At 45.6% G+C, this 57,671-nt stretch carries 56 protein-coding genes, 1 tRNA gene and 2 pseudogenes (1 of these 59 running past the window's edge); 37 read left to right on the top strand and 22 right to left on the bottom strand.

Going from position 1 to position 57,671, the window contains the following annotated elements:
- Positions 1-169 (top strand): annotated as a pseudogene (locus tag QUB66_RS21620) (IS1 family transposase); its annotated part reaches 191 nt to the left of the window's first position; the annotation flags it as partial.
- A gap of 181 nt (positions 170-350) precedes the next feature.
- Here the strand turns inward: QUB66_RS21620 and QUB66_RS21615 are convergent.
- Positions 351-1,074 (bottom strand): IS1 family transposase gene (locus QUB66_RS21615; RefSeq protein WP_265239755.1). Its coding sequence is split into 2 segments (ribosomal slippage): positions 351-542 and positions 544-1,074, totalling 723 coding nucleotides; the frame shifts between segments, so codons are not numbered across the junction.
- A gap of 347 nt (positions 1,075-1,421) precedes the next feature.
- Positions 1,422-1,928, bottom strand: coding sequence for a hypothetical protein (locus tag QUB66_RS21610; RefSeq protein WP_265239754.1), 507 nt, complete (start codon positions 1,926-1,928; stop codon positions 1,422-1,424).
- Between the two features lie 60 nt (positions 1,929-1,988).
- Here QUB66_RS21610 and QUB66_RS21605 point away from each other — a divergent pair, with 60 nt between their 5' ends.
- The 3 genes from QUB66_RS21605 (at position 1,989) to prmA (ending at position 5,067) form a co-directional block, all read left to right on the top strand.
- Complete coding sequence (locus QUB66_RS21605; RefSeq protein ID WP_265239753.1) at positions 1,989-2,129, top strand: hypothetical protein; 141 nt, start codon at positions 1,989-1,991, stop codon at positions 2,127-2,129.
- An 88-nt stretch (positions 2,130-2,217) separates the two neighbouring features.
- Complete coding sequence (gene serA, locus QUB66_RS21600; protein ID WP_265239752.1) at positions 2,218-3,801, top strand: phosphoglycerate dehydrogenase; 1,584 nt, start codon at positions 2,218-2,220, stop codon at positions 3,799-3,801.
- 375 nt (positions 3,802-4,176) lie between these two features.
- On the top strand, positions 4,177-5,067 hold the full coding sequence (gene prmA / locus QUB66_RS21595) for a 50S ribosomal protein L11 methyltransferase (RefSeq protein WP_265239751.1): 891 nt from the start codon (positions 4,177-4,179) through the stop codon (positions 5,065-5,067).
- Positions 5,068-5,200: 133 nt separating this feature from the next.
- On the opposite strand, the gene QUB66_RS21590 is transcribed toward prmA, so the two are convergent.
- Together QUB66_RS21590 and trxA are read right to left on the bottom strand one after the other, a co-directional pair.
- Entirely contained in the window at positions 5,201-5,785 is a 585-nt protein-coding gene (locus tag QUB66_RS21590; RefSeq protein WP_265239750.1) for a hypothetical protein, read from the bottom strand.
- Positions 5,786-5,872: 87 nt separating this feature from the next.
- The gene (trxA, locus tag QUB66_RS21585; protein ID WP_265239748.1) at positions 5,873-6,190 is read right to left on the bottom strand and encodes a thioredoxin; all 318 of its coding nucleotides are present in this window, start codon (positions 6,188-6,190) and stop codon (positions 5,873-5,875) included.
- A 154-nt stretch (positions 6,191-6,344) separates the two neighbouring features.
- Between trxA and fabG the strand changes: the two genes are divergently transcribed.
- Positions 6,345-7,109 (top strand): 3-oxoacyl-[acyl-carrier-protein] reductase, encoded by a 765-nt coding sequence (gene fabG / locus QUB66_RS21580; protein WP_265239747.1) that lies wholly within the window; start codon positions 6,345-6,347, stop codon positions 7,107-7,109.
- Positions 7,110-7,247: 138 nt separating this feature from the next.
- Here fabG and QUB66_RS21575 read toward each other — a convergent pair whose 3' ends face one another.
- Both QUB66_RS21575 and QUB66_RS21570 read right to left on the bottom strand, forming a co-directional pair.
- Positions 7,248-7,691 (bottom strand): HD domain-containing protein, encoded by a 444-nt coding sequence (locus QUB66_RS21575; protein ID WP_332969693.1) that lies wholly within the window; start codon positions 7,689-7,691, stop codon positions 7,248-7,250.
- 181 nt (positions 7,692-7,872) lie between these two features.
- Entirely contained in the window at positions 7,873-8,913 is a 1,041-nt protein-coding gene (locus QUB66_RS21570) for an adenylate/guanylate cyclase domain-containing protein (protein WP_265239745.1), read from the bottom strand.
- 475 nt (positions 8,914-9,388) lie between these two features.
- On the opposite strand from QUB66_RS21570, the gene QUB66_RS21565 reads away from it, so the two are divergent.
- The 3 genes from QUB66_RS21565 (at position 9,389) to QUB66_RS21555 (ending at position 13,217) form a co-directional block, all read left to right on the top strand.
- Complete coding sequence (locus QUB66_RS21565) at positions 9,389-10,522, top strand: SAM-dependent methyltransferase (protein ID WP_265239744.1); 1,134 nt, start codon at positions 9,389-9,391, stop codon at positions 10,520-10,522.
- Between the two features lie 273 nt (positions 10,523-10,795).
- Positions 10,796-11,575, top strand: a complete 780-nt coding sequence (locus QUB66_RS21560) for a photosystem II S4 domain protein (RefSeq protein WP_265239743.1) — start codon at positions 10,796-10,798, stop codon at positions 11,573-11,575.
- Positions 11,576-11,876: 301 nt separating this feature from the next.
- Positions 11,877-13,217, top strand: coding sequence for a hypothetical protein (locus QUB66_RS21555; protein WP_332969695.1), 1,341 nt, complete (start codon positions 11,877-11,879; stop codon positions 13,215-13,217).
- A gap of 6 nt (positions 13,218-13,223) precedes the next feature.
- Here QUB66_RS21555 and QUB66_RS21550 read toward each other — a convergent pair whose 3' ends face one another.
- From QUB66_RS21550 to QUB66_RS21535, 4 genes are all read right to left on the bottom strand, one after another.
- Entirely contained in the window at positions 13,224-13,358 is a 135-nt protein-coding gene (locus QUB66_RS21550) for a hypothetical protein (RefSeq protein WP_332971270.1), read from the bottom strand.
- Positions 13,359-13,552: 194 nt separating this feature from the next.
- Entirely contained in the window at positions 13,553-13,789 is a 237-nt protein-coding gene (locus tag QUB66_RS21545) for a 2Fe-2S iron-sulfur cluster-binding protein (protein ID WP_265239739.1), read from the bottom strand.
- A gap of 219 nt (positions 13,790-14,008) precedes the next feature.
- Positions 14,009-15,478: a cobyric acid synthase CobQ gene (cobQ, locus tag QUB66_RS21540; RefSeq protein ID WP_265239738.1), complete on the bottom strand. Its 1,470-nt coding sequence runs from the start codon at positions 15,476-15,478 to the stop codon at positions 14,009-14,011.
- A 308-nt stretch (positions 15,479-15,786) separates the two neighbouring features.
- Positions 15,787-17,340: a Ycf66 family protein gene (locus tag QUB66_RS21535; protein ID WP_332969697.1), complete on the bottom strand. Its 1,554-nt coding sequence runs from the start codon at positions 17,338-17,340 to the stop codon at positions 15,787-15,789.
- A gap of 334 nt (positions 17,341-17,674) precedes the next feature.
- On the opposite strand from QUB66_RS21535, the gene QUB66_RS21530 reads away from it, so the two are divergent.
- Entirely contained in the window at positions 17,675-17,857 is a 183-nt protein-coding gene (locus QUB66_RS21530) for a hypothetical protein (protein ID WP_265239736.1), read from the top strand.
- Positions 17,858-18,119: 262 nt separating this feature from the next.
- On the top strand, positions 18,120-18,557 hold the full coding sequence (locus QUB66_RS21525; RefSeq protein WP_332971268.1) for a DUF6918 family protein: 438 nt from the start codon (positions 18,120-18,122) through the stop codon (positions 18,555-18,557).
- Positions 18,558-18,827: 270 nt separating this feature from the next.
- Here QUB66_RS21525 and QUB66_RS21520 read toward each other — a convergent pair whose 3' ends face one another.
- The 3 genes from QUB66_RS21520 to QUB66_RS21510 form a co-directional block, all read right to left on the bottom strand.
- Positions 18,828-20,309: a nickel/cobalt transporter gene (locus tag QUB66_RS21520; protein ID WP_332969698.1), complete on the bottom strand. Its 1,482-nt coding sequence runs from the start codon at positions 20,307-20,309 to the stop codon at positions 18,828-18,830.
- The gene (locus QUB66_RS21515) at positions 20,299-21,699 is read right to left on the bottom strand and encodes a tetratricopeptide repeat protein (protein WP_332969699.1); all 1,401 of its coding nucleotides are present in this window, start codon (positions 21,697-21,699) and stop codon (positions 20,299-20,301) included. The genes QUB66_RS21520 and QUB66_RS21515 overlap by 11 nt, the downstream gene beginning before the upstream one ends.
- Positions 21,700-21,977: 278 nt before the next feature.
- A complete protein-coding gene (locus QUB66_RS21510) occupies positions 21,978-23,192 on the bottom strand; it encodes a DUF4331 domain-containing protein (protein WP_265239732.1) in 1,215 nt (404 codons plus the stop codon).
- Between the two features lie 395 nt (positions 23,193-23,587).
- On the opposite strand from QUB66_RS21510, the gene QUB66_RS21505 reads away from it, so the two are divergent.
- From QUB66_RS21505 to QUB66_RS21490, 4 genes are all read left to right on the top strand, one after another.
- Positions 23,588-24,154 carry a sigma-70 family RNA polymerase sigma factor gene (locus tag QUB66_RS21505; protein WP_332969700.1) on the top strand — a complete coding sequence of 189 codons (567 nt, stop codon included), beginning with the start codon at positions 23,588-23,590 and terminating at the stop codon, positions 24,152-24,154.
- A 142-nt stretch (positions 24,155-24,296) separates the two neighbouring features.
- Positions 24,297-24,908 (top strand): cupin domain-containing protein, encoded by a 612-nt coding sequence (locus QUB66_RS21500; protein WP_265239730.1) that lies wholly within the window; start codon positions 24,297-24,299, stop codon positions 24,906-24,908.
- A gap of 215 nt (positions 24,909-25,123) precedes the next feature.
- Positions 25,124-25,597 (top strand): DUF732 domain-containing protein, encoded by a 474-nt coding sequence (locus QUB66_RS21495; protein WP_265239729.1) that lies wholly within the window; start codon positions 25,124-25,126, stop codon positions 25,595-25,597.
- Positions 25,598-25,702: 105 nt separating this feature from the next.
- Positions 25,703-26,521 (top strand): hypothetical protein, encoded by an 819-nt coding sequence (locus tag QUB66_RS21490; RefSeq protein WP_332969702.1) that lies wholly within the window; start codon positions 25,703-25,705, stop codon positions 26,519-26,521.
- A gap of 88 nt (positions 26,522-26,609) precedes the next feature.
- Here the strand turns inward: QUB66_RS21490 and QUB66_RS21485 are convergent, their stop codons facing one another.
- Together QUB66_RS21485 and QUB66_RS21480 are read right to left on the bottom strand one after the other, a co-directional pair.
- Positions 26,610-27,152 (bottom strand): acireductone dioxygenase, encoded by a 543-nt coding sequence (locus QUB66_RS21485; protein WP_332969703.1) that lies wholly within the window; start codon positions 27,150-27,152, stop codon positions 26,610-26,612.
- 235 nt (positions 27,153-27,387) lie between these two features.
- On the bottom strand, positions 27,388-28,596 hold the full coding sequence (locus tag QUB66_RS21480; protein WP_332969705.1) for a NupC/NupG family nucleoside CNT transporter: 1,209 nt from the start codon (positions 28,594-28,596) through the stop codon (positions 27,388-27,390).
- A 71-nt stretch (positions 28,597-28,667) separates the two neighbouring features.
- On the opposite strand from QUB66_RS21480, the gene der reads away from it, so the two are divergent.
- From der to QUB66_RS21450, 6 genes are all read left to right on the top strand, one after another.
- A complete protein-coding gene (der, locus tag QUB66_RS21475) occupies positions 28,668-30,029 on the top strand; it encodes a ribosome biogenesis GTPase Der (protein WP_332969706.1) in 1,362 nt (453 codons plus the stop codon).
- 151 nt (positions 30,030-30,180) lie between these two features.
- Positions 30,181-31,179 (top strand): energy-coupling factor transporter transmembrane component T family protein, encoded by a 999-nt coding sequence (locus QUB66_RS21470; RefSeq protein WP_332969707.1) that lies wholly within the window; start codon positions 30,181-30,183, stop codon positions 31,177-31,179.
- Between the two features lie 249 nt (positions 31,180-31,428).
- Positions 31,429-31,866, top strand: a complete 438-nt coding sequence (acpS, locus tag QUB66_RS21465; RefSeq protein ID WP_332969708.1) for a holo-ACP synthase — start codon at positions 31,429-31,431, stop codon at positions 31,864-31,866.
- A gap of 43 nt (positions 31,867-31,909) precedes the next feature.
- Positions 31,910-32,179: a transcriptional coactivator PipX gene (gene pipX / locus QUB66_RS21460; protein ID WP_265239722.1), complete on the top strand. Its 270-nt coding sequence runs from the start codon at positions 31,910-31,912 to the stop codon at positions 32,177-32,179.
- Between the two features lie 123 nt (positions 32,180-32,302).
- A complete protein-coding gene (locus QUB66_RS21455; protein ID WP_332969709.1) occupies positions 32,303-32,968 on the top strand; it encodes a YggS family pyridoxal phosphate-dependent enzyme in 666 nt (221 codons plus the stop codon).
- A 114-nt stretch (positions 32,969-33,082) separates the two neighbouring features.
- Positions 33,083-33,715 carry a cell division protein SepF gene (locus QUB66_RS21450; RefSeq protein WP_265239720.1) on the top strand — a complete coding sequence of 211 codons (633 nt, stop codon included), beginning with the start codon at positions 33,083-33,085 and terminating at the stop codon, positions 33,713-33,715.
- A gap of 138 nt (positions 33,716-33,853) precedes the next feature.
- Here QUB66_RS21450 and QUB66_RS21445 read toward each other — a convergent pair whose 3' ends face one another.
- On the bottom strand, positions 33,854-34,009 hold the full coding sequence (locus QUB66_RS21445; RefSeq protein WP_265239719.1) for a hypothetical protein: 156 nt from the start codon (positions 34,007-34,009) through the stop codon (positions 33,854-33,856).
- On the opposite strand from QUB66_RS21445, the gene proC reads away from it, so the two are divergent.
- Entirely contained in the window at positions 33,999-34,844 is an 846-nt protein-coding gene (proC, locus tag QUB66_RS21440; protein WP_332969710.1) for a pyrroline-5-carboxylate reductase, read from the top strand. The two genes, QUB66_RS21445 and proC, sit on opposite strands and share 11 nt — an antisense overlap.
- A 410-nt stretch (positions 34,845-35,254) precedes the next feature.
- On the opposite strand, the gene plsY is transcribed toward proC, so the two are convergent.
- From plsY to QUB66_RS21420, 4 genes are all read right to left on the bottom strand, one after another.
- Positions 35,255-35,935: a glycerol-3-phosphate 1-O-acyltransferase PlsY gene (plsY, locus tag QUB66_RS21435; RefSeq protein ID WP_332969722.1), complete on the bottom strand. Its 681-nt coding sequence runs from the start codon at positions 35,933-35,935 to the stop codon at positions 35,255-35,257.
- 268 nt (positions 35,936-36,203) lie between these two features.
- A complete protein-coding gene (locus tag QUB66_RS21430; RefSeq protein ID WP_332969711.1) occupies positions 36,204-37,523 on the bottom strand; it encodes a DUF3086 domain-containing protein in 1,320 nt (439 codons plus the stop codon).
- Between the two features lie 58 nt (positions 37,524-37,581).
- Complete coding sequence (locus tag QUB66_RS21425; RefSeq protein WP_265239716.1) at positions 37,582-37,974, bottom strand: DUF3119 family protein; 393 nt, start codon at positions 37,972-37,974, stop codon at positions 37,582-37,584.
- Positions 37,975-38,037: 63 nt separating this feature from the next.
- Positions 38,038-38,832, bottom strand: a complete 795-nt coding sequence (locus QUB66_RS21420) for an MlaE family lipid ABC transporter permease subunit (protein WP_265239715.1) — start codon at positions 38,830-38,832, stop codon at positions 38,038-38,040.
- Positions 38,833-39,065: 233 nt separating this feature from the next.
- On the opposite strand from QUB66_RS21420, the gene QUB66_RS21415 reads away from it, so the two are divergent.
- The 15 genes from QUB66_RS21415 (at position 39,066) to QUB66_RS21345 (ending at position 55,353) form a co-directional block, all read left to right on the top strand.
- A complete protein-coding gene (locus QUB66_RS21415) occupies positions 39,066-39,305 on the top strand; it encodes a hypothetical protein (RefSeq protein ID WP_442923478.1) in 240 nt (79 codons plus the stop codon).
- 103 nt (positions 39,306-39,408) lie between these two features.
- Positions 39,409-39,750 carry a hypothetical protein gene (locus QUB66_RS21410; protein WP_332969713.1) on the top strand — a complete coding sequence of 114 codons (342 nt, stop codon included), beginning with the start codon at positions 39,409-39,411 and terminating at the stop codon, positions 39,748-39,750.
- A 1-nt stretch (position 39,751) separates the two neighbouring features.
- Positions 39,752-40,141, top strand: coding sequence for a hypothetical protein (locus tag QUB66_RS21405; protein ID WP_332969714.1), 390 nt, complete (start codon positions 39,752-39,754; stop codon positions 40,139-40,141).
- Between the two features lie 8 nt (positions 40,142-40,149).
- The gene (locus tag QUB66_RS21400; RefSeq protein WP_332969715.1) at positions 40,150-40,527 is read left to right on the top strand and encodes a hypothetical protein; all 378 of its coding nucleotides are present in this window, start codon (positions 40,150-40,152) and stop codon (positions 40,525-40,527) included.
- A gap of 253 nt (positions 40,528-40,780) precedes the next feature.
- The gene (locus QUB66_RS21395) at positions 40,781-41,182 is read left to right on the top strand and encodes a fasciclin domain-containing protein (protein ID WP_194011615.1); all 402 of its coding nucleotides are present in this window, start codon (positions 40,781-40,783) and stop codon (positions 41,180-41,182) included.
- 203 nt (positions 41,183-41,385) lie between these two features.
- Positions 41,386-46,203: a PAS domain S-box protein gene (locus QUB66_RS21390; RefSeq protein WP_332969716.1), complete on the top strand. Its 4,818-nt coding sequence runs from the start codon at positions 41,386-41,388 to the stop codon at positions 46,201-46,203.
- A 308-nt stretch (positions 46,204-46,511) separates the two neighbouring features.
- Positions 46,512-46,739, top strand: a complete 228-nt coding sequence (locus tag QUB66_RS21385) for a hypothetical protein (RefSeq protein WP_265239708.1) — start codon at positions 46,512-46,514, stop codon at positions 46,737-46,739.
- Positions 46,740-46,949: 210 nt separating this feature from the next.
- Positions 46,950-48,032 (top strand): amino acid ABC transporter substrate-binding protein, encoded by a 1,083-nt coding sequence (locus tag QUB66_RS21380; RefSeq protein WP_265239707.1) that lies wholly within the window; start codon positions 46,950-46,952, stop codon positions 48,030-48,032.
- 212 nt (positions 48,033-48,244) lie between these two features.
- Complete coding sequence (locus tag QUB66_RS21375; protein WP_265239706.1) at positions 48,245-49,459, top strand: amino acid ABC transporter permease; 1,215 nt, start codon at positions 48,245-48,247, stop codon at positions 49,457-49,459.
- A gap of 87 nt (positions 49,460-49,546) precedes the next feature.
- Positions 49,547-50,152, top strand: a complete 606-nt coding sequence (locus QUB66_RS21370) for a hypothetical protein (protein ID WP_265239705.1) — start codon at positions 49,547-49,549, stop codon at positions 50,150-50,152.
- 42 nt (positions 50,153-50,194) lie between these two features.
- Positions 50,195-50,716: a hypothetical protein gene (locus QUB66_RS21365; RefSeq protein ID WP_332969717.1), complete on the top strand. Its 522-nt coding sequence runs from the start codon at positions 50,195-50,197 to the stop codon at positions 50,714-50,716.
- A 197-nt stretch (positions 50,717-50,913) separates the two neighbouring features.
- Positions 50,914-52,110 (top strand): amino acid ABC transporter permease, encoded by a 1,197-nt coding sequence (locus QUB66_RS21360; protein WP_332969718.1) that lies wholly within the window; start codon positions 50,914-50,916, stop codon positions 52,108-52,110.
- A 130-nt stretch (positions 52,111-52,240) separates the two neighbouring features.
- A complete protein-coding gene (locus QUB66_RS21355; protein WP_332969719.1) occupies positions 52,241-52,996 on the top strand; it encodes an amino acid ABC transporter ATP-binding protein in 756 nt (251 codons plus the stop codon).
- 88 nt (positions 52,997-53,084) lie between these two features.
- Complete coding sequence (gene uvrC, locus QUB66_RS21350; protein ID WP_332969720.1) at positions 53,085-55,142, top strand: excinuclease ABC subunit UvrC; 2,058 nt, start codon at positions 53,085-53,087, stop codon at positions 55,140-55,142.
- Positions 55,143-55,282: 140 nt separating this feature from the next.
- Positions 55,283-55,353: transfer RNA gene (locus tag QUB66_RS21345), tRNA-Gly, on the top strand.
- Positions 55,354-55,563: 210 nt separating this feature from the next.
- On the opposite strand, the gene QUB66_RS21340 is transcribed toward QUB66_RS21345, so the two are convergent.
- Together QUB66_RS21340 and QUB66_RS21335 are read right to left on the bottom strand one after the other, a co-directional pair.
- Positions 55,564-55,869: a flagellar alpha dynein gene (locus QUB66_RS21340; protein ID WP_265239699.1), complete on the bottom strand. Its 306-nt coding sequence runs from the start codon at positions 55,867-55,869 to the stop codon at positions 55,564-55,566.
- Positions 55,870-55,922: 53 nt separating this feature from the next.
- The gene (locus tag QUB66_RS21335) at positions 55,923-56,222 is read right to left on the bottom strand and encodes a hypothetical protein (RefSeq protein ID WP_332969721.1); all 300 of its coding nucleotides are present in this window, start codon (positions 56,220-56,222) and stop codon (positions 55,923-55,925) included.
- 242 nt (positions 56,223-56,464) lie between these two features.
- Here QUB66_RS21335 and QUB66_RS21330 point away from each other — a divergent pair.
- A pseudogene (locus tag QUB66_RS21330) lies at positions 56,465-57,536 on the top strand (IS630 family transposase).
- The last annotated feature ends 135 nt before the right edge of the window (positions 57,537-57,671 follow it).

Here is a 57,671-nt window from a genome sequence, read left to right as displayed (position 1 = left end):
GACACGAGTAGAAGGAGAAAATACAAGACTAAGACATTATTTGGCTAGACTACATCGCAAGACTCTTTGTTATTCTAAGTGCGAGAAAATGCTCAAACATTCTATTAAGTTATTAATACATTACTTAAAATTTGATGATATCCCCATGACCGGGGTATCCATACCTTGATTCAGCAACGCCGATATTATCACCATCTCAATTTGTGCAGTGATTTCGCTGATACATGGGTGGATGGCGCATTCCTGGTGGTCATTAGTGCATCCATGAACTCGAATTTTGCATAGGAGAGCGGTAGTGCCCTGAAGGAAAGGATCGGAGAATAAAACCGGATTCAAATTAAAACAGGCATCTAGAGTTGTAAATTAGCATTATAATGATGCACAAAGCGCCAAATAGCAGCAATATGATTTTCTAATTTTTTAGAGAAGGCTAAGCTCTTTCTTACTAACCGAGATACTCGTTGTCGAATAGTGCAGTTAAAGCGCTCGATATAGCTAGTAAAACCACTATCTTTGTCTACACTATAATGACGTTTACGCTTACAATACAGAATCATAAGCACTCCAATGATCAGTATAAATTACTGCACATTGACGGTAAACTGGTGGCATTGAATTCCATAACGCCTGAGCTGATACCGCACTACGATCCCCAATATGTACACCAACAATTTCCCTAGTCTCGGCATCCAATGCAAGCCATACCCATTGCTGATTTCCTTTATTATCAACAAACGACCATAGCTCATCCATCTGAACATTCAGGCGCTTTTTTGGCTTGGCACTCACCTCAACTTGCTTCTCAATAACAAGAGCTTGGGCATTTACGTAGCGCTGTACTGTATCTTCTGACACTTGTAATACCCGGGCAATCCCGGCCTGAGAAATACGTTCAAGTAGCATCCGCTGCATTAACTCCTGTTGTTCTTTCGTAATAGGTTTCCACGCGGGATTCTGAACAAATTGACGACCACATTCTCGACATTTGTAGTTTTGTTTACCATGCCGAGTCTGACCGTTACGACTAATTTTTTCTGAGCCACAATTGGGGCAAGAATTAATTTCTACTGTCATATCACTAATGGCAAACACTTCTCTCTAATAGTAGCTTAAGTTTACTCTATCCTTTCCTTCATGGCACTACCGGAGAGCGAGCACTAATAACTTGTATGCTGCTTGACGAAATTCCTTTAATCGTTCACTGTTCCTGACGGGATTGGATGGGTTTTATTTTGCACCCTCATTCTCTCCCTAACGGTGGCTCTAGTTTTTCTGAAAGCCACCGTTCTCTCTTTTTTTTGTCTCCACTTCAGTCAATAACTTTGTTGCCAATGTGACAGCCCGCAGTAGAAATAAACTCTTTGTGAGCGGTGACAGCACTCAAAGAAAAAAATGCTTTTTACAAAAATGAGACGCTCCCATTAACTCTCTATATAACCTTGCATATTTTCTGGTTCAAATTGCTGCAAAATATTAGCAGCTTGATTGGTTAAATCGTCATTACCTTTAACTGCAATCAAAAATTTGCCGGCATTCAAACGGTTGCGGTAGGGCAAAGCATCGCCACTACCAAAAGCCATTCCTCCGGCACCGCCGACAAAAACGCTGCCCATCCCGGCGGCGATCGCACCTAGGACTCCGCCGATCGCATGATCGCCAATTTCGCCCGCCCATGCAAAGGTTTTCAACTCAGTCATCAAGCTGAAAGTAACCCCGGCAATAAAGCCAAACGGTATCAGCCAAACAGCCATGAGTTTTGCTTGTTTTTTCGCTTGCTGGTTGGGGTCGATTAAGCCAAATTCATCAGCCGTTTTGTAGCCTCGGCCCAAAATGCTCACTTGGTTCATGGGTAAGCCTGCTTTTTCGAGGGCACAATAGGCAGCTTCGGCTTGCATTCGATCGGGCAGTACAGCGATAAGATAATTCATTAGAAACAATTCCTGATACTTAGGTTTCAATACCCAAAATTTATTATACCCTGAAAAGACTTGCTAGCTAAGCAATTGGGCGTTTTTAAGACGATCGCTCGCATTCGATCGCCCGCACAGCTAAAATATTTCCAGCAAAAACGGCCGACCTTGACCGAATACAGATACAATTCAGACTGCACAAAGGCAAGCTTGAGCTGAGCTGTTAGATACTGCTCTAAGTCTAAGTCTCAACTGTGAGTTCGCCAATGCTCGGCCTATTTTTAACTATTGCACTCAATTGCTTGCTATGCCTAAAGTTCTAGTATCCGATCCGATCGACCAAGCCGGAATTGACATCCTCTCCCAAGTCGCGCAAGTTGACGTAAACACAGGACTTTCAGCCGAAGAGCTGGTTAAAATTATTCCAGATTACGACGCTTTAATGATCCGTTCTGGCACCCAAGTTACCAAAGAAATCATTGAAGCCGGAAATCTACTCAAAATCATCGGTAGAGCCGGAGTCGGCGTAGATAATGTAGATGTACCCGCCGCTACCCGCAAAGGAATTGTAGTCGTCAACTCCCCCGAAGGCAACACGATCGCAGCAGCCGAACACGCGATCGCCATGATGCTTTCCATGTCTCGCCACATCCCCGAAGCCAACGCCTCCGTCAAAAGCGGTAAATGGGAACGCAACCGCTTCATCGGCGTAGAAGTTTACAAAAAAACCCTCGGTATCGTCGGTTTGGGCAAAATCGGCTCCCATCTAGCCGCCGCAGCCAAAGCAATGGGCATGAAACTGCTCGCTTACGATCCCTTCATCTCCACCGAAAGAGCCGAACAGTTGGGCTGTCGCTTGGTAGAGCTCGAACTGCTGATGCGCGAATCCGACTACATCACCCTGCACATCCCCAAAACGCCGGAAACCCTGCACTTAATTAACGCTGAGGTGCTGTCGAAGATGAAGCCCACGGCCCGCATCATTAATTGCGCTAGAGGTGGCATCATCGACGAAGCAGCCCTGGCAGAAGCTATTAAATCAGGCCAGATCGCCGGTGCAGCGATCGACGTTTACGAACATGAGCCGCTGGAAGCAGATTCTCCGCTGCGGACTGTCGGCCAGAACATCGTGTTGACACCTCACTTGGGAGCTTCCACGGCTGAAGCTCAGGTGAATGTGGCGATCGACGTTGCTGAACAAATTCGCGATGTACTGTTAGGATTGCCCGCGCGATCGGCTGTTAACATCCCAGGAATTTACCCAGACTCGATCGAAAAACTCAAACCCTACCTGCAACTAGCCGAAACCCTAGGCAACCTCGTCAGCCAGCTAGCCGGAGGCCGAGTCGATTACCTCAACGTTCAACTACAAGGCGAATTGGCCAACAACCAAAGCCAGCCCGTAGTCGTTGCCTCCCTCAAAGGCCTGCTCTCCCAAGCCCTACGAGAGCGCGTTAACTACGTCAACGCCAGCATTGAAGCCAAAGAACGCGGAATTCGCGTCGTCGAAACCAGAGACGCCTCAATTCGCGACTACACAGGCTCTCTGCGCCTCTCGGCCAAGGGAACTCTGGGCGAACACACAGTCACAGGTGCAGTGCTCGGCGAAAGCGAAATTCGGATTACCAGTGTTGACGATTTCCCAGTCAACGTTTCCCCGACTCACCATATGCTGTTTACCCTGCACCGCGATATGCCGGGGATTATTGGCAAGATTGGTTCCCAATTGGGCAGTTTTAATGTCAATATTGCCAGTATGCAAGTAGGCCGTAAAATCGTGCGAGGCGATGCGGTGATGGTTTTGAGCCTTGATGACCCTCTACCAGAGGGCATATTGGCCGAGATCCTCAAAGTTCCGGGGATTCGGGATGCTTACACCGTGAATCTTTAAAGGATTGTAGATTTTAGGTTCTGCTAATCTAAAATCTCAAATCGTTAGATGGTAAATCTTTAAAAGATTTGAGATTTTAGGTGATGCCAATCTCAAATCTCAAATCTCAAATCGTTAGATGGTAAATCTTTAAAGGATTTGAGATTTTAGGTGATACCAATCTCAAATCTCAAATCGTTAAACAGTAACTATTTGAAGGATTTTGGAGCTGAGATTTGAGATGCAAGGACTGATAATTATTAATGGGTGATTGGTCATTGTTAATTGGCAAGAAAGCTGGAATTTTTATATTAGTCCATCCTCATTCCTAACTCCCCAGTTCCCCCTGCTCCAGTTCCTGACGGGCCAATCTAAAATCTAAAATCTAAAATAGTCATGGCACATAGCTGGTGGGAAATTAGAATTATTTGCGATCCGGCGCTGGAAGATATCATCTTTTGGCGTCTGGAACGGTTTAACTGTCGGGGAACGGCCACTCAGATTAAAAGCAATTCCTGCCTGATGTCGGCTTATTTGCCCGAAGAACAGGCCGGATTGCTGGATTTGGCGGCCCTGTCTTTGTGGCTGCGCCAAGATGCTTTGTGCGCAGGTTTGCCCTTGCCTGCGATGCAGTGGGATTTGATTGAAGATGAAGACTGGGGCAGCACTTGGAAGCAGCATTGGCAGCCTCAAGAAGTGGGCGATCGCTTTTTAATTAATCCGGCTTGGCTGCCTCCACCAACTGATACCGATCGCCTAATCTTGCGTTTAGATCCCGGTGTCGCTTTCGGTACGGGTGCTCACGCTACGACTCAACTGTGTTTGGAGTCGCTGGAAATGCGCCTCGGTTTTGACGACAAAGAATATGTAGTTGCTGATATCGGCTGCGGATCGGGTATTTTGTCGATCGGCGCGGTGTTGCTGGGTGCAACAAAGGTTTATGCTTTAGATACAGATCCTTTGGCAGTGCGATCGACAATCAGCAACCGACAACTCAACCGCATTAACCCACAGCAGTTGGTTGCAGAGCTCGGAACTATCGATCGGCTGATCGAAATGACTGGCGGCCCGATCGACGGTTTGATGTGCAATATTTTAGCAGAAGTAATCATAGATTTAATACCGCAGTTCACAGCCATTAGCAAGCCAACTACTTGGGCAGTTCTTAGCGGGATTTTGCTCGATCAAGCTAAACCAATTGCTGACACTCTCGAACAGCATGGCTGGATTGTCGCTACTCTGTGGAAGCGCCAAGATTGGTGCTGTTTCAATATTCGGCGGAGTTAATAATTGGGAATTGGTCATTGGGAATTGGTCATTGGTAGGGTGCGTCAGCTAGGATAATTCAATCCACAAGCAATCAGATTTTGGCTGACGCACCTTAAAAAAGTTGGGTGAGATAGCAATTGCAGCAGAATAATTAAGAACTATAAATTAGAGAACGAACGTAAAAAGACACAGACCCGATCAAGTAAAAACAATTCACCAAAATCAACAATATCTTACCAACAAAAGAGTTAACAAAATCAAAAACGCGGTAAGTTGACAGCATCACCAATAACATTTCAACCAAAGAAACAATTGATCCGTAGTGATTCCTATCCCAATAAGAAATCGGACTGATAAAACGGTAATTACTGAACGGGAAAAAGTGCCTGTGAGCGTCATCATTATGTACAGGCAAATCCCCCAAAGAGTGCAAAATCATACTCAAAAACAGAATTTGTAGATTTTGCCTGCCAAAGTAATAAGCAATTAACCAACCAATCACCGCCAGCGGAATCGAATGAAACAGAGCCACAAGATTCTGGACAAAAGGCTCATAGTATGATTCCGACCAGATTTTCGCTTCCGGCAAGCGAGCAATGTACTTCGCCCAAAAGTAAAATAAAAATATTGGGAGATCGGGTAAGATTCCGCCGATCGCAATAATCAGATTAAATTGCGGCAGTTGCGGTTTACCCAGAATCGCCAGATTGATAATAGCGTGACTGGGCGTTTTCATAGGTTGGGTGCGTCAGCTACGACTATTTTGTTGATAATGTATCAGATATTGGCTGACGCACCAAGCCTGTGAGATAATCGGCGGTGGTTACAAGTGAGGTTGCAGTCGATCGATCAACTGCGGTGCTTGCAATACTCCCTCAATGCGATCGACCTCAACGCCATTTTTAAACAGCACCAAAGTCGGCAAAGCATAAATGTGATACTGCGATGACAACTGCTCGTACTTATCCGTATCAATCTTAACAACCATCAGCTTATCTTTGGTCTGATCGCTCACCTGCTCTAAAATCGGCACCATCATCTGACAAGGCCCGCACCAAGTAGCATAGAAATCTACCAGTACAGGCAACTCAGAGCTCGATAGTAACTCCTCAAAACTGTTGAACTGTTTTTGAACTGCCATTTTAAAAATGTGGTAAAGGGACGCCCATTATACCCGAAGGGTTAACGAGTAGGGAATTGTCACAACTGAACTCAGTAAGTCAGTATAAATTTTTTTGGTTCTGGATCGATTTTAGTGCAGAATTTTGTGAGCGTAGATTTGCGAGGACAGAATTATGGAATTATTACCAGAGACATATCAGCGATTGCGGGGTCAAGTTGCAGTCGTCACCGGTGCATCGCGGGGAATCGGCCGCGCGATCGCTTTAGCATTCGCAGCAGAAGGCGCTAAAGTCGCCGTGAACTATGCCAGTTCGAGCGCTGCGGCTGATGAGGCGGTAGCAGAAATCATCGCAGCAGGCGGAGAAGCTGTGGCCCTTGCAGCGGATGTCTCCAAAACTGACCAAGTAGATGCACTCATCAGTAAAGTCATGGAAAAATGGGGAAGAATTGACATTTTGGTGAACAATGCCGGCATCACCCGCGATACTTTGCTGCTGCGGATGAAGCTAGAAGATTGGCAAGCCGTGATTGATTTGAATCTCACCGGCGTATTTTTGTGTACAAAAGCTGTCAGCAAAATCATGTTAAAGCAGCGCAGCGGCCGAATTATTAATATTGCTTCGGTTGCCGGCCAAATGGGCAATCCCGGACAAGCTAATTACAGTGCGGCAAAAGCTGGAGTAATTGGATTTACTAAAACTGTGGCAAAAGAGTTGGCCAGTCGCGCGATTACTGTAAATGCGGTTGCACCTGGATTTATCACCACAGATATGACAAAAGATGTCAAATCTGACGATATTTTAAAGTACATTCCGCTGGGAAGATACGGCGAAGTTGACGAAGTTGCCGGGATGGTGAAGTTTTTGGCGGCGGATGCGGCGGCGGCCTATGTTACGGGGCAGGTTTTTAATGTGGATGGGGGCATGGTGATGGCTTAGGATTTGGGGATTTTTTTTACCGCAGATGCACGCGGATTAACGCGGATGTCTGCGGTTGAATTTATGTCTGTTAGCGTATTTGAAGTGAAATTAATTAGGCAGAATTTACATATTTTAAGTTTAGTTAATAAATAATAATTACTTTAAGGCGACACGCAACTGGCTGAGAACTTTTTGGTATTTTGCAATGCGTTGAAAATCTGCTTCTGTGGGATTGGCAATGCGACGCAGATCGAGGTTATGAGTAACATCAGCGATTTTGACTCGCAGTGCGATCGGGTTGGCAATCACACGTTCTAAATAAGCTGCATAAGCTTCTCCTTCTATTTTGGTAATCGCCGCGATCGCCGAGACTAAAACTTCAGGAAAACCTTCGCTTCTAAGTTGCTCCAGTGTAAGTTCAGAATCTTCGACCGCATCGTGTAGAACCGCTACGATTTTCTGCTCTAGAGAATGTACATTTTCCATCACAAATAGCGGATGATCGAGATAGGGATTGCCTGCCTTATCAACCTGCCCCTCATGAGCTTTGGCGGCGATGGCGATCGCTCGTTGTAGTAAGGATTCGTACTCTGAATTCATATTTGACAGCATAGTAAAGAAGTTGTCTATTAAAGTTTCAGTTCTCTGGCGGGGAAGTGGTCAAGCGTTGCATCGGGCGAGATGCTTAAGTTCCTTCGCAGTCCTGAGCTATGGTTGGCTCGTCCCTGCGAAGGAACGGGACTCAGAATGACCCAATTATGTTAAAAAAAATATCACCGTTTTAACTAAAAATTTGCCTAATCCAATTGTAGACCGCAGCAGACCAAGCCAGTAACTTATTGACAAAACTTTGCCAAATAGAACCTTCCCTTACCTCGGAAATCTCCTCGATTTCCACCGGCAGCGGCGGCATTCCGACAACTTCGTAAAGCGGATATTCGCCGCTCTTTCCCGGAATTTGAACTGATACGCGCTGGTTGACGATCGCCAAATCCTTGATTTCCTGATAAGTCTCCTCGGAAATCAGCAAACTTGTTCCCACTTGCTTGTTAGCAGCTTCAATCCTGCTGGCAAAATTCACCGCATCCCCGATCGCCGTTACCGTCTGATTTTTCTCGGCCCCCAGATTCCCCACAACCACCAAACCGCAGTGAATCCCAATCCCAATCCGCAACCGATGACGGTATAAAGTCTCAAAATAGGGATTGAGTTTCTCTAATTCCTCTAGCATATCTACCCCAGCCCTCACGGCTTGTTCCGCCGCCTTCTCTGAGTTTTCTAACCCAAACAGCGCCATAAAACCATCTCCCATATAATTATTGATCATCCCGCCGTTGCGGTTGATCGCATAACTCATTTTTTGGAAATAGCGATTTAAAATATAAATTACATCGTAGGGTAATAGCGATTCTGCAAAGGCCGTAAATCCTCGAATATCGGCAAACAAAATGGCAATTTTCTTTTCTTGACCCACAGGTGCATGAATAAACTTTCCGACCATTTCGTCGTTAAATGATTCCAAGTCTTCAGAATCGATCGCCAGTCGGCGCAAAATCACCTTCCCGCCCGCCACCTGCGTCTGACACGCCAGCCTAATTTCCGGCTCTAAACGCAGTTTTTTGGCGAGCTCCTCTTCCGCTGAATTGCGGGGCGAGCAAAATTCTAAACCTTCGACAATCAAGACGCGACAAGTCGAACACCGGGCGCTACCGCCGCAGATGTGGGTGTGGGGAATCCCTGCACGCAGGGAAGCTTCCAGAATTATATCGTCGTCGTCTATCTCGATCGCGCGATCGTCCGGCAGATAGTAAATCTGTGGCATATGTGGCGTATCTAGCTAATTAGGAACGAATCTCGCGGACATCTGTTATTGCAACGACTCTATCTGCAAACCCGGTTTTTCGACATTTTTTCTGCATTGCCTGACTTATTCAGTATAAGTCGCGATCGGCATCAGCTTCTCGTGTCGTTACCTCAACCGCCAAACTCACTCAGCAGTAAAATCGCGATCGCACCTGAAAACACCCCAATTCAATCGCCCAGTAAAGGTTGTGGAATCAAGCTCAAATTTCAATTTTCAAATCTTAAATCGACTGACATAATTCTTAATAAATTTATAATGGCTGAAAACCTTATAAATGCGTTATCAAATCCCCTTCTACCGTCAGATATTTTGAGGATTTTGCAGACTTTTGCTGTGCAAACCTTAGTTGGTAATAGTTTGAGCTTTTTGGCTCTTTAACCACCAGCAAATTTGCGTGAGATAGAATAGCAGCATCTTTAAAACCCGTATAACCATGAGTTCATCAACAGCCCTACAAAACATCGAGCAGCACATCCCGTTGGTGGGAAATATCCACCTCAAAAGTCCGATCGCCTACCGAGCAACCCGCGTCGCAGTCAGTGCAGTTAACGCGGTGCAAATGGCCGTAGCAGAGTCCTATATCAACGGCTTAGAAGTACCGGATACTGTATTGCGATCGCTTTTTGATACCTGTATGCCCGTCTTCTTTAAGTATTTTCCCTCCCTCCTCGCACCCTACGAATGGGTACTAACAGAAACAGATCACACCGCCGAAGGCCCACGGGATTTAATGAAAATTCAGTACGACTTACCTCAAGCCATGCTGAATCCCATGTTAGGCGAGAGCAAACTCATTTATCCTAAATACAGCATGGGATTGTGGGAAAACGGAGCCGCCAACCTCGAACAATCCCAAATCCAGATGATGGATGATGTGATTGAAAAGCTAGAGATTCAGGATGGCGATCGCATTTTAGACTTTGGCTGTGGTTGGGGCTGCGTTCCAAATTACATTCTGTCAAAATTCCCCAATGTCCAGTTTACAGGGATTAACCTCAGCCAGCATCAATGCGAATATATGCGTCACAAGATGCAAGACCCCGAAAGCTACCTAAGTTCCGGTCGATTCACCTTATTTGAAGGCGATTTGAACGACGCCCAATTCGATACCAAATTTGACAAAATTCTCTCGATCGGAGTTTTTTGTCATGTCGGCAATTTAACCCAAGCTTTCCAAAAGCTCGCCTCTTTCCTCAAAGATAACGGTCGCGTTTTCATTCACATCATCACAGTTCGCACCCCTAACAACATATCCAGCGTTTTCACCCACAAATACATTTTTCCCCACGGCCGTTACTGGAAATACGATGCTGTTCCCAGCCACAACAAAGACCTCAAAACCATAAACAAATGGTATCTCAACGGCTACAATTACTCTACAACCTTTGCTAACTGGCTGAAAAACTTTGATGATTCTCAGGCGATAGTCAAAGATTTAGACTACGGCATCGACTATGCCAAATTCCGCCGCATCTGGCGGTTTTACTTGATGTGGTTTGTTGCTAATTTCGCCAGTTGCGATGGTGAATATAATGGTAATGGCCAATATTTAATGGTTCATGCCTAATCGCTGAGATTCCTGGACGCATTAACCAGGTTTTTCGCTTCGTTAGTTAAAGAATCTCACTTGTAGAGAAACGGCACTGCCGTGTCCGGCGGGGAGTTAAGCCAAGTACAAAAAATTGTTGCTACGGTTATTAAACGTAGCAACAATTTTTTAGGCTTGGTATTATTTGACGATCTTAGATTATAATTAAAGTAGTGGGACTGTTAAAGAAGTAGACTTTTTAGTTACTACAGCAACCTTTGGTAATTTCCAATTAGAATCTAAAATTGACTGATGTTACAAAAAGAAGAACTGTTAAAAGGCATCGAAAACCGCGAATGTGTAGCGCGGGCCCTTGATCAAGCGGAACAAGCAATTAAAACTTGGGAAGTTACTCTGACTGATTTTCTGTCGCCGCCGGAATTGGCGGACACTCTGACGGTATTTAAGCGCTTAACTGATGTGGAATTAGTGGCTTGGGGCGGCTATCCCCAGGGTGAAAGGCAGAGAATTGCGATCGCCCGATCGGAAATCCCGATCGACTCTGGGAGTGTTAGCGTTGCTGCGGTGGAGATAGCCGGCAATTTCCTGTTTGACACCGCCAGTCACCGCGACTTCTTAGGCGCAATGCTGGGTACGGGGATTGTCCGCGAGAAAACCGGCGATGTGATTGTGTTGGGTGAACGCGGCGCGCAGGCGATTGTCATGCCCGAAATGGTAGAGTATTTGGAGATGAGTTTGCAGCAAGTGCGATCGGTTCCCGTGAAAACTCGGCGCATTGAGTTGAGTGAACTCAAAATTAGAGAACCGAAAAAGAAAGAAATGACAACCGTTGAAGCATCGATGAGATTAGATGCTGTCGCCTCGGCGGGATTCGCCATGTCTCGCAGCAAAATGGTTGATTTTATTGACAGAGGCGATGTGCGAGTTAATTGGAAAGACATCACTCAAGCCAGTTATAACGTTAAGTCTGGAGATTTAATCGCTGTTAGCGGTAAGGGAAGATTGGAGATTGGGGAAGTTATGATTACTAAAAAAGAACGGTATCGAGTGCAATTAACTCGATATTTGTAATTATGATAGCCTTGTTGAACTCAAAGAAACCGGGTTTTTTACGAGATTTAGGGCGACAACGAACTATTTCAAAAAAACCCGGTTTCTGGCCACCTCGTTGAGTTCAAAGAAACGGTTTTTTAGTAGATTTAGGGCGATCGCAAAGTATTTCGATAAAAACCCGGTTTCTCGCGCCCTCGGTTCAAAGAAACGGTTTTTTAGTAGATTTAGGGCGATCGCGAATTATTTTGGACTTTATATATTTTAATAATTATCTTGTAGAGCAGCCTGTAGAATAATTAAAAGGAAACAGGTGAGTTTTATGGGGCGTCTTACCGATCGAGCTTTTGACATTTTACAGGCGGAAGTTGACAAGTGCGCGGCTGATGATGCTCTCGCGGGTGCAGTCTACCGCAAGATGGTGATCAAGCGACTGGAAAAATTGCGATCGCAAGACGGCACTTTCGCATCAAGAGAAGAAATCCGCGATACTTTTAAAGATGAATTTCCCAACTTCAGCCAAGAAGCTCTCAAAGCTGCTGTCAAAGCCAACCGCGCGCCCGGATTGTTCGATAAAATCATCTTAGCTGGCGGTTTGTTGGGCGGCGCAGCGGGGATAATTTGGCTGATTAACCTGCCTTTCCCGATGATTCGCTGGTCCGTGGCGAAAACCATGCCGATATTGTTGCTGCCGAGCTTTATCAGTATGGATTATAATTACCGACAGGCGATCGCCCTTGTGGAACAATCCGATCAACTGATCAATAAAGCCACTGCTGCGGCAGATTTTGACTTAGGCGAAACCAAAGCAAAACAAGCGCAAACACACCTCGACGCTTTGCCGGTATGGTTCCTCGGTTACTATCCACAAACTTATTGCTCTTTTTCGGGCTGCACTTGGCGCTTTACAGTCGATGAATTTCAAGCAGCCCGCAAAAATATCGGGCGGATGGATGCTCAAATTTTCCAGCAAAAAAATGCTTTTATTGAGTTAAATCAAGCCGAACAAACTCTCAACGCGGCGAAACAGCAGTATCAGCAATCAAAAACTGCGGCAGATAGGCAAAAAGCGACGGGAAATTGGCAAAGTGCGATCGATCAACTCAATCAAATTCCCGCCGAAACCCTTGCGGGAGAAACCGCTAAGAAAAAACTCCAAGCAGCAGAAAGAGACTTTCAAGCAATGGGAGGTGTCGCCACCGGTTCTGTGCGGGCTGACAACTTAATTGAAGCAGCAAAAGAATTTGCCTTAACTGCCGCCTCCGCATCGCAGAAACCGCCCCATTCAGCAGAAAGTTGGCAAAAAATAGCAGATTTGTGGCAAGCAGCCATTGAGAGGCTCAGCCAAATTACATTTGATAATCCGGGCTATCTTGCCGCTCAAACAAAACTAGCTGAATATCAAAATAATTTAGGCACTACAAAGATTCGACTCACAGCAGAGAGAGAGTCAGTGGAATCTTTGAACCAGGCTAAAAGCTTGTTTGCAAACTTGCAAAATAATGTAAATTCTCCCCGTCAAAATCCCGGTTACGCCCTCGGCCAATTGCAACAAATTATCAATCAATTAGAATCCGTCAAACCTGGGACAACTGTTTATCCTGAATCCCAGAAATGGCTGCAATCTGCTCGTAAAAAACAGCAAGAATGGCAAAAGAATTAAAGCGTATCAGTCGCAAACCTCGATCGCAATACCGCCAAATTTCCCTTCTTCGGCCCAACACTTGACCCCTTCAATATAGCAAAGGTGGCTGGGATATTCTTCTTTAGTATCCGCAAATCTCGCCAGAAAACCTCCACTCATATCGACGTTATAAAACTTCACCTTTCGCCCTTTACTGTCACAGGCTTTGCTACAGCAAGTCGAGCATACTAGACGGGGATATCGCTCCCAATAGGGGGATGGGATGGAACAGATGGGACAGGGCTTAAGTTGTCGATCGCTCATATAACTAATGACTGATGACTGATGACTAATGACTAATGACTAATGACTAATTACCAAGTCGGATCAACATACAGATTAATTGTAACTTGCTTTTTCCCGGAAGGGATGCCGGAAATACAAGCACAAATCGCCTCCCCGCCGTCAATTTCTACTTCGCAAGCGTGACAAGAGCCCATCATACAACCAGTAGGAATAGAAACTCCTGCACGTTTTGCTACATCTAGCAAAAGCTCTCCTGCTTCAGCTTCCACTGTCACATTATCCGGTAAAAAAACAATCTTTGTCATTCAATTTTTACTCCTGATATAATACAATTTTTACCAAGTTTCGCTAGGGAAAAATGTGAGTTTTATTGACACGAATTCTGCAAGTACAGGTGCGTCGCTGTGAGATTGTCGATATGCAAGCTAGGGATTTATCGCAGAGCGACGCACCCTACGAATCTTCCCTCTTCCCTCTTCCCTCTTCCCTCTTCCTTCTTCCTTCTTCCTTCTTCCTTCTTCCTTCTAACCTAAAATATGCTTGATATCCAAATGCTTTTCCACTGTATCTGCTAGACTCTCTAACAGAGCTTCTCGGTGTTCCCGGTAATTAGGAATACCCGTAGGCAATGCGCGGAGTCCCCGCTGCTGCCGCAAGTGATTCAACCAAGCTCGCCGCCAAGCTCCATTATCAAAAACACCGTGCAGATATGTGCCCCAAACTGACTGAGAAGTGTTGACCATTCCTAAACTTGGATCGTCAAATAGCGGTTGAGTCGAGTCTGACTCTAGCATTTGCGTTCTTCCTTGGTGAATTTCGTAACCGGAAACTGGTAAACCTGGCTGAGGATAGTTAGATGTTACGATCCGCTGGCGGGCAATTTTGTTCGGTGCGATCGCAGTTTTCAAAGGTAATAACCCCAACCCTTTGAACTCTCCCTGTTCTCCCTCAAGGCCTTCTCTATCGCTGATACTTTCTCCCAGCATCTGAAAGCCGCCACAAACTCCCATGACAGTACCGCCAGCTACCAAGTAATTTTGAATAGCTTTTGCCATACCTGTTTGGCGCAGCACCTGCAAATCGGAAATTGTAGTTTTAGAGCCTGGTAAAATCACGGCATCTGGATGGCCTAACTCGTCTTTTGGGCTGACATATTTGACTGTGACGGTAGTTTCCGAATCCAGAGGGTCAAAGTCGGTAAAATTGGAAATTCGGGGCAGACGGATGACGGAAATATTGATGTCGGTTTGAGAATTGGGAGCACGCCGATCGAGTAAATCGAGCGAATCTTCGGAGGGAAACACTTCATCTATCCAAGGAATTACCCCAACTACGGGGATTCCAGTCCTTTCTTCTAGCCAAGTCAAGCCGGGATCTAAGATCGATTTTTGTCCTCGGAACTTATTGATAATGAACCCTTTAATTAAAGCGCGTTCGTCGGGATCGAGCAATTCCAGAGTGCCGATAATGTGAGCAAAAGCGCCACCGCGATCGATATCAACTACTAGCAAAGTCCGAGCATTCAAATGTTTTGCTACCCGCATATTTGTTAAATCGCGGTGTTTGAGATTAATCTCAGCAGGGCTGCCGGCTCCTTCGCACACAATCATGTCAAAGCCTTCTTCCTTCAGAAATTCTAAAGATTCCCGAATCGCTTGCCAGCCAATATCAAAATACTGCTCGTAATATTGAGATGCTCGCACATTTGCGATCGCCCGACCCTTGACAATCAATTGAGAAGTCATGTCTCCTTGCGGCTTGAGCAAAATCGGATTCATTTCTACCCAAGGTGCGATGCCCGCGGCCCAAGCTTGCACTGCTTGAGCGTAGCCCATCTCTCCGCCGGCGGCTGTGACATAGGAATTTAGTGCCATATTCTGACCTTTAAACGGAGTTACCCGCCAGCCGGATCGAGAAAAGATTCGACACAATGCTGCAACCAGTAAAGATTTTCCTGCGTGAGATGTTGTTCCCACGACCATAATTGCTTTCATAATATTAAGTGAGAAGGAAGAAGGAAGAAGGAAGAAGGAAGAAGGAAGAAGGAAGAATGTAAAAAACAGAATATAAAAGGCAGAAGGAAGAAGGAAGAAAGAAAGAAAAATGTAAAAGTAAGGATTTACGGGATTACAAAATTCGACCAAAGAGACGGTTTTTTTACTGAGTATGCGAGTGGCAACGAATTATTTCTTTTTGGGAAAACCCGGTTTCTCGCCACCCGCGCCTAAGTCCTAAAAGGAAGACGGAAGAAGGTAGAAGGCAGAATTTTTTAAATTCTGGTTTCTACCTTTTGCTTTTTGCGTCAAGATGACGGCGGATCTTCGCCGGATATATTCTCAGACTTGGATTCAGTGGCTGGTGTGGCAGGTTCGATTAAATCGGGTTGTTGTCCGTCAGAAGAGGGTTTTTCTTCTGTGGATTCGATCGAGATCACTGACACTGAAACCGTTTCTACCTGCACGCTCAACCCTGGTTCTCCCGGTACTTCTATCTCTACAGGCGGTGCTGAAAAGATTTCCACCACAGTCATTTCTAGAGATACAGCAGGGGCTTCGGCTTCCGGTGCGGCAGCATCTTCTGTCGCTTCATCAACCTCAGCCGCAGGTATTTCTTGGGCTAACGGCGTTATCTGAGTCTCAGCGGATGATTCTTCGATCGCACTTTCCCTTATTTTGGCAGAACTCGCGGTTTCTGCCGCTATCAATTCAGCCATTGCTTCAACATCGGTGGGAAACGGCAATCCTTGGCTTGTTTCCACAGCAGTGTTGCTGGTTTCGGCTACCACTTCGGCGGCCGCCTGGGCTAATTCTGATTCGAGAATCTGGTCGATCTCCGGTGCAGGAATTGCCGTTACCTTAGATTCAGGTGCGATCGACTTCTCTGCCACTTTTGCTGTTGTCACCGGAGTATTTGCATCAGGCTTGTTTTTAGTCGCACCTCGTCCCAACATACCACCGAGACTATTTTTGATATTGCCGAACAGACTTCCGAAACCGCCGGATTTTTTAGCTGTTTTGGCAGGAGTTGGGTTAGCCGTTGGGGCTGCGGCTGCTGTCGCCGCTGCGGTTGCTGTCGCCGCTGCGGCTGCCGAACTAGCATCAGACTGGGAATCTTTAGCCATCGACCTCCACATCTCGTCAAAATCATCATCATCTTCAGTCTGCTTTTTAGCTTCTGGCTGAGCCTCTGCTGGCTCCACAGTTGGTGTGGCCGCAATTTCTGAAAATTCTAGAGGTAGGGGTAAAGGAGTGAAGTTGCTGGCTGATTCTACTGGCGCGGGTTTAGTCTCAGCAGCAGGAGTTTCGACGGAAAACACGGGTATTTCTGTAATTGCGGGTGCGCTCTTGTCGGGAATTTTTAAGTCAGGGGCGATCGAACTTTCGGCAATAATTTCCGCGATTGGGGGAGTCGCCGGTGGTTGAGCTACCTTGACCTCGCCCTGATTCGCAGGTGCTGGAACCGCATCAGTTTTCGGTTTGGGCGATCGGACAAACTTAGGTTTTTTGGCTGCGGGTTCAGGTTTCTTACCAAACAAACCTGCTAACGGCCCGCCCATCGCCCCAGCCAAATTCGGAGATTGAGGAATCGGAGTTTGCTGAGCAATTGGTGCTACCAGCCTGCGCAAAGTCAAAGTTTCCCAAGCAAACCAGCCCAGCAGAGCCACCCCCGCCATTTGACCCAGCAGGAGAGCACCAGTAATTCGCCCCGCACAAGCCCATAAAATTAACGCATAAAAAAGTCCTACCCCGCTCCAAGTAAAATCACTTTTCCGGTGAACTTCTGGAAAAAAGAAGGCCGCCATGTAAATACTAAAGCTGCCCAGACCGACCGCCAACGCCAGAATGTATGCAAGCATCTTGTCGGTACCTCCGCTGTGTCAAATAACTTCTACGCGCTAATTCTACCTTTCTGAGACACTCAACGGCTTCTTTCTGAAGGACAATTCTCGATTTGGAAGGAAGAAGGAAGAGGGAAGAGGGAATAAGGAAGAGGGAAGATTTTTCCCACTACCCCACTCCCCCAGTCTCCCCACTCTCCCTCTCACCCCCTCTTGCTCTCACCCCCTCCTCCCTCGTGATATGTGTCACTTAACTACGCTTGTACGATCGCACTTGCCGGAGAAGAAGTTCTGTATGGTGTAGGTGTAAGAGGAATTATGCCGGAAGGCATACGTAATTGGAGGTAGTGCCATGTTAGAAAAACTGTTGTTAGCCGCGGCTTTAACCTTATCGCTTCAAATTTTTGCCGGAGTCAACACTGCCTCGAAATTACCGAAAAATCTCGTATTGCGATCGATCGATGGGCCGACTCAAACCCTGAAACTTCCCCTCGTTGCAGTACCTGCGCCCTTCAAGTCGAACGTCGAATCCTAATCATGCGTGCCAATATATATAGCCTTTCTCAGAAAGATCAGGTACGCGAACGGCATTGGGCAAACAGGGCAAACAGGGCAAACAGGGCATTGGGCATTGGGCATACCTCACCACGCTTGAGAACCGCTATACGTGCAAATGCCACTTATTGTAAGACAGAGCTTGTCTAATATTTTTTTCAAAGTGTTCTTTTTGATATATAATCGCCAGATGAAACTCAAAGCTAATCAGCACATTGACTGTTAAATCAAGGAGAGTAAAAATGGGACTTAGCGATATTCTATTGAATGAAAAAAACAGAGACACTTTTGTTGATGAGTGTGTAGAGTTGATAGAAAAACAAGTTGCTTCAGCGCCGGGATTGGGTGGTTTAGCTCTGAAAGCTGCCTACTCTACTGTCAAAAAGATACGGGCTGACTATTGCGCCCAAGTCGTCGATCAACTTCTGCCCGAAATCTCGATCGCACTCGATCCGATGTGGACTGAAGCCGTAAACAATGGCAACCCAGTCGAATATCTGGCTGCAAGAAAAGCTCAAGTAGCAGACGAATTGCTCCAAATCAGTGACAAAAAAGCCGAAAACAGCACAAGAGCAGTTGTCAAAGGCGCCTATGCAAAACTCCGCCCCTCAGCTAAGACTTACGTGGAAAACGGCATACCGGATTTAGCTGAAATTATTAATAAACATAGTTCGATTTGATCTTGAATTAGTCGGGCTTTCCCACCAATTCTAATCCTTATCCGGGCGGGGACTTCCCGCCAGCTTAGTTAAATCTTGGGATACAAAAGCTCTCAAAAACAGCTTACCAGAAAGAATTGGTTTAAAGCCGGAACTCCTAAAGGCGAGAAATTAAAATCAGACTATTCATTACTCCAATCCTCGGACTTCTAGGTAGAAGTCGCCCTCATCCCTTCGACTGCGCTGAGGGCAAGCTGTCAACTGTCAACTATCAACTGTCAACTGAATAAATTATCCATTGCCAACAATCCATTGATTCGCAGCCAATATTTTCAACATAGCCTCTCCAGTAATACCCAACCCCAACAACATTACAAACATCGCGCTAATTGCAGGTAGAAATTTGACTGCTGTAATCTGTTTTGGCAGTTTATTAAAATTTTGTTTCGCATAAACCAAGATTAATCCGATCGCACTCAGCACCAAAGCCAATCCCAAACTAAAAGCTACCACAAGCGTCATCCCCAAACCAACATTGCCCAAAGCCGACGCACTCAACAGCATCACCAAAGCGGAAGGACAAGGCAACAAACCGCCGGAAATTCCCAACACTAATAAGCTTTTCCAAGTAATCGGAGAACCGTCAGATCCCGGCGGCAAATGCGAGTGAACGCGGCCGTCTCCATGATGGTGATAGTGGTGAGATGTATCTGGTTTGACAGGTTTAAATTCTCTCTCCCAAGTTCCCCTAGTTAAAAGATTTACTGGTTCTTCAGTTTTTTTATAAAATAATTTATTTCTGATTTGTTTTAGAAGTGAATTCGTCACACCGAACCGAATTTTGATTCTTGCTAGTAGGAGTTTTAAGCCAATAATAGCTACTAATAAACCGGAAATTAAACTCAGCCAAGGATCGAGTTTTTCTGGATCGACTAAATTAGAAGCGAAAAGCGTAATTCCGCCGACAGCAAACACGCCCGCAGTGTGAGTTATTGTGGTTGTCGCTGCTAGAAACAAAGCGTGTACTGGAGTCGCCCGCGAACCTACTAAATAAGCACCGACTATGGTTTTCCCATGTCCGGGAGACATTGCGTGCACGCATCCCCACGCAAATGCTCCGACTACTGCTAGCACCAAACTCCAACCTGACTCCCAGATTGATTCTTTTCCAGCTAACAAAAATTCCCGGTTTTGTGCTGTAAATACAAAGCTTTTTACAGCACCAGCTTGCACAATCGTAGCTTGACAGCTAGCTGTCACCACTCCGGGCAAAAACAGATTGTAGTTAATCCGCAATTTGTTGTCTTTTGAAATTACATTAGATACGGGCCAGGTGTAGTCTAAGATTAAGGTGCTGTGGGTATTTGGCTGCTGGATCAAACTGGCAGTTTTAGCTGCTATTTCTAGGGGTTTTACTGTAACTAATCCTTGAGTTTTGCTACTGTTAGTGATGCTAATTTCTTGACCAAAAAACTTTTCTAGTTCTGTTTGATGATTTCTAACTTCTGCCAGTTGTAACTGTCCATCTCCATTATCGTCGGCGAATTTTGTTAAGCCGGTTGGAAAGGTTAATGTTATTTCGGTTTGCAAATCGTTGACGATTATTTCGGCTACTGATAAGTCTGACCAGTGGGAGTAAACTGGTCGGGTTGAGGTTGTTAAAAATAGTAAGATTGTGAGCGCAAAAAGAATCAGATGTTGGCGCGATTTGTGCCATTTTTTGTGCATCAATTTATTCTGCTTAATCTGTCTATAGCTAATCTTAAAATTCATAACTTCCCAAACCTAATGTTTTGCCCGATCGACTATCAAAACTCGGATCGATTTCCTTAGCCTTTTGAAAATAAGCGCGTGATTCGGCATCTTTACCTAAACTCCGCCCGATCGCACCAGCCCGGTAAAACATCCCCGCATCCCGAACACCCGATCGCACTATTTCGGCCATCACCCGATCGGCTTTTTGGAATTCCCCAGCGCTAGAAAGCGCCCAGGCGTAGATATCCAGCGTTACCGCATCCCTGCGAATTTTCACCTCATCCTGCATTAACAGCAGCGCTTCGGTGACATCCTGCGATCGACCTTTTTCCAGCAGCAAACTCGCCAAATCCCTGCGGTGTCCAAAACCGCCAGAAACCTGTTCCTGTCGCAGCCCAGCTTCTGCTTTGTCGCGCAATCTCCCGGAGGCGATCGCATCTCCCTCTAACTCCTTCACCCTCGCCATACCACGATCCACCAGGCGATCGAACACCGTCGCAGCCCCTCCAGAATAGGCAGAAACCTTGCTGTAATTAGCCTCTGCTTCCCGATAATTTCCCTGGCGCGTCTCCAAATCCCCCAAATAAATCAGCGCCAGCGGGTATCGTGGAACTAACCGCAAAGCTTCCAAAAATAGCGCTTTCGCCTGCACAAACTGCCCACGACGGGCGTAAAATCGACCTAAGAGCGATCTGGCGCGCGCCGATCCGGCAATCTCTCCCGGTTCCTCCGCAGCCATTGCTTGCCGATAATCCTGCAAAACCTCCGCATCTCGCCCCTGCGACTCTCTCACTAATGCTCTTAATGTCAGAGAACCTAAGTTGGGAATCCGATTAACTAAGGCTTCTGCTGCTATACTTGCCTCACTCACTTTTCCGGTGGCTAAGTGAGATGTGACGGAAAGGGCGATCGCATCTTCATTCTCAAAACCCACCTGTTTAGCAAAGCGCAAAGCCGTAGCAAAATCGTGTCTAGCCTCGGCAATTCGAGCTAAAACTAACAGCGCACCTTTGTTGTCAAAAGGCAAAAGGGCGATCGATCTTTGGGCCGCTTGTTCCGCTAATAAAAACCAACCACCCTCCCCAGTTACGCGAGCCATTTTCAAATAAGAACCCGCCAGTGCCGCCCGATTCAAACCACTCTGGGAATCCACAGCCAATCGCTGCTGATAAAAAGCTATTTCTTGCTGAATTGCTTCCTTTTGATTCGGATTATTTCTCAAAGTAGCCGAGAAATTATAGCGGTAATTAGCATCGAGATTTACCGGACTTTTGTTAGCAAATTTATCTGAAATTTCGCGCAAATTCGGCAGCAAATTAACTGCGACAATTCCCACTATCGGTAGTCCGATTAGGAGCAACCACCAGAAAATATCTGATTTAGGTTTTTGTGATTTATTCGCAGTCATAATATTGTATGGTTCGTCATTTTTTGCTCTAGCACAAAAAAATACGGTTTAATTCGACGGGGCACTTTGCGAACTGTCAACTGAAAAAACTTTTGCTACGAAACAATTATTAGGTTGGTTTCCTCAATGATTGTGGAAGGTGCGTCGCTCTGAAATTGTTGCTCTTTTTTCAGAATTATCGATAGCGACACACCCTACAAATAACTGTCAACTGTCAACTGTCAACTGTCAACTGTCAACTGTCAACTGTCAACTGTCAACTGTCAACTGACAACTGACTAATTCGGCAAAGCCAAATAAGGAAAATTCGGTTCTAAAGGTTTGTGTCCCTGACCCGGATTCCCCGGAGTTCCGTTATATGAAACATTATCGCCAACCGGAGAACCCACCAAAGCTCCCAGAGTGATATCAATAACGTCGTCCAAAAGCAAACGACCTCCGATCAAACTTCCTTGAGCATTTGCCGCGCTACCGTACCCGCTGGGCCTTGTAGTATCGATCCGCATGACATCGGGTAAGAAAGCTTGGGCGATCGCATTTGGATCGACATTTTGCTGACCGTCCAAAAGATCCACAGCCTTCAAAGTAGCAACAGCTTCCTGGCGCACCGGAGCAGCAGCAGCACTCAAATCCAATCTAGGAGAAATATTATTAAATGCCTCCATAAACGCGGGAGTAACTACCAAACCCTCATTAATTGCAGGTCTCGCCAAACGCTCGAATTGTTTGAATCCACCAACTCCATCCCTGACAGCAACAGTTGACCAAACATCAAAAGTATTCGCCCCAGTTCCTGCTTGCAAAAGTGCTTTCGGAACGCGCACCGCAATTGTATTGACGTTATAACCTTTAGCAAAGTCGATCGCTTTACTCGGTTCCTTGAAACCTACTTTCGCCCCTGTTCCCAAAGCTCCAGCGCGAACTCTAAAAAATTGTTCTACATCAAAGAAAAATGGGTCTTCCCGCAAGCCTGCAAATACAGTTAAGTTAGAACCGTCCACAGGTACTGTATTCAAAACATCATTAGAATTCAGCGGAGTTGTGGCAATTAAACCGCCGTTAACTGTAGTCTTAGTAGTTGTCTCGGAGCCGCCGCGAATCACAGTTATCGCCACTGCTTGCATACCTTGATTGTTAGGCGGACTGAAGGCAAACCGCAAGATAATATCGGCGCGTCCAGTCGGGGTAGAATTTACATCGCCTACCTGGGTGATGTGAAATTGGTAAAGGGCTGTAGTGCTGAAATAATATTGATAACGGGCTACAGAACGGGGATTTGAATTCATTGTCAATACTAAATCCCCGTCCGCAGCACTGGAATTTTGGTCTTTTTCTCGATATACGTACAGGTCGGTTAAATTGACAGTACGACCTTTGATATCGACTTCGCCGTCGTCGTGGTCGGAAGCAGCAATTATTCCGGGAGTTAATACCACAATTAAAGCTACTTCAATTGCTAATATGGTTCGCCGAATTCTTTTTGTGAGATTCACAGTTAGCACCTCTATTTCTAATGAGATTTTTACAAGACTTCTAGATGTAGGGTGCGCCGTCCGCACCTTACCGCTGTATAGGGTGCGCCGTGCGCATCCTATACAGCGCTTTAAATAGCGTGTAAAACTAATTTTTGTGTAAGTCCTAATTGGTATACGAAGGTTTGGGGATTTTGGATCTCTACTGCAAGATTGGGTATTAAAAATTATGCAGAAGTGATAAAATGCAATATCAATCGGGAAAATTACAATTCAAAGCATGACGAAATTAGCCCGCCAAGGCATACTTATGCTTGCATCCCCAATTAACTTAGAATTATGTTCTATAGTGATATACGCCGAATATTTGATTTTGGATCTGCACACTCAAAACAAAATTTTTTAGGTACACTGAGATGACAGGCAAAAAGTCAAGCGATTCATCGCTACTTTTAGTGCAGATTGCCCACAAAGACCAAACGGCATTAGCTAAACTTTACGATCGCTACGGTCGTCCAAGTTACGGGCTCGCTTACAAAATCCTGGGTTCGGTAGAAGAAGCTGAAGAAGTGGTACTCGATGTTTTTTCCCAAATTTGGCAAAAAGCAGCAACTTACGATCCTAGTCGCAGTCGAGCGGATACGTGGTTGTTCATGCTTACCCGCAGTCGTTCCCTCGATCGCCTCCGAGTGTTGCAGCGAACAGTCCGCGCGGCCCAAGCTTGTCTGGAAGATGCGAAAATTCCGTCTTCGAGCCTTGCAGAACCGATGGAAGATGCCATGATCGAAGAACGCAGCGCACAAGTTACAGCGGCGCTAGAAAAACTGCCAGCAGAACAGCGAATTGCGATCGAACTAGCCTATTACCAAGGATTGACTTGCGCGGCAATCGCGACTAAACTCGGTATCCCAACAGGTACAGTTAAAACTAGAATTCGCTTGGGAATTTCTAAATTGCGCCAAAATTTGAGCGAAGAAATTTAGGTTGTTAAAAAACAAAATTTAAATTGTTTAAGATCAATCTAAAATTATGGCATCTCCAATCTTCCATCTTTCTTTAGTGCAATGGCAAAAACAAATCTAAAATTTACAATCTAAAATCGATCATGCCGGAGAACAGATGGAAATGATGCCAGACGAGGAGTTTAATACCCTTGCAGCCCTTCAAGCTCTCGATATCCTCGATGAGTCAGAACGCCTCGCACTTGCAGAGAAATTGCAAGCATCTCCAGAACTACAAAGTGAATTAGCTGCCTTTGAAACAGCAATTGCTGCGATCGGCTACACAGCCCCTGCCGTTCCCGTCGCCCCCGACCTGAAAAACCGCCTATTTCAGCGCATAGCGGAACTGCCACTAACGGCAGAATCAGTCAATTCAAAGCCAATTGTTACCTCCCCAACAGAGAACAATACTCCATCTGTAATCGTGCGATCGCGCGATGTCAAATGGAGACCTTACTCAGTTCCGGGAATCTCGATCGGCAAGCTTTACATTGACAAAAAAAAGCGCGAGATTACCTGCTTGATGCGACTAGAACCGGGAGTAACTTTTCCCCTGCACCGACACGCTGGCTCGGAAGAAGTGCTTGTATTAGAAGGAGATTTAATTGTAGAAGGGGAAGTTTGCTATCAAGGCGATTATATTCGATCGGTTCCCGGTTCTACACATTATTCGCTCACACAAGGGGGATGTTTGCTATTAATTAAAACTTCCACAGACAATGAAATGCTAGTTTGAAAATGGCAGGCATCTTGCCAGCCCCACAAGAGTTTTTGGAGATGTCTATTGTGGCACGGGCATCTTGCCAGCCCCGTGAATGGCAGGCATCTTGCCAGCCCCGTGAATGGCAGGCATCTTGCCAGCCCCACAATAGTTTTTGGAGATGTCTATTGTGGCACGGGCCGAAGAGCCCGTTAAGCATCAATTAACAATTACAAATAAAGGATAGTGCCATGCTAAATTACTGGCGTTTAACTGCTCTGATGTCCGCGGTTATTATACAATTTGTCCCGATCGCCAAAAGTGCGATCGCCCAAGAACGCGCAGGCTGTTTTCTGGTAAACTCAGCGGGAGAAGTGATTACCTTAAATGAGTTGTGCGCGCCCCAAGAATCGGGAATTAAGCTGACAGGAGACGATGGGAAATTTATCGAAGACTACAAACGCTTAGCAAAAAGCTACTCTCCAGACGCAACGAACACTTTACTGCAAGGAATTCAAACTAACCCTGGTCAAAAAATTGCCGCAGCGAAAAGGATATGTGCAGAAGCTAAAGCAGGAGTTTCTCTGCCGGAAGTTAAATTAAGGGCGATCGCGCAAGCTCTCAGTATCGAAAATCCCACAGTCAAAGAAAGTTTTCTCGCGGATGCCGATATTATCACCACCCTTGCAGGAAATCATTACTGCCCCGAATTAGCCAGCAAGTAAGATCTTGAAATCTGTAGAGACACGGCAATCCCCTGTCTCTATTTGCAGTTAAAATATTAATAGTCCTCTTGTCGCGGCACGACTCAGGAAATTACTGGGCATGAGATGAAACATTTAAAATCAAGTTCCGCCGATTTGCGGGATTTATTCAAAGACAGTATTACAGTTAAATATCTCGCGGAACCGCTAAAATCTGTCCCGGCGGTTGAAGATGCAGCTAAATTGCGATCGTGGATGGAGGCGCGCGATTTTGATGTGCTAGGGATCGAAGAAAACGGGACGGTTTGCGGCTATATAGAACGATCGCACTTAAAGACAGGTAAATGCAGCGATTACCAGCAAATTTTCCACCCATCGCAGTTAATCGCCGCCGCGACTCCGTTGATGGAATTGCTGCCGCTGCTGCGAGAAAAACCGAGATTATTTGTCTTGGAAAGCAACCGCATCAACGGGATTGTCACCTGCGGCGATTTGCAAAAAGCACCGGTGCGGATGCTGCTGTTTGGGTTGGTGACGCTGCTGGAAATGAATTTATTGCGGATTGTGCGGATCTACTTTCCCCAAGATTCGTGGCAAAAGTTGCTGAAGGGCGATCGCATTGTAGCAGCAAAACACCTGTGGCAATTAGGGCGATCGCGAAATGAGGCAATTGACTTGATCGATTACCTGCAATTCTGCGACAAGCGAGATTTAATCCTGACGAATGCCGAAATAGTCGATCGACTGGGGCTCAAATCCAAACGTTACGGGGAGCGTTTTTTGAAGTCAGCAGAAGCATTAAGAAACAAATTAGCACACGCCCAAGATTTAATCAACGGTTCTTCTTGGCCGGAAGTAATTTTGCTGGCTCAGGAAATAGAAGCACTTTTGCAGCGCTGCGAAGAAATTGAAATTGCCGCACCCGCCGAATTAGACAAAATTTAATCAATTTCGCCTTGATTGCTTAGTCCGCGGAGGCGGACATCGTTTGTGTAGACGCGATTTCAAGAGACTGTTGAAATCGCCGTTTTATCTAGTTTTTAATCTTGAGTTTCCTATTAGTATACTGAGGAACCCAACCTTGAGCAGTGGTGTAATACTGCACAAATTTCAAGTACAGCAACGGAGTGAGATAAAACCAATGTTCGGTATTAGCCGGTACTTTAATATATTCTTCAGCTTCCAACATTAATTGTACCTGAGAGCCGTTAGGATACACAAAACCAAAAACACATTCCCCAGCTAAGACGTGCAGAACTTCTGCATCTGCGTGGGTGTGAGTGCGATCGCTTTTAATCATCAGCGAGTAAATCTGTGGCGAACCGGGGTGCAACACTTTTAAGTCGCACCACTGACATCCGCTAGCGCGCTTGAAGTATTCAAACTCGGTTTTAAATGCTGCGAGTACCTGCTGTTTTTCTGTTACGCTGAGAATGTCTTGGAGTAGAATTTCTCGAACCGCAGGATTTTTGTTCGTTGACAGGCGATCGATCTGAATATTTAAAACATCCAGTTGGCGAGCGATCGCCCCGATCTCCGTATATGTCCTACCGTCTTCTAGTTGCAGAACAGCCATATTACACCACCTATTTATTTGGCTTTGAGGAGAATTTAGTTTCCAGTTTCTATATACCGTTGTTACAGACTAAACTCCTGCCTATTTTCCATAATAGCCGATCGCTAAAGTTAGATGTTTTTCGTTATATATTAAACATCTACCAGACTTTAATTGTCAAATTTTAACTTTTATTTAATAACCTTGAGAGTAGAAAGTAGGGTGCGTACCGCGCACCTTACAAAACTGAGAACTTTTAAAGCAGCATTCCGGCAATACAAGCAGTCATGAAACAAGCCACAGAACCAGCAATCATCGCCCTCACACCCAACCGAGCCAAATCGCCTTTGCGCGATGGCGCGATCGCACCAATCCCCCCAATTTGAATCCCGATGGAACCAATATTAGAAAAGCCACACAAAGCATAAGTCGCAATAATTGCTGCTCGTTCTGAAATCGCCTGTTGCTTCACCAATTTCATCAAATCTAAATAAGCAATAAATTCATTTAAAATCGTCTTTTTTCCGAGAATAACTCCTATTTTTCCACAATCAGCCCAAGGGATACCCATCAGCCAAGCCACCGGAGCCATCAAATAAGAAAAAATCCATTCCAGCGACAACTGAGGCAAACTAATCAGCCCTCCAAACCAACCCAAAAGCGCATTAAAAAATGCCAATAAACCCAAAAAAGCAATCAGCATCGCCCCGACATTAGCAGCTAACTTCAAGCCGTCGGTAGCACCAGAAGCTGCCGCATCCACCGCATTAGCATAAACCTGATCTACCTTAATCTCCACCTCGCCAGCAGTCAGGGATTTTTCTGTTTCCGGGTACAGCAATTTAGAAATAGCCAAAGCAGCCGGTGCCGACATCACCGACGCAGCAATTAAATGTTCAGCCGACACTCCAAAAGAAATGTAAGCCGCCATTACTCCGCCGGCAATTGTCGCAAAACCCCCCGTCATCACAGCGTGAAGTTCCGAGAGCGTCATTGTCGCCACATAAGGCTTAATTAACAGTGGCGCTTCTGTTTGTCCGACAAAAATATTGGCAGCACAGGAAAGAGTTTCTGCACCGGAAGTTTTCATGGTTTTAATCATGCCCCAAGCGACTGCTTGCACCACCCGCTGCAAAATGCCATAGTGATAGAGTAGGGTGATAAACGAAGAGAAAAAGATAATAGTCGGCAAGACTTTAAAAGCGATAAAGTGTTCGGCAAAATTGTCTCCAAATACGAACTTTGCCCCGGCATCTGAAAAATTGAGAAATTGGGTGACTAAATCTCCCAAAAATTTAAATACCGTCAAACCAGGAGCAGTTTTGAGAATCAAAATTGCAAAAATAAGCTGCAAAGCAATTCCCCACAGTACGGGAGGCCACTTAACCGCGCGCCGATCGACTGAAAAGGCGTAGCACAAACCGACAAAAACAGCTAAGCCTAATACAGAAATAAGTCTTTCCATTTCAGTCACATTCCCTTATAATCAAAGACTAAAGCTCAAAATTACGGCGCAGCCTAATTGCTGCTACTTTTATGCCTCTACCTATAGTTGCTATTATTGGACGACCCAATGTAGGCAAATCGACGATCGTCAACCGTTTAGCCAACAGCCAAGACGCGATCGTCCACGACGAACCGGGAATCACGCGCGATCGCACGTACAGACCAGCATACTGGGGCGATCGCGAATATCAAGTCGTAGACACCGGCGGGCTAGTATTCGACGACGAAACCGAATTTCTGCCATTAATCCGCGAACAAGCACTGGCAGCCCTATCAGAAGCCAGCGCAGCCATTTTCGTAGTAGACGGAAAAACCGGACTCACAGGCGGCGACGAATCCATCGCCTCTTGGCTGCGGGTGCAAAAAGTCCCGATCATTCTCGCCGTCAACAAATGCGAATCGGAAAATACAGGACTCACCCAAGCAGCAGACTTTTGGACATTGGGATTGGGAGAACCTTTCCCAATTTCCGGGATTCACGGTAACGGCACCGGCGAATTGCTAGACCAATTAATGACTTACCTTCCCACAGAAGTAGAGCCAGAAGTAGATGAAATAAAAGTAGCAATAATCGGTCGTCCCAACGTCGGCAAATCGAGCTTGCTTAACTCATTTCTCGGAGAAAACCGCGCCATAGTCAGCCCGATTTCTGGCACAACCCGCGACGCAATTGACACCATAGTAGAACGCAACGGTCAAACCTACCGCCTGATCGACACCGCCGGAATTCGCAAAAAGAAAAACGTCGAATATGGTGCCGAATTTTTCGGAATCAACCGCGCTTTCAAAGCCATCCGCCGCGCCGATGTCATACTGCTAGTCATTGACGCAATTGACGGCGTTACTGATCAAGATCAAAAATTAGCCGATCGCATCAGCCAAGAAGGTCGAGCCTGCATCATCGTCATCAACAAATGGGATGCCATAGAAAAGGACAACGACACGATCTACGAGTACGAAAAAACAGCAAGAACTAAACTGTATTTCCTCGACTGGGCCGAAATGATCTTTGTCAGCGCCATGAGTGGACAGCGAGTTGAAAAAATCATTGAATTAGTAGACAAAGCCTCCGACGAACACAAGCGTCGCGTCGCTACCGCCGTGATTAACGAAGTCATAGAAGAAGCCACAACCTGGCACTCAGCGCCAGTTACCCGCCAAGGAAAACAAGGCAAAATCTATTACGGTACTCAAGTGCGAGCGCAACCACCGACAATCGCGCTGTTTGTCAACGATCCCAAACGCTTCACCGAAAACTACCGCCGCTACATGGAAAGCCAATTCCGCAAACACCTCGGCTTTACAGGTACACCAATGCGGCTCCTGTGGAGAGGCAAAAAAGTTCGCGCCAGCGAAGAAAGTACCACCAACAGAGCACTACGTGTGAAGTAATTCTAGACTCTAGATTAAAGAAAAAACGCAGTTTAATGATTTAAGCAAATTGCGTTTTTTTCTTTTCTCTTCCTTCTTTCTCTTCCTTCTCTTCCTTCACGTTTTTCGCAGTTCAATAAATTGATATTCTTAAAAATCTTAAATCGACAAAATGGATTTATTGCGATCGCTTCCGATTGGACTTTACCTAGAACAACCCGTAACCTGGCTGCACCGGCTCGACTCCCGCGTCAAATTAGCCTGGTTGATGACATTTCTGATTGTACCAATACTCGCCAATCCCGTTTGGCGGTTGATGCTAGTAGCGATGTTAATCGTACTGACACTCAGCGCAGCCATTCCCTTCCGCGTGTGGAAACAGCAAATGGGACTGCTGCTGCTATTCTGCCTTTTAGTATTTTGCCTCAGCGCGATCGCCCCCGACGCACTTCCATCAGAACACCAGCCCCGCATCCCCGCCGACGAATTAACCTTTTCCCAACAAACCGCAACCCTTCCACCCGCTCAAAATCCCAAACCCTGGTATCAACCTTCTTTTAATTTCGCCTCAAACCCCCCAACCCAAAATCCCAAAGCTCAAGCCCCAAATAAACTCCCCCAACCCACAAACTACAGTTACGTTTTATTCAAACAAGGCCCGGTTAAAATCACCCGCAAATCCTTAGATTTAGCTATCAACGTCAGCACCCTATTTTTCACAGTAATTTACAGCACCAACCTCTACCTCCTTACCACAGCCAGCGAAGAAATCACCGCAGCTATAGAAAACTTAATGCAGCCGCTGCGTCGTTTAAACTGGCCTGTCACCGAAATCGCACTAACATTAACGTTATCTTTGCGCTTCATTCCCCTAGTATTGGAAGAAATACAAAATTTAGTGCGATCGGTCAGCACCAGAGCGATCAACTGGAAAAAACTCGGATTTCGCCGCGCCGCTCAAGTTTGGTTACTGATTGCCGAGCGGCTGTTAGAAAACTTGCTCCTGCGAGCCGAACAAATGGCTAGCGCTATGACAGTTCGCGGCTTCACCAGTCCCGATCGACACCGTGTAGAATGGCACCAGTTGGATTTCAAAATCCGAGACTGGATCGCCCTCGGCTGCTTACTCGCCCTCTGGAGCGCCCGCTTGGTTTGGGGTTGGGACAGTTGACAGTTGACAGTTGACAGTTGACAGTTGACAGTACGGGAATCAAACCATTTATGCTTGACGGGTATGGGCCACCCATCCAAGCAAAACTAATACCAGTTTCCAACAAGAATGCAGATGTAGGTAGACTCCAAAGCCATATCCAGTAAGTCATCCCCAACTCTTCAATTCTTCAATCTCAAATGGTATGAGATACTTCGACGCGATAGTGCTGCTAAAGTAATGGAGACAAATATTTAGAGATCCAAGACCTTGAACATCTATCTTGGGACAGATATCGTATACGTTCCGCGGATTCAAGCGGCATTAGACCGGTTTGGCGATCGCTTCCTAGAAAAAGTTTACACCAAGGCCGAACAAAGAGATTGCCGACAACTAAATTCTCAAGACAGCAGCATTAAAGGTAAAATGAACCGAGTTTCCTGCAACCAACTAGCCGGGCGGTGGGCAGCCAAGGAAGCTGTTGTCAAGGCCCTAGGCACGGGATGGCGGGGAATACGGTATGCAGATGTGGAAATTCGGCGCTCCGAAAACGGTGCTCCCAACGTGCAACTGCACGGAACCGCAGCAGCACAAGCCTCTGTTTGGGGAAATTGCCAGTGGCAGTTGAGCCTCAGTCACGATGGAGACTATAGCATGGCTACGGCGATCGCCCTTTGCACCCCGCGATCGAGTGAAACTAAAATCTAAAGTCTAAATCTTTAATCTAATTATCGATCGATTGTGAGTGTGAATGACTACCGAAACCTACCTGAATCATCCAAACTTTGGCCTCCTCTTCAGGATATCCCAGGTTGAAGACAGCCAAGAATTATTTACCACCCTATATGCCCAACGCCTATTTTTCTTAGTAACCAACGGCCCTGGCGGCCTGAGATTTGATCCCATCAGTCGCTCCGACGCTCGCCTGATGGTCGAAATTCGCCTGCGAACCCTCCGTCGCAGCGGTCAATATCAGGAGTACGACCAATTACAGGTTATTCACAAGCGGACATTTCAGTAGCGAAAATCGGCCATTGGTAACTTGGTAATTGGTAATCGGTAATTGGTAATCGGTAATTGGTAATTTGGTAATTGGTATCTGTTTTAATTTTCTTGCCCTCCAGTTCTCAGCGATCCAGAACCTATGACCATTGCCTCTCGAATTAACAGCATTCGCCAAGACTTGCCCGAATCAGTGCGGTTAATTGCCGTTACCAAACAGGTATCGACTGACGCTATCCGCGAAGCATACGAGGCGGGTATCCGAGATTTTGGCGAGAGCAAGATTCAAGAGACTGCCGATAAACAAAGCCAACTGCAAGATTTGCCGGATATCAACTGGCACTTAATCGGCCACTTGCAAGCCAACAAAGTGGCCAAAGCCCTAGAGCTTTTCCAGTGGATTCATTCTGTGGACAACTTAAAACTGGCCCGTCGGCTCGATCGCATAGCGGGCGAACAGTCCTGCTCTCGGCAAGTCTGCCTGCAAGTAAAAATGTTGCCAGATCCCGACAAATACGGGTGGAGCGTCCCAGAACTGCTTGCCGACCTTCCAGAACTCAACGAATGTCAGCATATCAAAATTCAAGGTTTGATGACAATACCTCCGTTGGGATTAGATGACTCGCAAATCCGAGAATTATTTAACAGCACCCGCGAACTTGCTGACAAAATCCAGCAGCAAAATTTGCCCCGCATTCAAATGCAGCAGCTCTCGATGGGGATGTCGGGAGATTATCATTTGGCAATTCAAGCAGGTGCTACTATGATACGGCTAGGAACAAGCTTGTTTGGCTCTAGGAGGAGATAAATTGTTGAAATCTTCTGATCAGCACAACTTGGGTTAAAAATAGAGTAGTTAGCGACCCGCGGCTAACCCGCAACGCGAGTATAGTCGGGGCAGCACAGTCGTGAAGGAGCTTAAATGGTGAACATTTTTTCTAAGCTACGAGATTTTGTAGGCTTCAACAATGAGCCTGAATACGATTACGAGTACGACGAAGCGGAAGGAGAACGCTTTCAGAACGTCTACCAACAGCCTGAACCGAACGCCGCCGCTGCTGCTGTCGCCGCAGCAGAAGAAGAACGTCGCCAAAATCGCAGAATGCGGGAGCGGTCAGTAGTAGGATCGACAGGTACGGATGTTGTTGCACCAACCGGGGGAGTAGGGTCAGTAATGAATAACGTGATTGGAATGCCTGGAGCTATGAACGGGATTTCGGAAGTAGTAGTGATGGAGCCGCGCACTTTTGAAGAGATGCCGGCAGCAATTCGAGCTCTTAAAGAACGCAAATCTGTGGTTTTGAACCTGACGGTGATGGATCCAGACCAAGCGCAAAGAGCTGTGGACTTTGTGGCGGGCGGTACTTACGCCCTTGACGGTCATCAAGAGCGCATTGGCGAAAGCATCTTCTTGTTTACGCCTAGCTGCGTGCAGGTGAGAACTCAGTCTGGTGTGGTTCACGAAGTGCCTCCAGCCCAAGGACGCCCGCGCCCTGCTGCGGCTGCTCCTGCACCGACAGTCTGGCCGGCAGAACAAGCTCAAATGGTTCAGTAAGAATGAAGGAAGAAGGAAGAGGGAAGAAGGAACAAGGAAGGAAGCAAGAAAAATATCGTAAAAGATGAGATTGTCTGTTGGTTTATAGTTTTAAACTTGCCGAAATCAGATGATCGCATTCTGGATATTTTTCGATTATTACAATTTTTTTTCCTCTTTCCTTTTTCCTTCTTTCTTTTTCCCTCTTTTTTTATTCTTCCTTTTTCTCTCTTTATTCTTCCTTTTTCCCTCTTCTTTCTTCCCTCTTCCTTCTTCCTTCTTCCCTCTTCCTTCTTCCTTCAGAATGACTAACATAAAATTTGGTACGATCGGCGGCGGAGTAATGGGAGAGGCTCTCTTATCCCGCCTCATAGCACAAAAAGTTTATTTGCCCTCAGAAATATTGGTGAGCGATCCGCAACCCCAACGGCGGGAATTTTTGACGGAAACCTACGGAATCGGAACAACAGCCAGCAATCTTGAAGTTGCTACCGCTACAGAAGTGCTGTTTTTGGCGATTAAACCGCAAATTTTTGAGAAGGTAGCTTTGGAGTTGGCCGTGGCGGCCGATCGCAAACAAGGAAATAATGGAGAAACGGCTAATTCCCAGCCCGAAGCGGTGGTAGTGTCGATTTTGGCAGGAGTCCCGCTCAGCAAGCTCGAACCGGCGTTTCCGGGGCGAGTAGTGCTGCGTGTGATGCCAAATACTCCGGCAACGGTAGGCGCGGGAATGAGCGCGATCGCCCCAGGGAAACTCGTGCAACCGGCTGATTTAGAATTAGTCAAGCGCATCTTTCAGGCGGTGGGAGAAGTGGTGGAAGTGCCTGAAAGTATGCTGGATGCGGTGACTGGCCTTTCCGGTTCCGGGCCAGGTTATGTAGCGATTATGATCGAAGCCTTGACAGATGGCGGAGTTTGTGCAGGTTTGCCACGGGCGATCGCCTCTCAATTAGCCCTGCAAACTGTATTCGGTACAGCGAAGCTATTGCAAGAAACAGGAATGCACCCAGCAGAATTAAAAGATCGAGTTACAAGTCCCGGCGGCACAACTATTGCCGGAATTGCTACATTAGAGAGTAACGGCTTTCGGTCGGCTTTGATCGAAGCAGTCAAAGCAGCTTGTTTGCGTTCTCAAGAATTAGGTAAATAACCACAGAGAATTTAAAGACCTACAATAAAAAAATAAGAGTTGAGTTCAAGGGAAGACCATCGCCAATGCCAGAAAAGTTAGAAGAAAGGGTTGCCCTCTTAGAAGCTGAAGTTGCTCGCCTCAAAGACAAAGTAGAAAATAACTCGTTTTCTCAACCTTAGTGGGAACGAATTGCTGGAAAATTTGCTGACAATCCGCCTTACAATGAAGCGATGCAATTGGCTATAGAATACCGTGACTTTCTGCGCTCAAATTCTACCCAGCAATCCGCAGATTAAATGTATAGCCTTTCTCAAAAAGGTGAGGTACGACTGGGCATAGGGCATAGGGCATAGGGCATAGGGCATAGGGCATAGGGCATACCTCATCTTTCTGAGAACCGCTAGAGATTATTGATACTAATCGTCCGATCAATCGCTAGCTGCTGTTTCCAATTTCTGTCCAATTTTCGGCTCAGTACCGTTCAAAAGCCGCTGAATATTGCTGCGATGCCGCACAATCACAAACACGCCGCCCGCAATTCCAAACAATACATAAGCCAGCGGCTGATGTAAAGCAAACATCAATCCAGCAACGCTAATTGCTCCGATAATCGAGCTTAAAGAAACAATGCGCGATACCGCAAAAACTATGCCAAAAATTCCGAAAGTTCCCAAACCAACTGGCCAGTACAAACCCAGCAAAACTCCCAAACTCGTCGCCACAGATTTACCGCCAGTAAAGCCCAGCCAGATAGATTTGCTGTGTCCCAAAACTGCAAACAAACCTGCCAAAGTTGCCATCCACGGGATGATAGTTGCAGTATTTTCTAAACCGGCGGCGATCGCTAGTTGGCTGGTTAACTCTAGAGAGTAGATGTAGCGGATTAGAGCGATCGCACTTACGCCCTTCAACACGTCAACCAGCAACACCGCCAACCCCGGCCACTTCCCCAAAGTCCTGAGTACATTAGTCGCACCAGTCGAACCCGAACCTACTTCGCGAATATCAATCCCCAGCATCAATTTACCCAAGGTGTACCCAGTCGGAATCGAACCCAGCAAGTAAGCTGCGATTAACAATGCGCCATTTAAAATCAACCACAAACCCATAATAAATTCCCTCATTCATTACTTTTGAGAACTCAAGTCTTCGCTACAAATTTAACGATAATTCTTTAACCTGCTGGGAGGTGACATCTTCCTAAATTAAATTTAGTTCTTGGATTACAAGAAATTAAAACTAATTTATGAAGATGTCTTCCTTCTTCCTTCTTCCTTCTTCCTGATGACTAATGACTAATGACTACTGACTACTGACTACTGACTACTGACTACTGACTTCTTCCTTCTTCCTTCTTCCTTCTTCCTTCTTCCTTCTTTAAAAATCCTTAGCAGCCATCAAACTTTGCGGATCGGGAGCAAAGGCTAGCCACAGCGGAAATTGCAGCATTGACAAACTAATTAAATCCTCAGTTTCATCAATCACAATTAACGGCAATTTTCCATCTCTCACCAGTCGATCGGCTTTTTGAGCCAAAGCCTCCGCAGACTCAAACATAATAATGCCACCTTCCGGGCCGAAATCGGTGCGAGTAATCCCCAAACAGTCCTGCAAACCCCGGCGCCACTCTCCCAAACGTTCGGGACTGTTCGCGAGCACCAATGTCCGCACCCGTCCGCCGTAGACGCTTCTGAGTACAGAAATAATGGTCGAACTAATCAAGATATTTTGCAACCGCGAACCCATAGTCCGCAAAGCGCCCCTTCCTCCTTGGGTGAAAAACCAGTTAGAAACTCGTTCCGCGTGGATGGGTTCAAAGGTGCGGCGGAGTTGCCAAGGCGGGCCGTAATAGTCGGGGAGAGTGCGATATTGGTCTAGGGTGCGGCGAATTTGTTTGGCTTGTTCTTGAAATCCTTGTTCAGCAAATCTGGGATTTACCGGGGAAGAGGATGGAGAATTATCAACAGAGATTTGTTTGGTAGTTTCTTGCACCGGTGGCGTCAAATCTAAGAGTTCGGCGGTAGCTGCTAAATCCTGCAAACTGCCGACTAGATAGTCTTTGAAACCTTGGACTCGGATTGCTAAATCTTGGGAAACTCCGGCAAAAGTTGTCCGCATTTCCTTTTGAATTCGATCGCGCCTTCTTTCGAGTTTTTCGACTTCGATTTGCAGTGTTTGTTTGCGACTATCTAGTTGAATCAAGCCGTCTTGTACCAAACGCCCGATCGATGCTTGAGCCTCGCCCAACGCTTCTTGGGCGTTAGCTTTGTCGGCTTCCAAGGCGGCAATTCTGGCGGTCAAATCTTGTTCTTGCTGCTGCAATGCTTGAACTCGTTGGACCAAATTGTCGGTGACATTTTCTGGTACGGGCGTTACCGTTTCTGCGGTTGTTGCTGGCTGGGATTCTGTTTCGGGCTCGATTGGCTCGATCGCACTTTCAGATTCTCTATCCTCTGTCTTTGGCTCTATTTGGGCGATCGCGCCCGCTTCGTCCACCACAGGGGTAATGTGGGGATTTTCCTCGTCCCAGGGGTCTCTTTCGGGCAGAATTTGGGATGTGAGATCGTTTTGGGCGATCGACAATTTCCGTATTTGAAATGGCAATTGGTCGTCCATCTGATTCACGGGTAAAGTTGGTTCGCCGTCAGCGGCTGGTTGTGATTCGGGCTTTTGGGTGGGAAATTCGTCTGAATTCATGAGAAATTTGGTTCGGCGTGGGGCACGGAAAGTTAAAAATTAAAAATTAACAACTTGTTTAGTCTTGACGGGGACAGCGCTGTTCTAAGCACGTCTGTAGCATTTTACGATCGAACAGAACCGGCAGAAAGTGAATGCTGTTAATTTCTTTGAAGTAAAACAAAATCGGCACAGCGGGCCAAAATATCCGCCAATTTTGCCATTGTCGGAAAGGAAATTGGCGGATCAACTTGGACGATCGATAAATGTCCAAATCCGTTGGAGTAAACTGTAGCCGGATCGTGGCGGCTTGGTACATCAGAAACAAGCCGAACAGCGCCAGGGGTAAACTCACCCACTTCTGCACAAACAGCAGCGGTACAGCAGTCAGTACCAGAACTAGGGGAATCGCATAACTAGGGGCGAGTTCGATCGTATCTGTGGGCGCAGTCCCAGAGGTAGTTGTCGTCACGGGTTTAAATCAGGGGTAGATAAAGGAATATTGCCAATTATTCATATTTTACTGTTTCCTAGCTTACAAGCCTTTGAGTACGCTAGAGCCCGTGCCCTGGAACATCAGCCAAGTCAGGAAAAAGTTAACAATAAAAATTGCCAGCAAAGCCGTCACCACCGCCGTAGTCGTCGATTGTCCCACGCCCTTTGCACCGCCGGTAGTCGTCAAACCCCAGCTAGTACCGATGACAGCAATCAAACCACCGAACACAAAAGCCTTAATACCCGCGCTGCAAATATCCCACAGAGTCAGGAAACTGCGAACTGATTCTAAAAACACGGTTTGAGATACGCCGTACATTGTCGTCGCAATCAGCAGCCCGCCGGCGATGCCCGTAACGAGGGACAATATTGTCAGAATTGGCAGCATTAAGCAGCAAGCCAAGACGCGGGGAATTACTAAATAGTCGATCGGGTCTGTTCTGAGCATCAGCATGGCATCTATCTGCTCTGTGACCTGCATCGTACCGATTTCCGCCGCAAAAGCCGAACCGACTCGTCCCGTCACGATCACGGCTGTTAAAACAGGGCCGAGTTCGCGAGTCAAAGACAAAGCCAAAACGCCGCCGACGACATTACCCGCACCAAGATTAATAAACTCCCTCGCTACCTGAACCGTAAATACCATGCCGACAAAACCCGCAGTCAGCAAAGCAATCAGCAGCGATTCCGGGCCAACTGCTGCCATTTGATCGAGGGTATTGCGGCGGTTAATTTTGCCCTTCAGCAAGTGCAGCATGACTTGGCCGCCCAATAAAATTGCTGCTAGCAACCGCTGACTCCACAAACTGAGGCTCGATGGTGTAGTTGTGCTCAAGGGATTTTCACTCTAGAACAACTGCAAAAAATGAAATCTATCTACAAATCTTAAACAAGTTTCTTCTCTAAAATTTAAGATTTTTGACAGAACTGGCTACGGAGGGCGATCGCTGCCTATCGTAGAAAAGGACAAGTTTATTTTACTTGCACCTTTCGGCAGTTTAGCTGAATTTACTGAATATTATGAGCATTTTCCCTAATTTTCTTCGCTCTTTACTGCTAACGAGCCTATTGAGCTTTATCGCTCCCTTATTGTTAATCGGCGCGGGATTGACTAGCTGTTCGTTGATCGGTCTCGTGCCTGCTCTCCAAGGGGTCGGTCGTTCTGGAGAAGACCAGATTTTACAGTTCTTAGCTACTTTCGGCAGCGGCTGTCCCCTCCAGGGGTTTTTGGTGATTGGTCTAACTTTTGGTTTGGTGGGTGCTTTATTTGATACTTATGCTGCTTATCAGCATTCGCGCTGGGGTTAATTCTGTTTCGATACAGAAAATGCTAGGGACACAACGATGTTGTGTCCTGCAAAATGTATTGTGTTAAACTTAAATCAGCAATGGTTGGTGAGGAAACTTGGCAATGCCGAGTCAGGGAGTTGGAGGAAATGGAACTGCATCGGAATTTGGAGACTTGACCGGGATGACTCGCCAAGAAGTCGATGACTTTTTGCGAGGACTGGGTGCAGAAATCAGACAGACTAAAGGTGGTTATCTTGAATACGAATTTGCCGATCGTTCGCGAGTCAATATTCGTGCTGATGGTAAAGTTATACGAACCCCAGTGCCTAGATACGGTTCAGATGGCAGAAAAATAAACAAAGGTTTACGTCTTGATAAAGACGGCAGCTTGGTCAAAACACGCGATGAGTTTGGCAACCAAATTCTGGGAACACACAATACGGGAGAAAAAGTGAGGGATTAATATGCCGGATGACTACAACTTGCTTAATTTAGGTGAACTGACATCCCTAGTAACCAATGTCAATGTCTCTTTCTGGGGAAATAAAATTGTATTTGAATGTATTTACGATCCTACACGGGATCGATTGCCTTATACTATCGTATTTCATGACTGCCGAGATATCAGTTGGGAGGTTTTCCATCCAGAAGATGTACAAGATCCAGAAGCTGATTTGATTGGCATTCATTTGGGTGAAGAGGCGCACCGAAAAGCAGCTTTAATCCATACGGATATTTTTGAAATTTCAATTTTGTACGGCAGTTTCAGTATTCATAAGGGAGAGGATTTAAATCCAGAATTAGGAGAATTAGAAACAGAGGTTTTAAGATCTGAACCGCAAGCAGTCTTGTAGCAATTTAAATGAGTGATTGGAAAGACGACTATAACTTGCTGGGCTTGGGTGGATTGACATCTTTAGTCACAAATATAAATGTATCTTTGTGGGGCAACGAAGTATTAATCGAATGCGTCTACAATCCTGAAGAAAGATTGCCTTATGCGCTGGCATTCAAAGACTGCCGCGGTATCAGTTGGACTGTACACGATGAAGAGGAAGTATGGGAACTGGAATCTGAATTTTTAGGGATTTGTTTGGGCGAATCATCTCACCGCAAGCCTGCTGTGCTGACTACAGATATTTTTGAACTTTCAATTTTGTACGGCAGTTTTAGCATTCACAAGGGAGAAAACCTAAATGCTGAAATTGCAGATTTAGAAACAGAGGTTTTGGTGTCATAAGCAACCGCAGTCTTGCAGCAATTTACAAATTAAAAAATTTACAAATTCGCAATTATCAGCATTTTCAAAAAAGAGAGTAGCTATTCAGGATTTACGGACTGCGACCAAGAAACCGGGTTTTTCAACGGAGATTGAGGGTTTGAACGAAGTATTCTGGTTAAAAAACCCGGTTTATGTGTCTAGGACTATATTGTTGCCCGCATCAGTTTAGGATACTTAATATAACTTTTTATCCCAGACGAGGTAGAACACCATGCCTGATATTGTTGATATTGCCGTAGGTGCCGGTTCGTTCCAAACCCTGGTAACGGCGGTGCAAGTAGCTAATTTAGTAGATGCGCTCAAAAGTCCGGGCCCTTTCACTGTCTTTGCACCGACTGACGATGCTTTCGCGAAATTGCCGCCGGGAACTATCACTACCCTAGTGCAGAATGTCCCCCAACTGAGCAGGATTTTGATGTTTCACGTTGTCTCTGGCAAGTTTATGAAGGCTGATTTGGCAAAACTCGGTTTTGTGACTTCCTTGGAAGGTTCGCCGATTAAAATTGATTGTTCTGACGGTTTTGAAGTAAAAAATGCTACTGTTGTCGCGGCTGATATCGAAGCTGACAACGGTGTCATCCACGTCATTGATAACGTGATTTTGATGGGATAATTTCACCTTTAAACGTTGCTACGGGAGCGAAGCAGGTGCATTGTTCTGCCGCTTCGCTCCCGATCGCACTTTGGTTTTTTAGCAATTAAAAATTATATAAATCTAAAAAAGTTGTCTTTTCGCCGGATGTATTTTAAGATGATTGTTTAAAAAAATTTGAAAATGGATAATTATAATATAAGCAAACCAGTGTGGTGAGCACTATGCAAATCCTAGCCGCTAGCCTCAAAGCCAAAGTCCGCCAGCGTACCTTGGAACTGCAAGTTCTCAATGAACTTACTGTACAAGTACAAATCGCTCTGAGTGCTGATGAAATTTGGTCTGCGTGTCTGGTACATCTGGCGCGCCTGATTCCTGGGGAGACGATCCTCTTCGTTGGCGCAGCCCCCGTAGGGGCGGGCTTCGCTAACGCACTTTTAACTGTAGCAGACAATACAATACACCTGCAACAACAGTCACAGCCCTTAACAACCCGCGCCAGAGATGAAATTGAAGCACGTTTGCAAGCAGCCCGCGTGGAATGGCTGGCGGGAAATCGGGATTGGGCGCACAACATCGGTGGCCCACCAATTGCTCAGTTTAAATCGGTATTGATGGCACCAGCTAACCCGGATCAAAGTGAAGAATTATTAGCAGTATTTTTTGTCGGTGCAGAGCAGGAATCTGCTTTTAATTTTGAACACCTTTGTTTGCTGCATACTGCTGCTCAAATCTGTGCTAATTCGCTAATCACTTTAGCAGCTCAAGAGACCGATGTCAAGGGGGAAACTGAAAGAATTCCACTATCCGATGCGGATGGTAATGTATTTGCAGTTTTAGGTATTTCTCGCGAGATTGCTCAATTGCAGGTCACAGATGAAGCCAGGAATCAAAGCCAAGCCCAACTGCAAAAAATTACTGCTAGTGTACCGGGCACGGTATATCAAATTGACTTGCATCCAGATGGCTCGATGACTTTCTCGTTTGTGAGCGCCGGTTGCCGAGAATTGTATGAAATAGAACCGGAGGCGGCTCAGCAGGATATTAATGTAATTGTTGGCATGATTCATCCCGAAGAACGAGATGATTTTATGAACTCCCTGAGACTTTCTGCTGAAAATTTCCAGCCTTGGCGGTGGGAAGGCAGAATTGTCACTCCGTCGGGAAAACTTAAATGGGTGCAAGGAGCTTCCCAGCCAGAATTTCAAGCATCGGGGGAGATAGTTTACTACGGCTTGTTCACGGATATTAGCGATCGCAAACAAGCGGAATTAAAACTGCAACTTTATCAAGAAATATTTTTAAAGTCTAACGATGCGATCGCCATTTTAGACCCCCAAGGCTATTATTTAGAAACAAATCAAGCTCACACGGCTTTGCTGGGTTACACTTCATCGAAATTGTGGGGAAAAACCCCTGCAACTCACATGGGAGAACAAGCATTTGCGTCGGTGCTGCAAAGCTTGGCCGAAACAGGGAGTTATCGAGGCGAAATAACCTGTGTTAAGGCTTTGCAAGCCGGAATCTTTGAGGTAGAACTTTCGGCTTTTGCGGTTCTCAATGATGCTGGGGATGTGGTTTGTTACGTCAGCGTCAAAAGAGATATCACCGAACGCAAGCGAGCTGAGGAAAAACTTAAACTTTATCGACAAATATTTTTAAACTCCAACGATGCGATCGTAATTATCGATGCTGACGGGTTTTTTCTCGAACAAAATCGCGCTCACCAATCGCTGCTAGAATACACAGACGCGGAATTAGAAGCAGAAGCGCCGCCGCTGGTGGCGGGCGAGCGTTTTTCGGCAATTGTCAAAAGTTTAGCGAAAACTGGAACTTTTCGGGGCGAAATTACCAACTCTACTAAAAAAGGTCGCACGCTGGCGATCGACGTTGCGGCATACTCTGTGATTAACAACAGCGGCGATGTAATTTGTCACGTCTGCGTCAAGCGCGACATTACCGAACGCAAAAAAGGAGAAGAAGAACGGCAAAAATTTGTGTCGCTAATTGAAAACAGCAGCGATTTTATCGGTATGGCTACCCTAAAAGGCCAAACGCTGTTTGTCAACGAAGCCGGACGAAAACTGGTGGGTGTAGAGAATCTTTCGGAAGTGCTTTATACAGAGATATGGGATTATATCGGCCCAACTTTTCAACAGAAATTCAGTCAAGAGATTTGGCCAAGAATCATCAGTCAGGGCCAGTGGCAAGGAGAAGGTCAAATGCAGCACTTGCCCAGCGGAAGACGCATTGATGTTGTGATGAATGCTTTTCTGGTCAAGCACCCTCAAAGCAGCGAACCGCTGTGCTTTGCTGCGGTAATTCGCGATGTCACCGAACGCAAGCAAGCTGAGAGAATGCTGCGGGAACAAGCAGAACAAGAACGGCTGGTTTCGGCGATCGCCCAGCGAGTCCGGCAGTCTCTCAACCTCACTCAAACTCTAAACACTGCGGTAGAAGAAGTGAGGCAGTTGCTGGCAACTGACCGCGCGGTAATTTATCGTTTTGATTCCGAGGAAACAGCGAGTGTTGTTGTGGAATCTGTAGGGGATGATTGGAGGCCGTTGCTGGGCATAAAAGTTCCAGAAATATCTTTTGGCGAAAGTTATCTATCGCTATACCGCGCCGGAAAAATTCAAGCAAGGGCAGATATTTATACGGCCAGTTTGAGCGACATCCACCGAGATTTTCTGGTTAGTTTGCAGGTAAGAGCTAATTTAGTTGTACCAATTTTTATCGGCGATGAAACTCAGGATTTGGCAATAGAAGATTCGCCGGAAACTCCTCTGATTGGGTCGCAAATCGAGAGTTTGGAAACGAGTCAAAATCGCTTGTGGGGATTGCTGGTTGCTCACCAGTGCAGCGGCCCGCGCACTTGGACTGATTCTGAGGTGGATTTGTTGGGAAGGTTGAGCGTACAGTTGGCGATCGCCATTCAGCAATCTACTTTGTTTGAACAAGCGCAGCAAGCCCGAGAAGCCGCCCTGGAAGCGTCTCGCATGAAGTCGCTATTTTTAGCAAATATGAGTCACGAAATCCGCACTCCGATGAATGGAGTGATGGGCATGACTGATTTGCTGCTGAAAACCAATCTTACTCCCGAACAGCTAGACTTTGTGCAGACGCTGAAACTCAGCAGCCAAAATTTGCTTTCGATCATTAATGATATTCTCGATCTGTCCAAACTGGAAGCAGGAGAAATGCGCTTGGAAATGATCGAATTTGACCTCAGTATCTGTCTGGATGAAGTGCTGGATTTGTTGGCAACTCCCGCACAAACCAAAGGTATAGAATTGGTGGCGCTGATTGACAGAGACGTGCCACTGCAAATTAGAGGTGATGCAGCACGGTTGCGGCAAATCCTCACTAATCTGGTCAACAATGCGATTAAGTTTACAGAAGCAGGAGAGGTGGTGATTGAGGTTTCGACTGACAGGACTCCGAGGTTGTTCGGAACCAGCGATGAGCAGAAAAATTTAGAGAAAATTCAACCGTTAAAACTGGGAACCAGTCGATCGCTATTTTTGATGTTTCAAGTCAGAGATACAGGAATCGGGATTGCTACAGAAGACCAAAAAAAGCTGTTTCAATCTTTTAGTCAAGTTGATGCTTCTACTACGAGAAAGTATGGTGGTACTGGTTTGGGATTGGCTATTTCTAAGCAGTTGGTGGAATTGCTAGGTGGTAAAATTGGTGTAGAAAGTACCCCTGGTAAAGGTTCGACTTTTTGGTTCACCGTGCCGGTTGTTAAGGAAAATTTAACTGCGGTTGAGACAGCGTGCGAAGTAAATTTAGAAACGGTGCTGGCTGGCAGAAAACTGTTAGTTGCTAGCGATAAGCCGACAGTCCGAAAAGTGCTGCTGAGAATGGCTGTTTTGTGGGGAATGGAAGTTGAGGAGGTTGAGAATGGTTGGATGGCGATCGCATCTTTGTACAAAGCTGTCAGCATAAAATCCCCTTTCGATATCGTTTTGGTTGATATTCAGTTGCCGGAAATGGTGGCGGGAAGTCTGGAACGTTTGATGATTGCTGAGCCGGCAATGCAGCAGACAAAGTGGGTGGTGCTGACTTCAATTACTCAGATCTCGGAGGCGAAACGCTTTGTAGATATCGGTTTTAGCAGCTATTTAACTAAACCTGTGAAAGCTCATCGGCTATTTGAGTGCTTGGTAAATGCGATCGCCCCTAGTGCTGAAATCGATCTGTCGCTGGCAAATTCAACCAAAAATCAAGCCTCAGTTATTGACAACCGGGAGTTAGCCAGCTTAAAGATTTTGTTAGTTGAAGATACTCCGATCAATCAAAAAGTTGGTCTAAATCAACTCAAGGTTTTGGGATGCACGGCGGATGTGGCAAATAACGGCGCCGAGGCGCTATCGATGGTTGCCCTCAAAAAGTATGACATTGTGTTGATGGACTGTCAGATGCCGATTTTGGATGGTTACGAGGCAACGCAGGAATTGCGCCGGATGGAAGCGACAAATGCTGCTGGTTCGAGGGAGCCCGATCGCCAGACGGTGGTGATTGCAATGACGGCGAATGCTTTGAAGGGCGATCGGGAAAAGTGTCTAGCGGCGGGTATGGACGATTATATTAGCAAACCTATTGCGATCGAAAAGTTAAAATCTGTACTTAAAAATTGGTCGGCACATTTGAAAATTGAAAGTCCCAAGTTTCAGGGCGAGGAACTCCAAAACTCTGCTTCGGATCTAGACTCTGTAGTGGATATGGCACGTTTGCGTGAAATTGCGGGGGCTGATTTAGATTTTGAGCGGGAAATTCTGCAAGCTTTTGTGGTGGATACTGGCGGTTATTTAGAAGCTGCTAAAAGTGCGATCGCCTTGGGAGATGTGGAGACACTGGCCCGTCGCGCGCATCAAATTAAAGGTGTCAGCGCTACGGCGGCGGTGCGGTTAATGCCCCAGATGGCAGATCAACTTCAAATCCTGGCGGAATCCAACGATTGGGAGGGGGCTATGAAAATCATCGCTGAATTGGAAGTAATTCTGGCGGGGGTTCAAGAGTTGGTGGCTGCTGATTAATTGATTTTTGGGTTTTCTGGCTCTTGGGCCCGATCCCAAATAGCTCCGATTAGCCCGCGCGATCGAGAGAATGTAAAGATTGTTAACTTTTTATCAAAATGTGTCTCTGAATATGAAGAAATTAGAAACTATTATAACATCTTGTGTGTTGTAGGTTTTGACACTAATATATTCAGTTATTGTGGTCAAATATAAAATAATCATTAAGCCGATAACTTAGGTGCTTTTCGTCGATCGGCTTGAAACACTAAGACCAACCGATCGCCCAGCCAGCCCATTCAGTGCGTATTTACGCTCAACGAGGTTTTATGACTCCAGTCATGTTACGCCAACTCTGGTCATTAATTGAGACCACCCAAGCCACTCTGTTAGTGAATTTGGACGATGCAACCCTAGTACAGTGGCTGCTGAAGCAGTTAAAGACTAACTCTGCGCTCAATGGCAAAGAAACAGATTTGTTGAACGAATACATCGAGTCTCGGCTGTCGCTAATCCGCGATTTAGCTGAGCAGCGCCTAGCACCAGAGCGGTTCTGAGCGCATTAAATTAAAATTGGATAAAAATTGTAGGAAAGGTCGATCGCCCGTGATAGGTAAAAAATACAGGCGAGTAGTCGGTATATGTCAGGGTGTAGCACCGGGTTCAGAATGGTTAATTTGAAGCCGCCTGATGTTGTGCGATGCCGATCGCCAAAGTTATCGACAGCTACAAGGTAGGATCGTCGAGAAAGCGTTCTACTAAAATTTATGCCTAAATGGGGATTTCTGTTGGCAAGTATGTTGTTTGTCGCACCATTAGCATCTTGTCGAGATCGATCGGCACAAGTCGGACAAACACCAGCGACAAATGCTGCTGAAGGTAAATCGCAACAAGGGCCGAGCCGGATAGATACAATTGTCAGCCGCGGCAAACTGATTTGCGGCGTTAGTGGCGAATTGCCAGGTTTTAGCTTTGTAGACGAAAAAGGCAAATATTCGGGACTCGATGTTGATGTTTGCAGGGCTATAGCGGCGGCAATATTTGACGATCCCGAAAAAGTCGAATACCGAAAGCTCAACGCCAAAGATAGATTTACAGTTTTGCAGGCCGGAGAAATCGATATTCTCAGCCGCAATACCACCTACACGGCGAGTCGCGACAGTACGACGGGACTGGAATTTGCCCCGGTGATCTTTTATGACTCTCAAAGCATCATGGTCAAAAAAAATAGTGGCATCAAAAGTTTAAAAGATTTTGCGGGTAAATCTATCTGCGTACAAACAGGTACGAGCACTGAACAAAATTTGTCCGACCAAATGCGAAAATTAGGAGTTAAATACACTCCTGTGGTGTTTGAAGATGTGAATAGTACCTTTGCTACGTATCAAGAAGGTCGCTGTCAAGGAGTTACGGCCGATCGATCGCAACTCGTCTCGAAGCGCACAACTCTACCGAATGCCGATAATAACGTTGTTTTGCCGATCGTGATGTCAAAAGAACCGTTGGCCCCAGCCGTGAAAAGCGGCGATCCTAAATGGTCGGATGCGGTAAGATGGATCATTTTTGCGACGATTGAAGCTGAAGATTTGGGAATTAATTCTGCAAATGTAGACCAAACTGTCGCCAGCACTACAGACCCGAACGTCAAACGTTTGCTAGGAAAAGAAGGAGATTTAGGTAAAGGTTTGGGACTCCCGAACGATTTCGCCCTCCGGGTTGTGAAGAAAGTGGGGAATTACGGGGAAATGTACGATCGTAACCTCGGCCCGAAAAGTACACTTAAGTTAGACCGGGGTCAAAACAGACTTTGGAAAGATGGCGGTTTGCTTTACTCGCCGCCCTTCCGTTAATTTCATCAGTAGGGTGCGCATTGCGCACCGGTTGAGTCTGTAGGGTGCGCATTGCGCACCGATTAAGTTTGTAGCTAATAACTACAAGATATTTTAGGCAGCAATGTGCTCAGCGCGTACCCCACAGATAAGGTGCGCAGTGCACACCCTACAAGATTTTTGCGAGTTTTATGCGATCGACCAATTTTCTCGATCTACTACATTAAACAGTTATGAATACAGAACCTAAACCGGGCAAATCCGAGAACTCATCCAAATTCAAAGATATATCAACACTACTGCGAGACGATCGCTTCTGGAAAATAGCCGGACAGGCGATCGCCCTAATTTTAGTAATAACAGTCATCGCCATTCTCTGGGACAACCTCAGCGCCAATTACGCGCAACTGGGGATTGCATTTGGATTTGACTTTCTCAATTCCCAAGCATCCTTTGACATCGGCGAAAGCGTGATTCCCTACAGTCCCGAAAACAGTTATAGACAAGCTTATTTAGTCGGTTTAATCAACACGCTGCGGGTGATGGGTATCGGCCTGATTTTCGCAACGATTGCGGGTTTGACTGTAGGAATTGCGCGCCTTTCCGACAATTGGCTACTGCGAAATTTAGCAGCTTTGTACGTAGAAGTTCTGCGAAATACGCCGTTATTGCTGCAATTATTTTTCTGGTATTTTGCAGTGTTCATTTCCCTGCCAAAATTGGAAGACAACCCGCAGATGAGAGGGCCGATTTACTTGACAAATCGTGGCATTGCTGTACCTTGGCCTGCGCCTTTGCCGGGTTTTGAGATTTGGTTGATTTTGCTAACTGTCGGGGTTTTGGCGGCGGCTGGGCTGTGGATGTGGCGGGCGCGGGTGATGCTGGAAGAAGCTAAGCCGGGAAGGCAGTTGTTTTGGGCTGCTGGTGCGATCGTCCTAAGTGCAATCTTAGCTGGGATTATCACCCAAAATCCACCTTTTCGCCTCGATTTTCCGCGCCTGACATCAGCATTGCAACTCGAAGGAGGATTAAAATTAACTCCCGAATTTGCAGCTTTGGTGACAGGACTCAGCTTGTATACTGGCAGTTACATTGCAGAAATTGTCCGCGCCGGAATTCAGTCAGTCTCGCGAGGCCAGTGGGAAGCGGCCAAGTCTTTGGGACTGAATTCTGGAACAATCATGCGGATGGTAATTTTGCCCCAAGCTTTGCGGGTGATTGTGCCGCCTTTAACCAGTCAGTATCTGAATTTAGCTAAGAATTCGAGTTTAGCTGTGGCGGTGGCTTATCCCGACGTTTACTTTGTGGTGGGCTCTCCGACGTTGAATCAGACCGGTCGTGCGATCGAAACAATGCTAATTATCATGGTAACATACCTAACAATTAGTTTAATAATTGCTCTATTCATGAATTGGTACAATCAAACCGTACAAATCAAGGAAAGGTAAACAACAGTGGACAGTGGACAGTTGACAATTGACAATTGACAGCGAAGTCAAAAGTTAAGTTTATTATAATCTGGAACTAAGATTGAAATGAGTTACAGAGATTTTGACTTAAAAACAGTAACAAAAAATTTCTCTTTGACGATTAGCGATCGAATCAATCTGTTCTCTAATGTGCCAGAATTAGAACCAAGTCCCTTACTTGTAGAAATTCTCAAAGAGAACGTACCCATTGCTTTAAGTAGCAATACTGACAAGTCTCGATCATCCATGATTACCGCACCGATTTTAATCGAACTTAGAAAACTGTTGAACCATCAAATTGGTCTTTTTTGTGGAATAGATTTTACAGTTGATACCGAAAAAGGATTAAATGGAAATTGCGATTTTTTGATTAGTCATTCTTCACACTTATTAATGCTTACCGCACCAGTAGTTGCAATCGTCGAAGCACAAAACGAAGATATCAATGCAAGTTTGGGGCCATGTGTAGCCGAAATGTTGGCAGCTAGAATATTTAATGAACGTGAAGGCAACCCAAATGCAACAATAACTTATGGGGCTGTTACTAGCGGCCAAACCTGGAGATTTTTAAGATTTAAAGAACAAGTAATTGAAATTGACTTAACAGAATATTACCTGAGAGATGTCAATAAAATATTAGGAATTTTAGCAAGTGCAATTAAAAGTGAATGACTCACACTTTGATTTACCACTATCAAACTTGAGAAAAATAAAATGACACAAGAATTAATCGCCCTTAGAAATAGCATATTGCAAGGAAGATATACGGATGCTTTAGCAATAGTCGATGAGTTAGATGGAATGAGCAAACAGGCAATTTTGCGACAGATTCAATCTTTTTTAAATGTTTTACTGATTAACTTGATTAAAAATCAAGCTGAACAGCGATTAACTGGTTCTTGGGTAAATTCGATTCGGAATTCAATCAGAGAAATTAAAAAGGCAAATATTAAAGACAATAAAACATCTTATTACATCAATTCTGATGAATGGGAGAGTTTCATAGAAGAGGAGGTGATTGAAGATGCCATCGCAGAGGCTGCGGAGGAAGTATTCAACGGTGCTTATAGTCAATTTCAACTTGCAGAGATGGTGGATAAAAACCTGATTATCGAGACTGCTGTGAGATTATTGAACTTAACTTATATCCATTCCGCAAAAGATTTACCCGCGGTGTTAGCCTCACATTTAAGTCAGTTACCTGGTGGGGAAAATTGGATAAATCGGCGACAATAAGTAGTCGTAGGGTGTGTCGCCGTTGAAAATCCCTAAATTTGACAGACAATCTCACCGCGACGAACCTGATAAACGGTGTTCAGAAACAAGTCTAATAGTTTTTTTAGTAGCAAGAATTGAGAAAATTTGTATAAGTCACAATCTTCGCTCGTTATCAGTATCCAATCTAAAATCTAACATCTAAAATTGCGAAAACTATGGAAACAACTCCCGTACTGCCGCCCCCAGCCACTGAATCGCCCACACCTTGGAATTGGGCGCGCAAAAACCTATTTAGTACCTGGTACAACAGCATTCTGACAATAGTTTGCCTGATTGTCGCCTTCCAAACTATCAAAGGAATTATCCTTTGGGCTACAACAAAAGCTCAGTGGCGGGTATTAGAAGCCAACTTGCCGCTATTTTTCGCGGGCAGATTTCCCAGCGAATCTTACTGGCGGCTGTGGATAGTGGCGGGAATAATTGCTTTGTTGGGAGGTTTGACTTGGGGAAATATTCAGCGGGAAGAACGACTTTGGAATCCGCCTACACTGATTTTACTCGGTGCTGCGGTTGTTGGTGCGGTCATTTCGCCGATCGACCTAACCTCTCGCTTCTACCTCTTAGGAATTATTATCGCAACCGCCGCCAGCTATGTCGCCGCCAGACAAATCAACCCTAAAATCCTGGGTTGGATGCCTGCAATCTGGGCTCTTTCCTTCCCAGTAATTCTGTGGCTAATTAAAGGCGGGCTGGGCTTAACAGAAGTCTCAACAAATGATTGGGGCGGTTTAGTGTTGACGCTGTTTTTAGCAATTATTAGCATTGTGCTTTCGTTTCCCCTGGGAGTATTGCTAGCCCTCGGCAGACAAAGTTCTTTGCCAGTCGTTAAATTGTTGTCAACATTATACATTGAAATTGTTCGCGGTTTGCCTTTGATTGGCATTTTGTTTTTAGGTCAAGTGATGCTGCAATTATTCTTGCCACCAGAATATCCCAAATTAGATAGAGTGATTCGGGCGATCGCCGGATTAACATTATTCAGTGCGGCATACTTGGCTGAAAACGTGCGCGGAGGCTTGCAGGCCGTACCGAGGGGGCAAATAGAAGCAGCAAGGGCGATCGGGCTAAATACACCCCTACTCACAATTTTGATTGTACTACCTCAAGCGTTGCGAATTGTCATTCCGGCGATCGGCGGTCAATTCATCGGATTATTCATGGATACATCCCTACTTGCCCTATTCGGAATGTTAGAATTAATCGGCATATCCCGCGCAGTTTTAGCAAATCCATCCTATATAGGCAGGTACGCCGAAGTTTACATATTTGTCGGCATCATTTATTGGGTATTTTGCTACTCAATGTCACAAGCTGGCCGCAAAATAGAACGAAGTTTAGAAAAAAGTCATTAGTTATTAGTCCGTAGTCATTAATCTGTAGTCATTAGTCCTTAGTCATTAGTTTGTAGTTATTAGACAATTTCTAAACACAAATATCTATCAGCGTTCATCAACTTTCATCAGCGGTTAAAAAATAAAAAAAATGATAGAAACTCAACCCACAAGCCCAGAAACAGTAATCGTCGCAGAAAACGTCCACAAATGGTACGGACAATTTCACGTACTGCGTGGTGTCAGCATGAACGTCAACCGAGGTGAAGTCGTCGTCGTGATGGGCCCGTCAGGTTCCGGGAAATCGACGTTTATTCGCACTTTCAACGCTTTAGAGGCTTATCAACAGGGTAAAATCACGATCGACGGAATCGAACTTTCCCACGACTTGCGCAACATCGATAAAATTCGCCAAGAAGTAGGAATGGTGTTTCAGCAATTCAACCTATTTCCCCACCTATCAGTCCTACAAAACGTCATGCTAGCCCCGGTGTGGGTGCGCCGCTGGCCCAAGAAAAAAGCAGAAGAAGTAGCAATGCAACTGTTAGAAAGAGTTGGAATTTTGGAACAAGCACAAAAATATCCCGGACAGCTATCTGGCGGACAGCAGCAACGGGTAGCAATTGCACGTTCTTTAGCCATGCAGCCTAAAATCATGTTATTTGATGAACCGACATCAGCATTAGACCCAGAAATGGTGCGGGAAGTTTTAGATGTCATGCGAAATTTGGCTCAAACTGGAATTACAATGGTAGTGGTGACTCACGAAGTCGGGTTTGCGCGCGAAGTTGCCGATCGCATTGTATTGATGGATGGCGGTGTTTTGGTTGAAGAAGCCGGGCCGGAAGAGTTTTTTCAGAACCCGAAGGAAGAACGCACGCGCAAGTTTTTATCTCAGATATTGTAGGAATTGGGCGAAGCGAAGCGGAGGGATTGGGCATTGGGCATTGGGCATTGGGCATTGGGAATAACAAATAACAAATAACAAATAACTAATGATCCAAAGAATGCTTCCGCTAATTAAAGATGCAGAACGCCTAGAAAGCCGCCTCAAAGAAATTCCGGCGGTTCCTGGTGTATACTTAATGCGCGATGAGGGCGATCGCATTCTGTACATCGGCAAATCCAAAAAACTCCGAAACCGCGTCCGTTCCTACTTCCGCGAAAGCCAAAATCTCAGTCCCCGCATCGCGATGATGGTGCAGCAAGTACGCGAAATTGAATTCATCGCCACCGACACAGAAGCGGAAGCTTTGGCGTTAGAAGCAAACCTCGTAAAACAGCATCAACCTCACTTTAATGTCCTCCTCAAAGATGATAAAAAATATCCTTATTTGTGCATAACTTGGTCAGAAAAGTACCCGCGCATTTTCATCACCCGCAAACGCCGCGCCGGTAGTGCAAAAGACCGCTACTATGGGCCCTACGTCGATACAGGGGCGCTGCGGAGTACGCTACATTTAATTAAGCGGATTTTTCCCTTGCGACAGCGCCCTCAACCGCTGTTTAAAGACCGTCCCTGTCTGAACTACGATATCGGCCGTTGCGTCGGCGTTTGTCAGGGGTTAATGTCTGCGGAAGATTACCAAAAAATTATCCAAAAAGTTGCGATGATTTTTCAGGGAAGGACTCAGGAATTACTGGATATTCTGGAGCCACAAATGGAACAAGCAGCCGAAGATTTAAACTTTGAAACTGCGGCGCGAATTCGTGACCAAATTAAGGGTTTGCAGTCTTTGAGTGCTGGTCAAAAAGTGTCTTTACCTAATGATACTGTTTCCAGGGATGCGATCGCCCTTGCAGCCGACACCCAGCACGCCTGCATTCAATTATTCCAGATTCGTGCCGGTCAATTAGTCGGCAGATTGGGATTTATGGCTGATGTGCCTGCATCTCCAACGCCTTTTCTGCCAGAAAATGTGAGTGAAAATAGTTCGCCTTCTTCCCAGGAATCACGAATCGGGAAATGGGAATTTCAATGCGGTGTGGAACCGGGAGCAATTTTGCAGCGGGTGTTGGAGGAACATTATCAAAATGTCGAATCTGTAGAAATTCCCAGCGAAATTTCCGTGCAGTACGACCTACCAGAAGGGGAAATATTAGCAGATTGGTTGAGCAATCGCAAGGGACGAAAAGTGACAATTTTGACACCGCAGCGCCAAACTAAGGCGGAGTTGATTGAGATGGTGGAACGCAATGCTGAGTATGAATTGGCGAGAATGCAACGATTGAGCGATCGCAATTCTCAAGCAATGCAAGATTTAGCAGAACTTCTAGATTTGCCCGAACTGCCGCACCGTATTGAAGGTTACGATATTTCTCACATCCAAGGTTCGGATGCGGTAGCTTCCCGCGTCGTATTTATCGATGGTTTGCCCGCAAATCAACACTATCGCCACTACAAAATTAAGAATCCTGAAATTAAATCGGGTCATTCGGACGATTTTGCGAGTTTAGCAGAAGTTATCGGTAGGAGATTCCGAGATAAAAAAGAAGAAGGAAGTTCGGCAGCGGATTATGTAGCGGATTTAACGGATGGGAAGAAGGAAGATGAATCGAGTAATGTAGGAGAACCGGAAGAAATCAGCAGTTTCTCTTCAGTTTCTCATACTATTTCTGACAAACCTGACTTGATTATGATCGATGGTGGCAAAGGTCAATTGTCAGCAGTTGTGGAAGTTTTGCGGGAGATGAATTTGCTAGATGAGTTGCGGGTTGTCAGTTTGGCAAAGCAGCGAGAGGAGATATTTTTGCCGGGGGAATCTTTGCCAGTGCCAACTAATTCTGAGCAGCCTGGTGTACAGTTATTGCGTCGGGTGCGGGATGAGGCGCACAGATTTGCTGTGAGTTTTCACCGGGATCAAAGAAGTCAGAGAATGAAGCGATCGCGCTTGGATGAGATTCCGGGATTGGGACACCACCGCCAAAAACTGTTGTTAGCACATTTTCGGTCGATCGACTATCTGCGTTTAGCGACTCCCGAACAGTTGGCTGAAGTTTCTGGGATTGGCCCGCGTCTGGCGCAGCAAATCTACGATTATTTCCACCCGTAAAGCTTTCGCAGCATGGAAGAGGCGGATTTTTGGGGCGGGCTACAAGTCCCTATTCAACCACTTTCAGAGAACCATTAAAAAATTTTGCACAGACCTATTGCTATTCTCCGAAGCTTGTGGTATGTTTAGGTTCTGTGTGTGCGGGCATAGTTTAGTGGTAAAACTTTAGCCTTCCAAGCTAACTATGCGGGTTCGATTCCCGCTGCCCGCTCTTTAATTAAATTACCTCAAACCTAGGATAAATCAACGGTTTGAGGCTTTTTATTGGTAAGAATACGGGTGGATCGTGCATGGGACTGACTAGAAATTGACTACAAACTGAGTATCAAATGACCAAATTGGAGACAAATTGACTAGAAATTGACTAGAAATATTCAGTCTCTAGTCAACCCTTCCCCCAAAACACGGAACCGCTACTAAATCAAGACTGGGAGAGCAACTCTAGAACAGCGTCCATATCTGCCAAGTCCGCCTTCGATTTTTTGCGCCGCGCTTTCAACTGGTTGAGCAAGTCGGCCGCTTCTACTTTTGACAAATCGGTTCCGACCGTCGCCAGGTTTTCTGATTGAGTTGGCTCACGACTGGCAAGCTCGGACTCTAGTCTGTCGATTTGCTCGTCCAGTTCTGCGATCGTTTCATCCTTCGTTGCCAGTCGAGAATTTAGCTCAGAGATTTCTTGATTTTTTCTGACGACTAGGCGATCGGAACCATCTAAACTCTGGCGCAAGCTTTCGAGTTCCTCTGCGATGTCCGGCCTGAGTGATTCTGTGGGTGATTCACTCAGACCCTCAATTTTCCCAGCCGTTCCTCAATCTCTTCAAACCGCTCAGATAACTGATTTTCGAGTTCAGCCAAGCGTTGAGCTACTTTGTTGCCTGGTATGGTATCTCGTGTGGTACTAAGTATGGTATCTGGTGTGGTACTAGGTATCCCGAAAAATTGTGCCAGTGCTTTATTAACTGCCGCCGAATACATCGGCCCCTTCTTAGATTCCATACTGTTAGCGATGCAGAATTCATTCAGCGCATCCTCTACAGCCTTATCGAGATATACGGCGATGTGTTTCTTGTCTGTTGCCATAGTATGTTACCTTCTAGAATCGGTACAATACCAAGATAACATATTAATCGTCTGGTAACACACCTATAAGATAATCAACATACTTAGTAACACACTATTAGTTATTCGTATGTTACTAAGTATGTTACTATAGCTTAGTGACAGGCTAGTAACATACTCAAGAAAGTTACCTAAATTCATAGGTAATACCATTTTTCTAAAGTTATGCTAGACTTATCTAAAAAGTAAAGGAGAACATTAAAATGTCTGGTCGTCCTCATATAACGATTGCCGAATCTGTAGAGGTATTGCTAGAGATTCGGAAACAACAACAAAAAATCTTAGCATATAATAAAGTTCAAATGCTTTATTTATTTCAGTCAAAACAAGTAGAAACAGTCCGAGAAATATCGTCTATTTTGGGCAAAAGTGAAACTACAATTCATCGTTGGCTCTTTCAATATAAAGAGGGTGGTATAGAAAACTTGTTAAAAAATCGACAGATTTTTGGCAGACCCAAAAAGTTTTCTGTTGAAGTAGCGGCTTTAGTACAACAAGAATTGAGAGACTCCGAAGGGTTTTCTAGTTATAAAGAAGTTCATCTTTGGCTCTGGTTGATCAAAGAGATACCTAGTAGTTATTAAGCTGTATACTCCTTGGTCAAAGGGGAGTTAAAAAGTAAATTGAAAAGACCAAGACCCCGGATTAGTGAGCAAGAGCCAACGGCAATTAATGAATTCAAAAATAGCCTATCTGAGAGAATCAAAGCCTTGCTGGATAAAGCTCATGACCAAGTAAAGAAATACAAAAGATTTGTTTTTTTGTCTAGTGACGAAACTCGACTAGGACTACATACAATTCAGAGACGAAGGATCACACTACGGGGTGTGAAACCCGTAGGAAAACATCAATGGAAATTCAAATGTTTCTGGCTTTACGGAGCAGTATCCCCATCTACTGGAAGAAGTTTTTTTTGGGAGTTTTCCCATTTAGATAAAGTTTGTTTTCAAGCATATTTGGAACAATTGTCGCTTGAATATCCCGATGAATTGCAGATAATTCAAGTCGATAATGCCCGTGGTCATCTTTTAAGCACATCTGAATTGCCAGACAATATTATTTTACTATTTCAGCCTCCTCATTGTCTGCCAAGTAAATCCAACAGAAACAGTGTGGGAATACATCAAAGAATTTTTAGCTTGGTTAGTTTTTAGTAATCTTGACGAACTCCGCGTAAAAGTTCAGGAAATCTTATCATCTTTAACAAATCATGTCATTGGTTTTCTCACAGGATGGTCTTGGATTTTACATTCCTTATCTCTAGCACATCTTTAAAAAAATGGTATAAATCATGAAAAATCAATCTTATCTAAACTTGACATCTCATCAATTCAAACGTAGATTTGGTGTCAAAATTGAAACTTTAAAAGTAATGGTTAAAGCCTTGGAAGAATTCAGGTCAGAAAATCC

This window comes from Microcoleus sp. A2-C3 (assembly GCF_036706065.1).
Classification (GTDB): domain Bacteria; phylum Cyanobacteriota; class Cyanobacteriia; order Cyanobacteriales; family Microcoleaceae; genus Microcoleus.
The sequence above is the reverse complement of the archived record's forward strand: the minus strand, read 5'-3'. Positions and strand labels throughout refer to the sequence as shown.

Bases quoted from the DNA above. Each gene is read 5' to 3' on its own strand.
- QUB66_RS21610 (WP_265239754.1), bottom strand. From the start codon at position 1,928: ATGAATTATCTTATCGCTGTACTGCCCGATCGAATGCAAGCCGAAGCT.
- serA (WP_265239752.1), top strand. From the start codon at position 2,218: ATGCCTAAAGTTCTAGTATCCGATCCGATCGACCAAGCCGGAATTGAC.
- prmA (WP_265239751.1), top strand. From the start codon at position 4,177: ATGGCACATAGCTGGTGGGAAATTAGAATTATTTGCGATCCGGCGCTG.
- QUB66_RS21590 (WP_265239750.1), bottom strand. From the start codon at position 5,785: ATGAAAACGCCCAGTCACGCTATTATCAATCTGGCGATTCTGGGTAAA.
- trxA (WP_265239748.1), bottom strand. From the start codon at position 6,190: ATGGCAGTTCAAAAACAGTTCAACAGTTTTGAGGAGTTACTATCGAGC.
- fabG (WP_265239747.1), top strand. From the start codon at position 6,345: ATGGAATTATTACCAGAGACATATCAGCGATTGCGGGGTCAAGTTGCA.
- QUB66_RS21575 (WP_332969693.1), bottom strand. From the start codon at position 7,691: ATGAATTCAGAGTACGAATCCTTACTACAACGAGCGATCGCCATCGCC.
- QUB66_RS21570 (WP_265239745.1), bottom strand. From the start codon at position 8,913: ATGCCACAGATTTACTATCTGCCGGACGATCGCGCGATCGAGATAGAC.
- QUB66_RS21565 (WP_265239744.1), top strand. From the start codon at position 9,389: ATGAGTTCATCAACAGCCCTACAAAACATCGAGCAGCACATCCCGTTG.
- QUB66_RS21560 (WP_265239743.1), top strand. From the start codon at position 10,796: ATGTTACAAAAAGAAGAACTGTTAAAAGGCATCGAAAACCGCGAATGT.
- QUB66_RS21555 (WP_332969695.1), top strand. From the start codon at position 11,877: ATGGGGCGTCTTACCGATCGAGCTTTTGACATTTTACAGGCGGAAGTT.
- QUB66_RS21550 (WP_332971270.1), bottom strand. From the start codon at position 13,358: ATGAGTGGAGGTTTTCTGGCGAGATTTGCGGATACTAAAGAAGAATAT.
- QUB66_RS21545 (WP_265239739.1), bottom strand. From the start codon at position 13,789: ATGACAAAGATTGTTTTTTTACCGGATAATGTGACAGTGGAAGCTGAA.
- cobQ (WP_265239738.1), bottom strand. From the start codon at position 15,478: ATGAAAGCAATTATGGTCGTGGGAACAACATCTCACGCAGGAAAATCT.
- QUB66_RS21535 (WP_332969697.1), bottom strand. From the start codon at position 17,340: ATGCTTGCATACATTCTGGCGTTGGCGGTCGGTCTGGGCAGCTTTAGT.
- QUB66_RS21530 (WP_265239736.1), top strand. From the start codon at position 17,675: ATGTTAGAAAAACTGTTGTTAGCCGCGGCTTTAACCTTATCGCTTCAA.
- QUB66_RS21525 (WP_332971268.1), top strand. From the start codon at position 18,120: ATGGGACTTAGCGATATTCTATTGAATGAAAAAAACAGAGACACTTTT.
- QUB66_RS21520 (WP_332969698.1), bottom strand. From the start codon at position 20,309: ATGAATTTTAAGATTAGCTATAGACAGATTAAGCAGAATAAATTGATG.
- QUB66_RS21515 (WP_332969699.1), bottom strand. From the start codon at position 21,699: ATGACTGCGAATAAATCACAAAAACCTAAATCAGATATTTTCTGGTGG.
- QUB66_RS21505 (WP_332969700.1), top strand. From the start codon at position 23,588: ATGACAGGCAAAAAGTCAAGCGATTCATCGCTACTTTTAGTGCAGATT.
- QUB66_RS21500 (WP_265239730.1), top strand. From the start codon at position 24,297: ATGATGCCAGACGAGGAGTTTAATACCCTTGCAGCCCTTCAAGCTCTC.
- QUB66_RS21495 (WP_265239729.1), top strand. From the start codon at position 25,124: ATGCTAAATTACTGGCGTTTAACTGCTCTGATGTCCGCGGTTATTATA.
- QUB66_RS21490 (WP_332969702.1), top strand. From the start codon at position 25,703: ATGAAACATTTAAAATCAAGTTCCGCCGATTTGCGGGATTTATTCAAA.
- QUB66_RS21485 (WP_332969703.1), bottom strand. From the start codon at position 27,152: ATGGCTGTTCTGCAACTAGAAGACGGTAGGACATATACGGAGATCGGG.
- QUB66_RS21480 (WP_332969705.1), bottom strand. From the start codon at position 28,596: ATGGAAAGACTTATTTCTGTATTAGGCTTAGCTGTTTTTGTCGGTTTG.
- der (WP_332969706.1), top strand. From the start codon at position 28,668: ATGCCTCTACCTATAGTTGCTATTATTGGACGACCCAATGTAGGCAAA.
- QUB66_RS21470 (WP_332969707.1), top strand. From the start codon at position 30,181: ATGGATTTATTGCGATCGCTTCCGATTGGACTTTACCTAGAACAACCC.
- pipX (WP_265239722.1), top strand. From the start codon at position 31,910: ATGACTACCGAAACCTACCTGAATCATCCAAACTTTGGCCTCCTCTTC.
- QUB66_RS21455 (WP_332969709.1), top strand. From the start codon at position 32,303: ATGACCATTGCCTCTCGAATTAACAGCATTCGCCAAGACTTGCCCGAA.
- QUB66_RS21450 (WP_265239720.1), top strand. From the start codon at position 33,083: ATGGTGAACATTTTTTCTAAGCTACGAGATTTTGTAGGCTTCAACAAT.
- proC (WP_332969710.1), top strand. From the start codon at position 33,999: ATGACTAACATAAAATTTGGTACGATCGGCGGCGGAGTAATGGGAGAG.
- QUB66_RS21445 (WP_265239719.1), bottom strand. From the start codon at position 34,009: ATGTTAGTCATTCTGAAGGAAGAAGGAAGAGGGAAGAAGGAAGAAGGA.
- plsY (WP_332969722.1), bottom strand. From the start codon at position 35,935: ATGGGTTTGTGGTTGATTTTAAATGGCGCATTGTTAATCGCAGCTTAC.
- QUB66_RS21430 (WP_332969711.1), bottom strand. From the start codon at position 37,523: ATGAATTCAGACGAATTTCCCACCCAAAAGCCCGAATCACAACCAGCC.
- QUB66_RS21410 (WP_332969713.1), top strand. From the start codon at position 39,409: ATGCCGAGTCAGGGAGTTGGAGGAAATGGAACTGCATCGGAATTTGGA.
- QUB66_RS21405 (WP_332969714.1), top strand. From the start codon at position 39,752: ATGCCGGATGACTACAACTTGCTTAATTTAGGTGAACTGACATCCCTA.
- QUB66_RS21400 (WP_332969715.1), top strand. From the start codon at position 40,150: ATGAGTGATTGGAAAGACGACTATAACTTGCTGGGCTTGGGTGGATTG.
- QUB66_RS21395 (WP_194011615.1), top strand. From the start codon at position 40,781: ATGCCTGATATTGTTGATATTGCCGTAGGTGCCGGTTCGTTCCAAACC.
- QUB66_RS21390 (WP_332969716.1), top strand. From the start codon at position 41,386: ATGCAAATCCTAGCCGCTAGCCTCAAAGCCAAAGTCCGCCAGCGTACC.
- QUB66_RS21385 (WP_265239708.1), top strand. From the start codon at position 46,512: ATGACTCCAGTCATGTTACGCCAACTCTGGTCATTAATTGAGACCACC.
- QUB66_RS21380 (WP_265239707.1), top strand. From the start codon at position 46,950: ATGCCTAAATGGGGATTTCTGTTGGCAAGTATGTTGTTTGTCGCACCA.
- QUB66_RS21375 (WP_265239706.1), top strand. From the start codon at position 48,245: ATGAATACAGAACCTAAACCGGGCAAATCCGAGAACTCATCCAAATTC.
- QUB66_RS21370 (WP_265239705.1), top strand. From the start codon at position 49,547: ATGAGTTACAGAGATTTTGACTTAAAAACAGTAACAAAAAATTTCTCT.
- QUB66_RS21365 (WP_332969717.1), top strand. From the start codon at position 50,195: ATGACACAAGAATTAATCGCCCTTAGAAATAGCATATTGCAAGGAAGA.
- QUB66_RS21360 (WP_332969718.1), top strand. From the start codon at position 50,914: ATGGAAACAACTCCCGTACTGCCGCCCCCAGCCACTGAATCGCCCACA.
- QUB66_RS21355 (WP_332969719.1), top strand. From the start codon at position 52,241: ATGATAGAAACTCAACCCACAAGCCCAGAAACAGTAATCGTCGCAGAA.
- uvrC (WP_332969720.1), top strand. From the start codon at position 53,085: ATGATCCAAAGAATGCTTCCGCTAATTAAAGATGCAGAACGCCTAGAA.
- QUB66_RS21335 (WP_332969721.1), bottom strand. From the start codon at position 56,222: ATGGCAACAGACAAGAAACACATCGCCGTATATCTCGATAAGGCTGTA.